Here is a 57671-nt window from a genome sequence, read left to right on the forward strand (position 1 = left end):
GCCGATACCGGGGATCTGCTGGATCACCGTCCAGCCGGGGTCTTTGGCGGCCCGGCGCAGCAGCAGGCCGGTGACGGTGTCGATCTCGAAACCGAACGCGTCGATCAGCCGGCACTGCGAGTTCACCCTGGCCCGCAACACCGGCTCCAGCGGAACCTGCGCGAGCAGGACACGCCCGCGCACCCCGAACAGATCGGTGACCGGCAGCCGCAGGCCCTGCTTGGCCAGCACCGCGTGCACACCCGCTTTCAACCCCGACCGCCGGCCGACCAGCCGGCACCGATACCGCACCAACTCCCGCAGCTCCCGCACCGCCGGCGGAGCGATCCACGCCTCGGGCAGGCGGCCCATCCGCAGCAGGTCCGCCAGATCCGTGGCATCCCGCACATCGTTTTTCACCCGCCGGGTCGTGAATCCCTTGATCCCCAGCGGATGCGCCAGATGCACGTGCGCGCCCGCCTCCGCCAGCACGTCCGCGGCCCAGTACCAGCCATAGGTGGCCTCCAGCACCACCTCCGGCGCCTCACCGGCCTTGCCGATCTCGGCCATCAACCGCATCGGATCGTTCACGATCCGCACCGCGTCCAACCGCTCACCCTCAGCGGTCATCCGCACGATCACCGAACGAGACCGGTGCAAATCGATCCCGACGAACTGTTTCCCGTCATACTCAGACACAGGGGCCTCCCTTGAGTTGGAGTGAGCAACCCGAGTGTCCGCTCGGGACCCACCAGGAGCGAGGCCCCGCTCCTTCATCGCATCAAGCCCCAATCGCAATCGTCGCGAAGCGGCGATGAAATGACCCGGCTCGTCATACAACCCAAAGCGACCACGCTGGAACACGACCACACCAGCAAAAGGTGACCACCCCGCTGGAACCCGCGCCCAACCACCCCAAGCCGACCCACGCAAGCCGAACCCGCGCAAGCCCAACGCAACACAAAGCAGAGCGGGGCACGAAACACCGCACCCCGCCCCACCCCCAACTCAGAAGGTCCGCTGCACCCGCTCAGCCACCAACTTCACGAACCGCGACGGATCCGAAAGCTCCCCGCCCTCAGCCAGCAACGCCAGCCCGTAGATCAGCTCCACCGCGTCCTCCAACGAGGAGCGCTCCCCAGAGACAAACGCCGAGTGCAGCCCCTCCACCAGCGGATGCGACGGGTTGAGCTCCAGGATCCGCTTGATCTTCGGCAGCTCCTGCCCCATCGCCTTGTACATCTTCTCCAGCGTCGGCGTGATGTCGTGCGCATCGCCGACCACGCACGCCGGCGAAGTGGTCAGACGCGTGGACAGCCGCACCTCCTTCACGTCTTCCGACAACGAGGAGGCCATCCACGACAGCAGGTCCGCGAACTCCGAAGCCTTGGCCGCGGCCGCGGACTTCTCCTCTTCCGTCTCCAGGTCTACCTGACCCTTCGCGACGGACTGGAACTGCTTGCCGTCGAACGACGGCACCGCGTCGACCCACATCTCGTCGATCGGGTCGGTCAGGATCAGCACCTCGTAACCCTTGGCGCGCAGGGCTTCCATGTGCGGCGAGTTCTCCACGGCCGTGCGTGAGTCGCCGGTCATGAAGTAGATGTGCTCCTGGCCTTCCTTCATCCGCGACACGTAGTCGGCCAGCGTCGTCAGGGTGTCCTCGGAGTGCGTCGAGGCGAACGAGCAGACCTCGAGGATCGCGTCGCGGTTGTCGTGGTCGGAGAGCAGGCCCTCCTTCAGCGCCGCGCCCATCTCGCCCCAGAACTTCTTGTAGTCGTCCGGGCGAGCGCCCATCAGCGACTTCAGAGAAGAAAGGACCTTCTTCACCAGGCGGCGGCGCATCAGCTGGATCTGGCGGTCCTGCTGCAGGATCTCGCGCGAGACGTTCAGCGAGAGGTCCGCAGCGTCGACCACGCCCTTCACAAAACGCAGGTACTCCGGCATCAGCTCGGCGCAGTCGTCCATGATGAAGACGCGCTTCACGTAGAGCTGCACGCCGCGCCTGCTGTCGCGCATGAACAGGTCCATCGGGGCCTGCGCCGGCAGGAACAGCAGCGCCTGGTACTCGAACGTGCCCTCTGCCTGCATGCGGATGGTCTCGAGCGGCGCGTTCCAGTCGTGGCTGATGTGCCGGTAGAACTCCGCGTACTCCTCCTCCGTCACCTCGGAGGCCGGGCGTGCCCACAGGGCCTTGCGGGAGTTGATCTCCTCGCCGCCCAGGCGCACGGGCCAGGTGATGAAGTCCGAGTAGCGCTTGACGATCTCGCGGATCTTCGCCGGCTCGGTGTAGTCCGGCAGCCGGTCCTCGTCGTCGGACGGCTTGAGGTGCAACGTGACCGAGGTGCCCTGCGGCGCGTCGTCGACGTCCTCGATCGTGTACGTGCTCTCGCCGGTCGACTCCCAGCGGACGCCCTTCTCGGCGTGCGGGTGCCGGGTCACGAGGGTGACCTTGTCGGCCACCATGAACGACGAGTAGAAGCCGATGCCGAACTGGCCGATCAGGTCGGACGACGACGACTGCTGTTCCTTGAGCTTGCGCAGGAACTCGGCGGTGCCGGACTTCGCGATCGTGCCGATGAGGCCCACGACATCCTCGCGCGTCATGCCGATGCCGTTGTCGCGCACGGTCAGCGTGCGTTCGGCGGGATCGGACTCGATCACGATGTGCAGGTCGTCGACGTCGACCTTCATGTCCTTGTCGCGGAAGGACTCCAGCCTCAGCTTGTCCAGTGCGTCGGAGGCGTTCGACACCAGCTCGCGCAGGAACGTGTCCTTGTTCGAGTAGATCGAGTGGATCATCAGCTGCAGCAGCTGGCGCGCCTCGGACTGGAACTCAAGGGTTTCCATGCATCCCCACCGAAAAAGAAAGCGGAACGAACAGCCCTACAACTTAGCGACCCACGACGGTGAGTGCGTGCGGGACCGTGTGAACTGACACCGGCAACGCCTCCTGGCGTTCGCCGTCGGCGTAAGCGATCCACCCGTTGCCACCGGACAACGACACCTCGCGCGCGCGGAACGTCCGCACGGCCGGATGCTCGGTGTGCGTGCCTGTGCGCAACGTCGGCAGCATGCGCATCAGCATGGCGCGGCTGGCGTGCTCCACGACCGTGACGTCGAACAGGCCGTCATGAGCGTCCGCGCCGGGGCACACCGGGATGCCACCGCCGTAGTTCGGGGTGTTGCCGACCGCCACGAGCGTCGCGTCCAGCTCGATCGACTCGTCCTCGGTCGTCACGACCAGCGGTGCCGACCTCAGCGAGGCCAGCTCGGCCACGATCGCGAGGTCGTAGCGGCGGGGACCGGACGGCCAGCGCATCGCGTTCGCCCGCTCGTTCACCGCGGAGTCGAACCCGGCGCACAGCACCGTCGCGAACCACTGGCCGGTCGACAGCCGCCCCAGGTCGAGGGTCTTGCGGATGCCGTGGACGACGTCCTCGACCGACTGCGACCCGATCGCGGCGGCCAGGTCGTTGCCGGTGCCGGCCGGCACGATGCCCAGAGCCGTCGACGTGCCCGCGCACGCCTGGATGCCCAGGTGCGCGGCCCCGTCACCGCCGAGCACGACGAGCAGGTCGACGCCGTCGGCGACCGCCTCGCGCGCCATCGCGAGGGTCCCTGAGGCGTCGTGCGCCACCAGCTGCGTCAGCGACGACACGTGCGGGCGCAGCGCGGCGGCGGTCGACCCGGCCATCCGGGCCGCCCGCCCCTTGCCCGACGCGGGGCAGACCAGCAGAGCCGCCCGCGTCACGTGGCGTCGTCGTAGTTCACGCGCTTCGCGGGTTCCGAAGCGACGGCTTTCTCACCGGGCATGTTGCCGTCGGCATCGGACGGCGTGTAGTCGAACGGCGCCGCCTCGTTGTCGTCGAGCGAGTCCCAGCCCTCGGCCTTGCGCAGCCTGGCCTGACGCTTGTCGTGGAGGCGCGCGAGCTGGATCGCCATCTCGAACAGCAGGGACAGCGCGAGCGCCAGCGCGACCATCGAGATCGGGTCGGTGCCCGGCGTCGCGATCGCGGCGAACACGAACAGGCCCATCAGCAGGCCGCGCCGCCACTTCGCGAGCAGCTCGTAGCTGACCACGCCCGCCCGGTTCAGCATCACGACCACCAGCGGCAGCTCGAAGCTCACGCCGAAGATGAACAGCATCGTGATGACGAACGAGACGTACTTCCCACCGGTCAGCGCCGTGATGAACTGGTCGCCACCGAAGCTGATCAGCACCTGCAGGCCCTGCGGCACGACCCAGTAAGCAAGCACCGCACCCGCCGCGAACAGGATCGCGGCGAAGAACACGAAGGTGCGCGCGAACTTGCGTTCCTTCTGGTACAGGCCGGGCGTGATGAACGCCCAGAACTGGTACAGCCAGAAGGGGCTGAGCAGCACGGCACCCGCCGCGGCACCGACCTGCAACCGGATCATGAAGCTCTCGAACGGCTCCGTCTGCAACAGCCGGCAGCCGGTCTCACCGGGGAACTGGACCCGGTACGGCGCGAGGTCCGGCTGGCAGTAGGGGCCGGTCATGATGTCGCCCAGCGACGGGATCGGGCCCAGCTTCACGGCGAACCAGATCCAGCCGAAGATGGCACCGGCGGTGATGATCAACATCGCCATCGCGAGCCGGTGCCTCAGCTCGTAAAGGTGCTCTTTGAGCGACATGGTGCCGTCGGGGTTGCCCCGACGGCGCTTGCCGCGTTCCCGGCGCTCGGCAAACCACCGGAACGGACTTGCCACCGCGCGAACCGTCCTTACAAGTCAGATGACCGGCAGGTCAGTTGTTGGTGGCCTTGTTCTGCGCGGTCTGCTCGATCGGAGGAGCGACCTGGGGCTGCTGCTGCACCTGCGGCTGGGCCGGCGGGAGCTGCTGCACCGGCTGCTGCACGGGCTGCTGCTGAACGGGCGCGTCGTCCGCGTCCTGCTCGCGCAGGCCCTTCGTCTCGGCCTTGAAGATCTTCGCCGACCGGCCGAGCGAACGAGCCATGTCAGGCAGCTTCTTCGCACCGAACAGCAGAATGATCACCACTGCGATGATGATCAGCTCGGTGGGTCCGAGGTTACCCATTGGTGATCCTCCTGTCTCCCCCGCCACGACGATCGTACGCGGGGTTCGCCCTGGTACGGGCCTGTTCCGGGTGCCGCCGTGCGGCGAAGGCCACCTTCAGCGCAGCGGATCGCGCCTTCAGCAGTCCGACGCCGTCGCCGACCCTGTCCCTCACCAGAGTGCGGGCGCTGGCGAATCGACGCAAGGATCGGATGACTCGGACCGCGATCGCGACCAGCGCGACGAGGCCGAGCGCGATCAGCGCCAGGGTCGGTGTAGACGGCACGAGCACACGTTATACGTCTTGGGTGGACAGCAGGTGATCTGCCCGCATCAATGCTTCGCGAGCTTGGCGCGTCACCTCGTCCGCGAGCTCGGCCGGCTGTTCGACGTGCACGTCCCCGCCCAGCCCCAGGAGCAGGCGCACCATCCACGACGGGTCGTCGTACCGCATGAGGACACGCGTGCGGCCGTCCGAGAGCTCCGCGGCGTGGTCGACCGGGTAGTACTCGGCGACCCAGTGCGCGTCCGGTTCGAGCAGAAGGACCGCGATCTTCTGATCGTCCCGCGGCTGGAACAAGCCCTCCGATGTATCCGTCAGCCTCGCGTGGGGCGGAGGCGAGGACGGCTCGTCGAGGACCTCCACGTCGTCGATCCGGTCGAGCCGGAACAGCCGCACGCCGAGCGCCGAGCGGCACCACGCTTCGAGATAGCCGCGGCCTTCCACGAGCAGCAGACGCATCGGATCCACCACTCGGTCGCTCATCGCGTCGTGCGACTGCGAGTAGTAACGGATGCGCACGGCCCGTTCGCGCTTCACGGCGTCCTGCACCGCGGCACGGACCTCCGCCGTCTCGCCCCGTTCGAACGCGCCGAGCCCGACCACCATGCCCGCGGGCTGCGCCTTGCCGACCGCCGACTCGATCTTGGCCAGCGCGCGCTGCACGGCGTCCGTGTCGACCACACCGGGTGTGTCCGCCAGCGCCCTGAGCGCGACCAGCAGCGACGCCGCCTCGGCAGCCGTGAGCCGCAACGGCCGGTTCATGCCCGCGTCGAACGAGACGGTGATCGTCTCGCCCTCGAACGAGAGGTCGATCAGGTCGCCGGGACCGTAGCCGGGCAGGCCGCACATCCACAGCAGCTCGAGGTCCTTGCGCAGCTGCTTGGGCGTGATGCCGAAGTCGGCCGCGGCCTCCTTCACGGTGATCGCGGGCCGGTTGAGCAGGTACGGCACGAGTGCGAGCAGACGCGGCAGCCGTTCGTTCGACGCGGTCACCGCGCTCCTTCCAGTGCGCCCTGCAGGCGGTCGCGGACGGACTTGGCCAGCACCTCGGGCTCCAGCACCACGACGTCGGGCCCGAACCCGGCGAGCCACTTGGCCGCGGAGTCGGGGAACTTCAGGTCGATCTCGACGATGTCGCCGCCGTCGCGTTCGTCGACGACCTTCGCGTGCCGGCGCACGCCCTGCGCCCTGCCCTTGGCCACCCAGATCCTGGCGGGGGCGGTCTGGTGCGGATCAGCCTCCGTGCGCGCGATGAGGCTCATCAGGTCGGTGCCCTCCGGCACCTTGAAGGCGCCCGGCTTGCCGACGGTCCGGACTGTCCCCACGACCCTGGACAGCCGGAAACAGCGCGTGCCGTCGCGGTCGCGGTCCCAGCCCACGAGGTACCACTTGCCGCGCCAGGCGACGACGCCCCACGGCTCGACCGTTCGTTCGCTCTGCCCGCCGGGCGGGGGCTTGCGGTAGGAGAACGTGACGACCTGACCCGCCTGCACGGCCTGCAACAGCGGCGGGAACGCGGGCTCGTTCGCGCGGACCTTGGGCTCGACGGTCGCCGGCGTGTCCTGGTCGACGTCCACTCCTGCTGCCCTGAGCTTGATCAACGCTCCGTGCACGGCACCCGTGAGCTGCGGCGAGTCCCACAGCCGCGCGGCCAGCGCCACCGCGGCGGCCTCGTCGGGTTCGAGGTCGATGTCGCCGAGCTCGTAGTCGCGCCGCGCGATCCGGTAGCCGTCCTCCGCGCCCTCCACGTTCGACTGCCGGCCGGTCTCCAGCGGTACGCCGAGGTCCCGCAGCTCGGACTTGTCCCTTTCGAACATGCGGAAGAACGCCTCGTCCGTCGGCGCTTCGTGATAGCCGGGGACGATGACGCGGATGCGCTCCGCTGTCAGGTACTGACGGGTCGACAGCAGGCACAGCACCAGGTTGACAAGGCGTTCGGCACGGGCGATGGCCACGGACAAACCCTAACCCCGTGCGCTTCGAAACCCTGACATCACCTGTCGTGAACGGTCCGTTCAGAGCAGTGTGCGCAGCTCCCGCACCAGCTCCACGGGTGCTTCCTCGGCCATGTGGTGTCCACAGTCGATGGACCGAACCCGCACGTCACCCGCCCACTCGTCCCAGATTCCGGCCAGGTCCTCGTACAGCTCGCCGAGGTCGTCCTTGGCCGACCACAGGGCCAGCACCGGACAGGTGATCCTGCGGCCGCGCGCCCGGTCCTCGTCGTCGTGTCCCCGGTCGACCTCCAGCCCGGCGCGGTAGTCGCCGCACATCGCGAGCACGGTCTCCGGGTCGTGGATGGCGCGCTGGTAGTCGGCCCAGTTCTCCACGCCCATCGCGAGTGGCGTGTCGTGGTAGCGCCCGCCGTACCAGAGGTCCGGGTCCTGGTTGATCATCGCGGCCGCGATCTCCTGCTGCGCCAGGAAGAACCAGTGGTACCAGGCCTGCGCGAACCGGGCGTCGCAGCGCCGCAGGTGGGCGCCGATCGGCAGCCCGTCCAGCACGGCCAGCGCGGTGACGCGGGCCGGGTGGTCGAGCGCGAGCCGGATCGCCGCGGCCGCACCCCGGTCGTGCCCGGCGACCGCGAACCGCTCGTGGCCGAGCGCGCTCATCAGGTTGACGAAGTCGCGTGCCATGGCGCGTTTCGAGTAGTCGCCGGGTTTGCTGGACTCGCCGTAGCCGCGCAAGTCCGGGCACACGACCGTGTGGTCCTCGGCGAGCAACGGCGCGACGCGGTGCCACGTCGTGTGGGTTCGAGGGTGGCCGTGCAGGAGGAGGACCGGTGGCCCTGCCCCACCGATCCTCACTCGCAGCACGGCCTCGCCGACATCGATGCGGCGCAAGGTGAATCCCTCGAACACCTTCGTCATCTACCCGGCGGGGGCTACGAGGAAACGGCCGGGGCGACGACGATCTCAGAGTGTGGATCGTGCGGGAGCACGGTCGTGCCTGCCACGACGAAGCTCACGGGGTGCAACCGCATCAGGTGCGACCGACCCGTCCCTTCTCGCCGGCGGCCCAGCAGTTGAACCCGGCGCAGTCGACGGTGTCGAAGCTGCCCGTGTCCGCGACCTTCCAGTGCTCGCCGTCCTTGCTGACGTCCGTGCCCGACGGCCCGACCGCCACCAGCCCGTTGCCGCGGTAGGCGATGCCGGAGCGGTACCCGACCGGGGCCTGCCCGCCTGCCTTCCAGCCGCGCGGGTCGTAGGTCGCGAACGCCGGCGTCGGGTCGGTCGGCTTCAGGTAGTCGCCGCCGATCGCGACGCCCCGCCACGGCGTCTTGAACGCGACCGCGAACACCCCGGCCGCCGCGCCACTGGGCAACGGCACGTCGGAGGCCTTCCACGACCTGCCACCGTCACGCGACTCCAGCACCCGTGCCTTCGCGCCGCCGCCGGTCGCGATCCACGCGTGGTTGCCGCTCGTCGTCACGCACTGCCCGGACGCCGCGAACGCGAACTCGCCCGGCAACGCGTCCGGCATGCCCTTCGTGTCGTTGACGTGCCACGACCGCCCACCGTCCCACGTGCGCAACACGCGGAACTTGCCGTCAACGGGGTCACTCAGCGCGAGCCCGCGAAACCGGTCGAAGAACGCCACACAGTCGTAGAACGCCTTCGGGTCGTTGTTGCGGAACGACTCCTGCCAGGTCTTGCCGCCGTCGGACGTGCGGTAGATCCGTGATGCCTCCCCCTCGCCGATGGACAGCGCGACGGCGTTGCGCGCGTCGAACGCCTGGATGTCGCGGAAGTCCAGCGTCGCGGTGTCCGGCGGTGCCACGGACTCCCACGACCGGCCGCCGTTGGTCGTGCGCAGGACCGTGCCTTTCGAGCCGCTGACCCAGGCGACCTGGCCGTTGACCGCGGACAGGCCGCGCAGGCGTGCGTCCGTGCCGGTCGGTTTCAGCTCCCAGTAGGAGTCGGCCGAGGCGACTCCGGGGAGAACCAGGAAAGCGGCGAGTGCCGCCGCGATGATCCTCATGCCGCCACTCTGGTCGAACGCGGTGATCGCTTCCTAGCCCCGATCGGACCGAGAGGGCTGAACGGGTGATCTGCTGCGTCGTTGCGGTACTTCCGTTCGGTCGCGGCCGAAGATCTCCGGCATGCAGGAGAACGACCCGCGTCTGGTGATCGGGGCGACGGCCCCGCGACGGTCACTCGCGGAGGTCACCACACCGCACCCGTGGACGACGGCGGCACGCGAGCACCTCGGGCCGTCGAACACGATGCGCAACGCCTGCGCGGCGGTGGTGTCGGAGCTGGCCGCGTCGTGGACGGGCCACCGCGCGGCCTCGGCGGGTGATCCCTGGCTCGACGAGGGGTTCGCGGACCGGTTCACGCTGCGACTGCGCTGGCTGACCCTCAGCGTGCTGCGGACGGACGAGTTGCGCCTGTCCGACGCCGAGACCGCCCTGCTCGTCACGTTCCCCTACCTGCACCAGGCGTTCTGGGCGAAGCAGGCGGAGACCGTGCTGCGGGGCACCGATCCCGCGGTCGCGGCCTTCGCCTCCAGTGCCGAGCTGCCGAAGTTCAGCGCGTTCGCGGCCGGGTTCGGCGCCCTGCACCGCCGGGGCGTGCGCGCGCTCTCCTCGGGCGACCCCGCCGCCACCGGCATCGGGTGGTGGCTCTTCCACCAGTGGCTCGTCCGGCAACCCGAGTGCTACGGCCAGGAGAACATCACCTCGCTCTTGCCGGCCTCGATCCCGCCGCCGTTGAACGCCGTGCTCACCGCGCCGCGGCTGACGGAACTGATGCGCGCCGTCCAGCTCGACCCCGCGTACCTGCGCCGCGTCGACCGTCCGGCGAGGCTGAGGCCGACGGTCCGCCTCCTCGGCGGCACCGAGCTGGAACAGGACCTGCGCGAGCAGCTGCTGGGCTACCTGCTCGTCGTCGCCCACCGCACGGCCGTCGACCCCACCGTGCTGCCGCGCGTGATCGCCGACCACCTCGGCATCGACGACGGCATCACGCCCGGCGAGGTGCTGACGTCCATCCGCGAGGCGACGTGGGACGGCAACCGCACGCGGGTGCTCACCGCCACGTGCCAGCACCCCGCGACCGCGCTCGCCCTGCACGACCGGGCCGCGGCGGTCGACGCCGTCCTCACGGAGATCGTGCGCGCGGCCGAGGACTCCCCCACGCTCGCACCGCTGAGGGACATGCCCGTCCACGCCTCGGCCGACGGCACGAGCCCGACCACCTCCGAGGGCCACCGGTTCCGCCTGGCGGACGACCAGATCCAGGCGTTGCTCATGGGCGAACAGCTCTACGGCACACCGGACCTCGCGATCCGCGAGCTCTACCAGAACGCGCTGGACGCCTGCCGCTACCGCCAGGCCAGGACCTCCTACCTGACCGCGATGGGCACCGCGTTGCCGCCCTGGCAGGGCACGATCAGCTTCCGGCAGGGCGTCGACGAGCAGGGCCGACCGTTCCTCGAGTGCTCCGACAACGGCATCGGCATGGGCGACCGCGAGCTCGTCGACGTGTTCGCCCACGCCGGCGTGCGGTTCACCGACATGCCGGAGTACGTCGAGGAACAGGCCGACTGGGCCTCGGTGGGCATCGAGTCGTTCCCCAACAGCCGGTTCGGCATCGGGGTGCTGAGTTACTTCATGCTCGCCGACGAGATCACGGTGACGACGTGCCGCCTGAGCCGCTCCGGCCGTCCGGGGCAGCGGCTGGAGGTGCACATCGCGGGCCCGGACGCGCTGTTCCGCGTGCGCGACCTGGGGCCGGGCGAGGACGCGGGCACCGTCGTGCGCCTGCGGCTGCGGCCGACGGAGAACCCGGTGCGCTGCACCGAGCTGCTCCGCCGGATCCTGTGGGTGAGCGACTTCACGGTGACGTCGGACGACGAAAGCGGCCAGCAAACCTGGGAACCCCGGCGGCTGTCCGACACCGCACCGGTGGGTGCGGAAGACGCGTTCCGCGACGGCGCCCTCCGCTCCGCGAAAAAGCTCGCTCCCGCGAGCGGGGGCAGAGTGTGGTGGTGCGACACCGAGGGAGCGATCCTCGCGGACGGGATCTGGGCGGGCATCACCACGTTCGGTGCCATCGTCAATCTGTCCGGCAGTGACCAGCCGCGGCTCACCGTGGACCGCAACGAGATCATCGACTTCGACAACGGGCGGGTCGACGAACTCATGTGGTCCGCCGTGCCGACACTGATCAACTCACCGGACACCCCGCTGTCCCACGCCTGGCTCTCGGACCTCGCCGAGACGATGCCGCGACTCGCCGACGAGATCTGCGAGCGCGCGATCGAGGCCCGGCACCGCCCCTGGCGAGTCGGCAGCGTGGAAGGGCCCATAGAGATCGTGGGCTGCTATCCACCCGACGCCGATGCTCTGGCGCAGGACGATGAACTCGAGGCTGTCGAGTGGAGCGCCGCAGTCAGCAGGTGGCGACTGGCGGCGTGGCTTCGCGCCGGAGCAGGACCGATGTCCCCAGCAGTCGTGCCGGCTCGTCCGTCAGACGAGATCCTGCTCGAACACAGCGAGAGCACGGGATTCCCGGGCTATGTGCTGGAGGTGGCCGTGCGGGCGCACCGTTCACCCGCTGAGGTCGTGGCGCGACTCGCCGAGCTCGGACTTCCAGTCCCCGATCCGCGGTCGGTGCCCGCTGAGATCATCGAGTCCGACCGGGTCCTGCTGGCCGACCAGAACGAAGCGTCCGGGCGCTACCTCCCGTGGGACGAGCCTGTGCCGCACGCTCACGTGCTGTTGGCCGCGGTCATGACAGGTATGACCCCCTCCGCCGTCGTCGCAAGGCTAATCGAACTCGGGTTTGACACCTCAAGGATCGGCAGGCTGCCCGCCGAAGTCGACGTCAGCGACCAGCTCCTGCTGAAGACTCGGGCGGCACCCGCGCCCCTCCCGGTCGATGAGATGGTCCCGGTCGCGCACGTCATGGTCGTGGCGGCCGATGACCACCGGACACCTGCCGAGATCGCGGCGAGGCTGGCCGAGCTCGGTTACGCCACGCCTGACCCTGGGAGCTTGCCAGCGCGCGTTGAGCCCGATGACGCGCGGACCTTCACCCTGAAGCAGGGCGAATGGACGTCGTACGTCCAGAACCCCGTCCCGGCACTGCACGTCGTTCGCGTCGCTCTTGCGACGAACAACCCACCGGCACACGTCGCCGCGCGGCTCGCGGCAGCGGGGTTCCAAGTCTCGGGGACGGTTCCCGAGCAGCTCACACCGCTCGACAGAAAGATCGCCCGGAGACGCCACCAGTCGGCCGACACCGTGCGTGACCTGTACACCGACACGGTCGTCACCACCGGACAAGTGGTGAGCATGGCGCTGGACCTGGACCAGCCACCGATGGCAATCGCGCGAAGGCTGGCCGAGTTCGGCTTCACCACGCCCTCGCACGACTGTCTCCCGGACGACGTGGACAGCACAGACAGGCAGCTGCTCAGCGCTTCGATCGGTGCGGAAGACCATTACTACGCCCAGGAGCCCGAATGGCTGCACACAGGCCAGTTTCTGAGCCTTCCTCACATCCTGATCGCCGCCACCAAGATGACGCGCAGTCCGCTCTCGATTGCCCGCAGGTTCGCCGAGTTCGGCTTCGGCACCCCGCCCGACCACCTGCTGGACATCGACGTGCGGTTGGAGGACCTGCTGCTGCTAAGCCTCGACCTGGACGGAAAACCGCCGTGGCTGACCGACGAGCACCTGGTCGTGCCGCTGGGTCACGTGCTCGCCGCAGCTGCCAGGCTGGCCAGACCGCCCGCGGAGGTCGCCGCGAGACTGAGCGAGCTCGGACTGCGCCCCGAGGACGCTCCGCTGCCGGAGAAGGTCGAGCGGTACGACAGCAAGCTGCTCGCCTGGGTGCGGCGGAGCTACAGGTCGGGCGAGGCCCGTTGGATCGGACTGGCGGCGCCGGCCGACGCGCTGCACCTGCTGGTCACCGCCGGGAACACCGGGATGACACCTCACGAGGTGGCCAGGCGGCTGTCGGCTCTGGGCGTTCCCGTCGTGCGGCCGCGCCGGCCGTTGTCAGTCGATCGGACCGACATGGTTTTGCTGAGCCAGAACCTGGACGGCGATGCTCCGTACCGCGATCTGGCCGCGGACTTCCCGCGTGCCGACGTCATGCGTGCGGTGTCCGCCACGAAGCTGCTGCCCGGTGAGGTGCTCGGGCGGCTCACCCGGCTCGGCATCACCGTCGGCGAATGACGAAGCGGCGGGCCCCAGACGGGACCCGCCGCTTCGTCAACAGCCTGGTCAGAGCGACGAGATGAGCCGCTCCACCCGCTCGTCCACCGCGCGGAACGGGTCCTTGCACAGCACGGTGCGCTGCGCCTGGTCGTTCAGCTTCAGGTGCACCCAGTCGACGGTGAAGTCACGTCCGGCGGCCTGGGCCGCCGCGATGAAGTCACCGCGCAGCTTCGCCCGCGTGGTCTGCGGCGGCGTGTCCTTCGCGGCCTCGATCTCGCCGTCGTCGGTCACGCGCTCGACCTGGCCCTTGCGCTGCAGCAGGTCGAACACGCCGCGGCCGCGCCGGATGTCGTGGTAGGCGAGGTCGAGCTGGGCGATGCGCGGGTTCGACAGGTCCATGTTGTGCTTGGCCATGTACCGCTCCATCAGGCGGTTCTTGATGGCCCAGTCGATCTCGCGGTCGATCTTCGTGAGGTCCTGCGACTCGACGGCGTCCAGCGTGCGGCCCCACAGCTCGATCACGCGCTGCGCCATCGGGTCCGGCGAGCGCTTGGCCGTGTGCTCGACGGCCTTCTCGTAGTACTCGCGCTGGATGTCGAGCGCGGAGGCCTCCTTGCCGCCCGCCAGGCGCACCGTGCGGCGGCCGGTCAGGTCGTGGGAGATCTCGCGGATGGCTCGGATGGGGTTGTCCAGGGAGAAGTCGCGGAACTGGACGCCCTGCTCGATCATCTCGAGCACGAGGTTCGCGCTGCCGACCTTGAGCAGCGTCGTCACCTCGGACATGTTCGAGTCGCCGACGATGACGTGCAGGCGCCGGTAGCGCTCGGCGTCGGCGTGCGGCTCGTCGCGGGTGTTGATGATCGGGCGGGAACGCGTGGTCGCGGACGACACACCCTCCCAGATGTGCTCGGCGCGCTGCGAGAGGCAGTACACGGCGCCGCGCGGGGTCTGCAGGACCTTGCCGGCGCCGCAGATCAGCTGGCGGGTGACCAGGAACGGCAGCAGCACGTCCGCGATGCGGGAGAACTCGCCGGCCCGTGCGACCAGGTAGTTCTCGTGGCAGCCGTAGGAGTTGCCCGCAGAGTCGGTGTTGTTCTTGAACAGGAAGATGTCGCCGCCGATGCCCTCGTCGGCCAGTCTGCGCTCGGCGTCGACGAGCAGGTCCTCGAGGATCCGCTCACCCGCCTTGTCGTGCGTGACCAGCTGGGCCAGGTCGTCGCACTCGGCCGTGGCGTACTCCGGGTGTGAGCCGACGTCGAGGTAGAGCCGAGAACCGTTGCGCAGGAAGACGTTCGAGGAACGCCCCCACGACACGACCCGACGGAACAAGTACCGCGCGACCTCGTCCGGGGAGAGACGCCGCTGCCCGTGGAAGGTGCAGGTCACCCCGAACTCTGTCTCAATGCCGAAGATCCGCCGCTGCATCCCTCAACAGTAGGCGACTTCCGGCCGCACGCGGGTGATCCGTTCGGGCGGCACGCCGGTTGCGGTTTAGTGTCGGTGGGGTGTGGAAACGGGTCAGCGCTCTCGACAAGAAGCTCATGAGCTCCTCTGCCGGACTGCCTCCGAGCAGGCTCGACAGGGGTTTGAAGAGGCTTTCCAAAGCCGCCAACCACAGTCTGCTGTGGTTCGTCGTGGCGGCAATTCTGGCAACGGGGAAGGGATCGTTCCGGCGCGGCGCGCTACGGGGTGTCGCGGCCATTGCCGGGGCCTCTGCCAGCGCGAACCTCGTCGGGAAGTCACTTTTTCCGCGACGCAGGCCAGCCGCGGATCTGATCGCGGTGGAACGTCGCCTGTCCAAACGGCCGACCTCGTCGTCATTCCCGTCGGGGCACTCCGCGTCCGCCGCCGCTTTCGCCACGGCGGTCGCCATGGAATCCCCCAAAGCAGGCGCGGTGGTGGCACCGATCGCGGCCGCCGTGGCTTATTCACGCGTCCACACAGGCGTGCATTGGCCGACTGACGTCGCGGCCGGCGCGGCGGTCGGCGTCGGGGCCGCGATGCTGACGCGCCGGTGGTGGCCGCTCGGGTTGAACGAGCCCGCGTCGGCCTACGAGCACGCCGACCTGACGTCGTTGCAGGAGGGCGACGGGCTGGTCGTGGTGGTGAACCCGCACTCGGGAATCGGGCCGGACCCGACGCCGCAGATCACCGAGGAGTGGCCGAAGGCCCAGGTCGTGACGATCGACGAGCTGGACTCGCTGCCGGACGCGAAAGCGCTGGGTGTGGCCGGTGGCGACGGGACGGTGGCCGCCGTGGCCGCCATCGCGGCCGAACGAGATCTGCCGCTCGTGCTCATCCCGTCCGGCACGTTGAACCACTTCGCGCGCGACGTCGGCATCACCGGCCTGCACGACACGGCTCAGGCGGTGGCGGACGGCGTGGGCGTGCGGGTGGACCTCGCGCAGGTCAACGGCCAGTGGTTCGTGAACACGGCGTCGCTGGGCGGCTACCCCGACATGGTGCGGATCCGCGAGAAGCTGCAGAAGCGCTGGGGCAAGTGGCCGGCGGCGGCGATAGCGCTGGGCCGGGTGTTGCAGCGCGCGCGTCCGTTGGAGATGACCATCGACGGCGACAAGCACCTCGTGTGGTTGTTGTTCGTGGGCAACGGGCCGTATCGACCCAAGGGGTTCGCACCGACGATGCGTCCGCGTCTGAACGATGGACTGCTCGACGTCCGGTACGTCCGTGCGGATCGCCGGTTCTCACGGACCAGGTTCTTCCTGGGCGCCCTGCTCGGGGCGTTGGAGCACTCACGGACGTACACACACCTTGAGGTCGGGTCGTTGAACGTGAAGGTGCACGGTGCGCCCGTGTCCATCGCAACGGACGGAGAGGTGCGCGAGAGAGACACGCAGTTCCTCTTCCGCTCCCGAGCCGCCGCCCTAGGCATCTACCGCCCTTGAGTTCACGCGGGGCCCCCGCGTCCTTCAGAAGAGTACGTAGGGTCCCCGCGTGAACTTCAGTGTTCGACATTGTCGAACGTTCGCAGCTAGAGTGCGTGCTGTGCCCGGACCCATTCAGTCCATCCAGCGCGCGGCGGAGGTCCTCAAGCTGCTCGCCCACGGCGGCGCGCACCAGCTGAGCGTCGGCGAGATCGCCCGCGCCCTCGACCTCGCGAAACCGACGGCGCACGGCATCCTGCGGACGTTGCAGGAGGTCGGGTTCGTCGAGCAGGAGGTGGAGGGCGGCAAGTACCGCCTCGGCGCCGCCCTGTTCCAGATCGGCACCTCCTACCTCGACGGCAACGAGCTGCGCGCGAAGGCGTTGAACTGGTCGGACACGCTGGCGATGCGTGCGCGCGAGGCGGTGCGCATCGGCGTGATGCACGGCAAACACGTGCTCGTCGTGCATCACGTGTTCCGGCCGGACAACAGCCGGCAGACGCTCGACACCGGCGCGCTGCTGCCGTGGCACGCGACCGCACTGGGCAAGGCGCTGGTGGCGTTCGGCGAGTGGCCCGACGGCGATCTTCAGCGGTTCACCCGGCACACGCTCAACCCCGACGAGCTGGCCGTCGCCATGAACGAGGTCCGCGACCGCGACTGGGCCTACGACCTGCACGAACTCGTCGAGGGCGAGGCGTCGGTCGCCGCGCCGATCCGCGACAGGCGCGGTGTGGTCGTCGGCGCGATCGGGATCTCCGGGCCCGTCGAGCGGCTGTGCGACTCCCCCGACCAGCCGCCGCGCCTCGAGCTCGTCTCGTACGTACGTGAGGCAGCTCGCAGTGTCTCCAGGGAGCTGGGTGGCCTCTCCTGGTAGTAGTGTGAGACCGTTCGACATTGTCGAATGGTTCACACAGAGGAGTGTGCACGTGGGCTACATCGCGGCGATCGACCAGGGCACGACGTCGTCCCGGTGCATCGTGTTCGACCGGTCCGGCGGGATCGTGTCGGTCGCTCAGCGCGAGCACCGGCAGATCTTCCCCAAGCCCGGCCTGGTGGAGCACGACGCGACCGAGATCTGGACGAACGTGCAGGCCGTCGTGCGCGACGCCCTCCAGCAGGCCTCGCTGACCTACGCCGACATCGCCGCGTTCGGGATCACCAACCAGCGCGAAACGACGGTCGTGTGGGACAAGGCGACCGGCGAGCCCGTCCACAACGCGATCGTCTGGCAGGACACGCGCACGGACGCGTTGATCAAGCAGCTCGGCGACCAGGACAGGTTCCGCGAGCGCTCCGGCCTGCCGCTCGCGACGTACTTCTCCGGTCCGAAGCTGCGGTGGCTGCTCGACAACGTCGAGGGCCTGCGCGCACGGGCCGAACGCGGCGAGGTCCTGTTCGGCACCATGGACACCTGGCTGATCTGGAACCTGACCGGCCGCCACGTCACCGACGTGACCAACGCGTCGCGCACCATGCTGATGAACCTGGAGACCCTGGACTGGGACCCGGAGCTGGTGGCCGCGATGGACGTCCCGCGCGAGATGCTCCCCGAGATCCGGTCCTCCTCCGAGGTCTACGGCACCCACGAGGGTGTGCCGGTCGCGTCGGCGCTCGGCGACCAGCAGGCGGCGCTGTTCGGCCAGACCTGCTTCGCGCCCGGCGAGGGCAAGTGCACGTACGGCACGGGCGCGTTCCTGCTGATCAACACCGGTGACAAGCCGGTGCACTCGCAGAACGGCCTGCTGACCACCGTCGGTTACAAGATCGGCGACGAGCCGGCCGCGTACGCGCTGGAGGGCGCGATCGCGGTGACCGGCGCGCTGGTGCAGTGGTTCCGCGACAAGGTCGGGCTGATCTCGTCGGCCGCGGAGATCGAGACGCTGGCCCGCACGGTCGACGACAACGGCGGCGCGTACTTCGTGCCCGCGTTCTCCGGACTCTTCGCACCGCACTGGCGCAGTGACGCGCGCGGCGTGATCGCCGGCCTGACGGGCTACATCTCGCGCGGACACCTCGCACGGGCCGTGCTGGAGGCATCGGCGTGGCAGACCAAAGAGGTCGTGGACGCCATGAACGCCGACAGCGGTGTTGACCTCACGACGTTGCGGGTCGACGGCGGGATGACCGCCAACAACCTGCTCATGCAGTTCCTGGCGGACGTGCTCGACGTGCCGGTGGTGCGCCCGATCGTGGCCGAGACGACGTGCCTCGGCGCGGCGTACGCGGCCGGGCTCGCGGTGGGCTACTGGCCGGACACGGACGCGTTGAAGGCGAACTGGCACAAGGCGGCCGAGTGGGAGCCGTCGATGGAACCGGCCGCCCGCGACAAGGGCTACCGGAAGTGGAAGAAGGCGGTCGAGCGGACCGTCGGGTGGATGGACGAGGACGATGACTGACCTGACACAGCGGGAACGGGCTCGCGAAGAGCTCCAGCACGGCAAGTTCGACGTCGTCGTGATCGGCGGCGGCATCCTGGGCATCGCGACCACGTGGGCCGCGGCCCGCTCCGGCCTGCGGGTCGCCCTGGTCGAGAGCGGTGACTTCGCGGGCGCCACCTCGTCCGCGTCGTCGAAGCTCGTGCACGGCGGCCTGCGCTACCTCGCGATGGGCCCGTCGGCCGTGCCGATGGTGCACGAGAACCACAAGGAGCGCCGCGCCCTGGGCGACCGCCTGGCCCCGCACCTGGTGCGCCCGCTGCCGTTCCTCGTCCCCGTCTACAAGGGAGGCCCGCACAGCCGTTTCGTGCTGGGTGCGGGCGTGACGCTGTACTCCGCGCTGTCGGGCTTCGGCGACGGCATGGGGAAGGTGCTGTCGGCGCGCAGGGCTGTTGAATGGGTGCCTGACCTGCGCGCCGACGGTTTGCGCGGTGCCGCGATGTACTACGACCACCAGATGAACGACAGCCGCGTGGCGATCACCGCCGCGCGCGCCGCCGCCGAGGCCGGTGCCGTGCTGCTCAACCACATCTCGGTCGTGGGCCTGCGCAAGACCGGTGAGAAGGTGACGGGCGTCGACCTGCGCGACGAGCAGGGCGAGTTCGGCGTGGACGCGCGCGTCGTCGTGAACGCGACCGGCCCGTGGCTGGACGTGTTGCGGCGCATGGAGGACCCCGCCGCCGCGCCGTCGATCCGCCTGTCCAAGGGCTCGCACCTGGTGCTGCGGACGTCGTCGGAGTGGAAGGCCGCGCTGACGATCCCGGTCGACGACGTGCGCGTGTCGTTCGCGATCCCGTGGGAGGGCCACCTCCTCCTCGGCACCACCGACGAGGCGTACGACGACGACCCGGCCAAGGTCGCCTGCACCGACGCCGACGTCGACCAGATCCTGGGCGAGGCGGGCGTCGCGGTGTCCGGCCTGGACCGTTCGCGCATCGCGTACACGTTCGCGGGCCTGAGGGTGCTCCCCGGAGGCCCCGGCGACACCTCGCACGCCAAGCGCGAGACGGTGATCACCGCGGGCTCCGGCGGCATGATCAGCGTGGCCGGCGGCAAGTGGACGACGTTCCGCAAGATCGGCGCCACCGTGCTGGAGCGGGTCAACTCCGAGCTCGGCCGCACGTTCGACGGCCCGCTGGACGGCGTGGCGCTGCCCGGTTCCGCCCAGCCCACCACCGTCGGCGACGTGCTGCACACCGCCTGGGACGCGCTGCCCGACGACGTGGTGCGCCACCTCGCCACGCACTACGGCACGACGTCGCACGAGGTAGTCGCGCTGGGCCTGGAGAACCCGGCCCTGCTGGAGCGCGTCCACCCGGACGGCCCGGACATCTGGGCGCAGGTCGAGCACGCCCGCCGCACCGAGTGGGCGTCCGAAGTGGACGATGTACTTCGCCGTCGCACCACGGTGATGGTGCGCGGTCTCGACTCGCCCGAGGTGCGCACGCGGGTGTCGGAGCTGCTGGCTTCCTAGAGGGCCATCGCGCGTTCCACGAGGTACTCGGCCAGTTCGGGTGCCGAGTGGAACGCGCTGCGCACGGCCAGTGTCCCGTCGCAGCCCAGCACGACCTCTTCCCGCGACACCACGCGGTGTTCCAGCCGCAGCCCCTCCAGATAGGCCTCGATGATCGCCTCCCGCACAGGCGGCAGGTCCGCGACCGCCATCCGCCCGGCCTGCGCGAGTCCCACGAGCAGCTGACCGAGGTCCGCGCCGACCGGGTTCGGGCACTGCCAGGCCACGTCGATCACCACGAACGACTCGGGCTCGTCCGCGGGCACGAGCAGGTTCTGCGGGCACGCGTCGTTGTGCCCGTTCGCCTGCGGCAAGGCCTCCAGCCGTGCCAGCAGTTCCGGCATTCGCGTGGCCAACGGCGAGCAGTCCGGCCGCAGGAACGCGTCCCGCACCAGCCTTCCCTCGTACAGCACCCGCAGCGCCCTGCCCGGCGGGCCGCCGAACCTGCGTCCCGCCCACCGGCCGAGTGCCAGCGCGGCCCGCCGGAACCGGGGCAGGTCCCACGACACGTCCGCGACCGCGACGTCCTCCAGCCACAACGCGATCCGGTCGCCCAAGTCGTCCACCCGCACGACCCGCGGCCGGCGCATCCCGGGCGGCAGCTCGAAGTCCGACAACAGGAAGTCCGCCTCGTCGCGCCACGGGAACTCCCCGACCACCTCCGCCAGGTCGGCGGGAATCCGGGGTTTGCGCAGGACCTTCACGAAGACCGACTCTCCAGGCGTCACGACCCGGTAGAGCGCGGCCGTGGTCACGGCGATCGGCCGGAACGCGATCGGGACCACGCGGGTCAGCGGTACGGGTCGGTGATCTCGCCCAGCTTCTCCAGCGCCTCGCGCAGCTGGGCCATGCGGCGCTTGCCGATGTGTCGTTCCCATTCCGCCTCGATTCTCGCGATCTCCGCCTCGGCGACGGGCGCGGCACCCTTGGCCTTCTCGGTGACGCACACCAGGCGCGCCCTGCCGTCCGTCGGATCCGGCAGCCGTTCCACGTACCCGGCCTTCTCCAGCTGGTCGACCAGGAACCCGGCGGTCTGCTTGGTCACCTGGGCCGCTTCGGCGAGCTCGGTCAGCCGCGTGCCGTCCGGCCCGATCCGTTGCAGGAGACGGGCCTGAGCGAGGGTCACGTCGTATCCGGCCTCGGTGATCACCGACATGATCCGGTTCTCCAGCTCCCGGTACGGGATGTAGAGCAGCAGCCCGATGTTCACCCAGGACTCCTCTTGTTTTTAGTCAGAGACTCTGATTAAAGTAGTCAGCCTCTCGAACTAAATCAAGGGGATGGTGACGATGGACGAGACCGCGATGTGGCAGACGATCGACTCCGAACGCGCGGCGACCGCGGACCTGCTCGCCGGGCTCACCGACGTCGAGTGGACCTACCCGTCGCTGTGCGAGGGGTGGACCGTGCGCGAGGTCGCCGCGCACCTCTCTTTTGCGGACCGCGTCGGCGTGGGCACGGCGTTCAAGGCCTTCGTCCGGGCTCGCGGCAGCTTCAACCGCATGGTCGACCAGACCGCCCGTGCCGAGGCGCGCAGACCGACGGCGGAGATCGTCGCGAACGTGCGCGGCGCGGTCGAGCACCACCGGCTCGCGCCCGGTCAGACCCTCAAGAACGCCCTGATGGACATCATGGTCCACACGCAGGACATCACCCTGCCGCTCGGCATCGAGCGTCACATGCCGATCGACGCCGCCGTCGTCGCGGCGGAGGACCTGTGGCGGATGGGGTTCCCGTTCCACGCGCGGCGCAGGCTCGCCGGGCACCGGCTCGTCGCCACCGACGCCGACTGGTCCGCCGGCGAGGGCACCGAGGTCAGCGGCCCGATCGAGGCGCTGGTCATGCTGCTGGCCGGCCGCACCGCGACCATCCCGCGGCTCACCGGCATCAAGGTCTGAGCTCGCGCACCACCCGCCGGCACACGTGCACGCGCTCGAACCGTTGGCGCATCTCGGTTTCTCGCTCGATCCTGGCGCGCAGCACCGCCCCGACGGGCTCCAGCCCGTACTTGGCGCTCAGCACCGTGCCCACCTCGGCGGCTGACGCGTGCACCTGCACGTAGCTGTCCTGCTCCACAAAACCGTTGCGCGCGAACCACCCCAGCGCTTCCTCTCGAACGCACGCGTCGAGCGAGCGCACCCCGCACCGCTCCAGCCGCCGCACGGCTTCCGCGAGCAACGCCGTCGCGATCCCCCGCCGCCGGCAGTCCGGATGCACCACCACGGTGTCGATGGTCGCCTCCGCGCCGGGCACCGAGATGTCCAGCACTCCCACCACGTCGCCGTCGACCGCGACGAGCTCCAGGTCGGCACGACGTTTGACCGGCCAGACGTCGTCGTAGTGAGTGGTCCGCAGCAATCCGAGAACCCGGCACCGCAGCCACGACGCCTCGTCGGTGGCCTCGTAGTCGCGGACCTCCGCCTGCGAGGCGAGCACAGCGGGCACCTCAGGTCTGCCAGAAGTCCCCAGCAAGCTCAGTCTCCCGGTTCTCCCCCGCACGGCGCCGCTCACGATCCCCCACCCCGCTTCCGCAGCCTCCGCCGTCAAGGGTTCCTGATGTCAGGCCAGCTCGCACGCAGGTTCGGCCGTCACCGTTTGCCAGGAACATACTCAGTATGCATACTCGGTAGGCATGTCGGTCAAACACGGTCTGCTCGCGTTGCTCGAGCGCGGACCCATGTACGGCTACCAGCTGCGGGCGGCGTTCGACTCGGCCACCGGCGGCACGTGGCCGTTGAACATCGGACAGGTCTACACGACGTTGTCACGCCTGGAGCGGGACGACCTGGTCGCCGCGCTGCCCGAGAACGACGGCCAGCGCCCCTACGAGATCACCGGCCACGGCCGCGACGAGCTCAAGAAGTGGTTCGCCACGCCCGTCCAGCGCGGCGACCGGCCGCGCGACGAGGTGGCGATCAAGCTCGCCCTCGCGATCACCACTCCCGGCGTCGACGTCGCCAAGGTCGTGATGACCCAGCGCACGGCCACGATGCGCACGCTGCAGGAGTACACGCGGCTCAAGACCCAGCCCGGCGACCTGCCGTGGCTGCTCGTGCTCGACGCGATGATCTTCCAGGCCGAGGCGGAGCTGCGCTGGCTCGACCACTGCGAGGCGAGCCTGCTGCGCTACGAGCCGCAGGCCCTTCCCCAGACGGCGGACGTCGAGGTGCCGCGATGACCGTCCTCGAACTGCGCGGCGTGCACCGCGTCCACGGCACCGGCGAGACGGCGGTCAACGCCCTCGACGACGTCTCGCTCACCGTCGAACCCGGCGAGCTCGTCGCCGTGATGGGCCCGTCCGGCTCCGGCAAGTCGACGTTGCTGAACCTCGCCGGCGGCCTCGACAGCCCGACCAGCGGCCAGGTCCTCGTCGACGGCACGAGCCTGCAGTCGTTGTCCCGCAAGCAGCTCGCCGCGTGGCGCCGCAAGCGGATCGGTTACGTCTTCCAGAACCTCAACCTGATCGCGAGCCTCACCGCCGCGGAGAACGTCGCGCTCCCCCTCGACCTCGACGGCGTGCGCGGGTCCCGCAAGCAGGCCGAGCAGGCACTGTCCGAAGTGGACCTCGACGGCTACGCGGACCGCTTTCCCGACGAGATGTCCGGCGGCCAGCAGCAACGCGTCGCCATCGCCCGTGCCCTGATCGGCGAGCGCCGCCTCGTCCTCGCCGACGAACCGACCGGCGCCCTCGACTCCCGCACCGGCGAGACGGTGCTGCGCCTGCTCCGCTCCAAAGTGGACGCCGGAGCCGCCGCCGTCCTCGTGACGCACGACGCCCGGCACGCCGCCTGGGCGGACCGCGTGGTCTTCCTGCGCGACGGCGTCGTGGTCGACGTGTCGGAGCGCGACCACCCAGAACAACTGCTGAGCACGCCGTGAACGGCTGGCGCGCAGCACTGCGCATCGCCTGGCGCGAGGCCCTCAAATCCCGCGGTCGCTCGGCGCTCGTCGTGGCCCTGATCCTGATCCCGGTGGCCGCGTTGTCGTTCGCGGCCATCGTCTACGACTCGACCGAACTGACCCCCGACGAGGACGCCTCCCGCCACATGGGCGCCGCCGAAGCACTGGTCAGGTGGCCCACGGGCGCCCCGGTCATCCAGCAGCCCAACCAGCTCCTGGGCATCCCCGCGGGCAAGGAAACGGGCCCGCCACCGTCAGAAGAACGCCTGAAGGCCCTGCTGCCAGGCTCCCAGCTCCTCCCAGTCCAGCGCGCCGACGTCACCGTCCGCACCACTGCGGGCGCTGGCCGCTTCGAGGCCCGCCTGCTCGACCTGACCAACCCGCTCACCACCGGCACGGTCACCGTGCTGGAGGGCCGCCCCGCCACGAACCCCACCGAAGTCGCGTTGTCCCGCAAGGCGATGGACCGCACCGGCACGAAGCTGGGCGGCACGATCACCACGGAGACCGGCCGCACCTTCACCGTCGTGGGCCTGGTCGAGGAACCCGGCGGCCTCGAGAACACCACGATGGTCACCCTGCCCGGCGCGTTCCCCGACGCCGACCAGGCCTGGCTCGTGAGCACCCCGCTCGACTGGGCGAAGGTCAAGGAGCTCAACAAACAGGGCATCGTCGCGCTGTCCCGCACAGTCCTGCGCACCCTGCCACCGCCCTCCGAACGCTATCCGCAACTCGAAGGCACCAACGAACTCCGCGCCGACGTCCTGGCCCTCATCGCGGGCTTGGCCGTCCTGGAAATGACCCTCCTGGCAGGCTCAGCCCTCGCCGTGGGCGCCCGCCGCCGCAAACGCGACCTCGCCCTCGTCGCCGCGGTGGGCGGCGCCCCGTCCCACGTCCGCCGCATAGTCCTGGCAGACGGCGTGGTCCTCGGCACCCTGGCCGCCCTCGGCGGCGTAGCCCTGGGCACGCTCACCGCTCTCCTCAGCCGCCCGCTGATCGAGTCGGCCATCGAGGAACGCTACGGCGCCCAACGCTTCTACCCCACGGCCCTGGCCGCCCTCGCCCTGCTGGCCGTGATCACCGGCCTGCTGGCAGCCCTGGTCCCGGCCTGGATCTCCTCCCGCCAGGACGTGGTGACCGCACTGGCGGGCCGCAGAGGCATCACCCGCTCCCGCCGACGCTGGCTGGTCCTGGGCCTGACCCTCATCGCGGCAGGCGTGGCCACCGGCATCCTCACCGCGATCCGAATGGAGATCGCCGGCATCCTCATCGCCCTGATCCTCACCGAACTGGGCCTGGTCCTCTGCACCCCGGCCCTGCTGGGCCTGCTGGCCAAAGCGGGACGATGGCTCCCGGTCCCCTTGCGCATAGCCCTGCGCGACGCCTCGCGCAACAGAACCGCCGCAGCCCCAGCCATCTCAGCCGTCATGACGGCAGTGATCGGCGCCGTGACCGTGAGCGTCATGCTGACCTCCCAAGCAGAACAGGAAGCCGGCCAACTGGCGGGCACCCTCGGCGACGTGACGGTCCACCAACGAGGCGGCCCGGGCACCACCCCCACCACCTCGATCCCCACCGAGGTGGCCACCGCCATCCGCAACACCATGCCCACCAGGGAAGTCCACGAACTCAAACTCCTGTCCTGCCCCGGCGGCCCCTGCCTGGCCCACATCCGCCCACCAGCAGACAGGGAGTGCCCCTACTCCCAGGACGTCCTGAACCGAGCCCCCACCACCGCAGAAGAACAAGCGGCCCTGAAAGACCCCCTCTGCACCAACGTGGGCCGCTCCCACCGCTACTTCAACAGCTTCACCACCCCCAACGGCTTCCTCGTGATCGCCACCCCGGAAGCCGCCACATCCCTCTTCCACCTGGCACCACAGGACACAGCCCCAGCCGAAGCGGCCCTGCGCGAGGGCAAGGTGGTCGTCAACGACCCCACCCAGATCTCCAACGGCCAGGCCCTGATCGCCACCGGCGCCCAAGCCACCACAACCCCGGCCAAAGCCCACGCGGTGCCCCCGACATCAGCCCCACTGGCCGTGATGACCGAGGACACCGCCAATTCCCTGGGCTTCGACATCACAGCCTTCACGATCTACGCCCCGACCACCCGCATGCCCACCCAGGCAGAACAAGACGCCCTGACAGCAGCCCTGGGCACGGGCCAGTACGACGTGAACGTAACCCGCCCGACAGAATCAGAAGTACAGCGCTACCTGAGCATCCTGAGCCTGGTAGCAGGCCTGATCACCCTGGCAGCAGCCGCCCTGGCCACAGGCCTGGCAGCAGCCGACAGCCAAAAGGACCTCACCACCCTCGCCGCCGTAGGCGCCACCCCAACCCTGCGCAAACTCCTGTCCCTGTCCCAATCGGGCATGATCGCGGGCCTGGGAGGCCTGCTGGGCACAGCCGCAGGAATAGGCGCAGCCCTGGCCCTGCTGGCAGCACTGAACGTCGGCTACGCCACCCACTGGCCCCAACCACCCCAAAACCCGCTGACCGTCCCCTGGCAGAACACCCTGGTCCCACTACTGGTGATCCCAGCAGTGGCCATGCTCGGCGCAGCCCTCTTCACCCGATCCCGCCTACCAGTCGAACGCCGCGAATAGGCTGCAGCCGTGACCACCTTCGCGATAGTGCACGGCGCAGGCGACGTGGGTTGGTCGTGGCACCTGGTAGCCAACGCTCTGGAAGCCAAGGGCCACACCGTCGTAGCCCCAGACCTCCCCACCGAAGACGAGCAAAAGGACCTGACGGACTGGGCGTCGACAGTGACCGACGCCCTCCCGTCCACGTCAGACGTGGTGGTAGTGGGCCACTCCTTCGGAGGCTTCATCGCCCCACTGGTAGCAGCAGAGATCAACGCCAAAGCCCTGATCTTCGTAACGGCCATGCTCCCCGAACCAGGCGAGGCACCGGCCGACTGGTGGGAGAACACCGGCTACACCGACAGCGGCCTGGAAGACCAGTTCTGGCACGACGTCCCACCACACCTGGCCGAGGAGAGCCAAAAACGGGAACGAGGCATGTCAGAGGCGGCCATGGCAAAGCCGTGGCCCCTGGACACGATGCCCAACATCCCAACCCACTTCATCCTGTGCACAGAGGACCGCTTCTTCACACCAGAGTTCATACGCCCAGTAGTGGCAGACCGCCTGGGCGTGGAACCCGTAGAGCTGGCCGCAGGCCACTGCGCACAACTGAGCAAGCCAACAGAACTGGCAGCCCTGCTAGAGCTCTACGGAAAATAGGGCCGAGGCCGAAGGCGAGCCGACGCGAAGGCGAAGCCGAGCAGCACTTAGCGTGGGGTTCCGGTGGGTTGGTCCCGTCACGAGTCGTGCCACAGCTCTTGTCGCGCCCGAGGGGAGAGGTCAAGTCGCACGCTTTTCGCGACTTGACCTCTCCCCTCGGGTGTGACTCGCTCCTGGTACGGCTCGTGACGGGACCAACCCACCCGAACCGCACGCCCTACGCAACCGCAAGCCGCCCAAAGCACCAGGCGTGCCATCAACCCGCGTGCGGCGCTGGCCGGTCTTTGATCAGATTGGCGGGGTAAGGGCAGAGCCCCCAGCCTGAAACCGGCACCGAACACGGCGACGCAACCACCGCCAGCTCGAAACAGGAACGGGACACCGCAACCCCAACCACCCCACGGACACAAACCGGCAAACGCCAACGCACCAGGGAAGACAAACCCGACGCGCACAACCACAAAGCAAAGGGCCCCCGACCAAAAGCCGAGGGCCCCGCAACACTCAACCCCTACTCAGGACTCGTCCTCAGCCTCAGGCAACGAAACATCCTCCACCGGCTTACCACCCTTGGTCCCAGCCGGCATCAACGAATCCAACGCCGCCCCGGCAATCCGGCGGAACGCCCGCCGAGGCCGAGCCCTCTCCAACACCGCCACCTCCAACTTGGCAGCGGGCAACACCTCAGGCGACCCGTTCCCGGTGGACGGCGACCCAGCCGACAACGCCTTCACGGCAACCGGCACAGCATCAGCCAACGACAACCCGTCGGAGAACGACTCCTTCAGGGCAGTGTTGGCGGCGTCCACAGTGCCACCCATGACGATGTACTGCGGTTCGTCCACAATGGACCCGTCGTACGTCAACCGGTACAACGTGTCCGACTCCGCCGAGTCCCCGACCTCAGCCACGCAGATCTCCACCTCGAAGGGCTTGATCTGCTCGGTGAAGTAGGTGCCCAACGTGGTCGCGTAAACGTTGGCGAGCGAACGAGAAGTGACGTCCCGGGGGTCGTTCTGATACCCGCGCACATCAGCGAACCGGATACCGGCCTGCCGGAGGTTCTCGAACTCGCTGTACCGCCCCACGGCCGCGAAGCCGATGCGGTCGTAGATCTCCGAGACCTTGTGCAGCGTGCTGGACGGGTTTTCCGCGACGAACAGAATGCCGTCCGCGTACTTCAGCACGATGACGCTGCGACCCCTGGCGATGCCCTTGCGGGCGTACTCCGAGCGGTCGCGCATCACCTGCTCTGCCGATGCGTACAGCGGCATCGTCATGGGTGGTGCTCCTGACGTCGAACCGGTGGGGGACTCAGCCTGCGGGGCGGGACCGGCGGCCTTCGACGACCGCGTCGGCGATCGTCTGGACCTGCGACTCCGGTACCTCGACGGCGCCGTCGGCACCGTTGATCGTGACCACGACCGGGTAAAGGCGCCGGACCGGGTCCGGGCCGCCCGTCGCCGAGTCGTCGTCCGCGGCGTCGTAGAGCGCCTCGACGACCGCGCGGATGGCGGTGTCGACGTCCGCGTCGGGGTCGTAGAGCTTCTTGAGCGCCGACTTCGCGAAGAGCGAACCCGAGCCCACGGCCTGGTAGCCCTGCGACTCCTCGTAGCGGCCGCCGGTGACGTCGTAGGACACGATGCGGCCTGCGCGTTCGGGATCTGCGGCCGAGGTGTCGTACCCGGCGAACAGAGGCACCACGGCGAGGCCTGCCATGGCCGCGTCGAGGTTGCCCCTGATCATCGCCGAGAGGCGGTTCGCCTTGCCGTCGAGCGACAGCGGAACGCCCTCGATCTTCTCGTAGTGCCGCAGCTCGACCGCGTACAGCCGCACGATCTCGATCGCGATGCCCGCGGTGCCCGCGATGCCGACGGCCGAGTGGTCGTCGGTCACGAAGACCTTCTTCATGTCGCGCTGGGCGATGACGTTGCCCATCGTCGCGCGCCGGTCGCCGGCGATCACGACGCCACCCTTGTACGTGGCCGCGACGATCGTCGTCCCGTGCGGGGCCTGGACGGTCCCCTCCGGGAGCTTCCGGGCGCTAGGCAACATGTCGGGTGCCTGTGCCCGCAGGAAGTCCGTGAACGACGACGAGCCCGGCGTGAGGTACGCCGAAGGCAGCGCCGCGGCCGGGTAACGCCCGGTCGAGCTGTTGTCCATGTGTTGGTTGTTCTCCCGTCCCCGAAATGGTCAACAGGCCCCCGGAGGCCTACTGACCACCCTTTTGCACGTATGCGCGGACGAAGTCCTCCGCGTTCTCCTCGAGCACGTCGTCGATCTCGTCGAGGATCGCGTCCACGTCCTCGCCGAGCTTCTCGCGGCGTTCCTGACCGGCACCCGCGGCGTCGTCGGCACCGTCGTCGCCGTCGCCACCGCCCTGGCGCTGCTTCTGTTCCTGGGACATCTCGGCCTCCCGCATAACTCGCCTGACAAGAACACTACCCAGCGGCACCGACAAAAATCCTGAGCCACTCGGGTAGACGATCACCCGCGAGTCAGTGCGTCCACCAGCTGCTCGGCGGTGTCAGAAGCCTCCAACAGCGCTCCGACGTGCGCTTTTGTGCCTCGGAGCGGTTCGAGCGTCGGGATTCGCACGAGCGATTCCCGACCGAGATCAAAGATCACCGAGTCCCAGGACGCGGCCGCGACCGAGGTCGGGTAGCGCTCCAGGCACCGGCCGCGGAAGTACGCACGCGTGTCCTCAGGCGGCGTGGTGATGGCCGCGCGGACCTCCTCCTCGCTGACCAGCCGCTTCATCGAGCCGCGCGCGACCAGGCGGTTGTAGAGGCCCTTGTCGAGCCGCACGTCCGAGTACTGCAGGTCGACCAGGTTCAGCCGCGCGGAGCCCCAGGCGAGGCCGTCGCGCTGCCGGTAGCCCTCGAGCAGCCGCAGCTTGGCGACCCAGTCGAGCCGGTCCGCGCACTCCGCGGGGTCGCGGGCCAGGGCGTCGAGCACCTCGCCCCAGATCCGCAGGACGTCGCGGTCGCCGACGCCCTCCTTCTCGACGAAGGCGGTCGCGCGCTCGTGGTAGGCGAACTGGACGTCGAGGCCGGTGAACTTGCGGCCGCCGGTCAGCTCGACCTTGGTCTTGAGCGTCGGGTCGTGGCTGATCTGGTGCACCGCGCGCACCGGGTCGACCAGGCGCAGGTCGTCGAACCGCTGGCCGGCCTCGATCATGTCCAGCACCAGCGACGTCGTGCCGACCTTGAGGTACGTCGAGTACTCGGCCAGGTTCGCGTCGCCGATGATGACGTGCAGGCGGCGGTACTTGTCCGCGTCCGCGTGCGGCTCGTCGCGCGTGTTGATGATGCCGCGCTTGAGCGTCGTCTCCAGGCCGACCTCGACCTCGATGTAGTCGGCGCGCTGCGAGAGCTGGTAGCCCGCCTCCTCGCCGGACGGGCCGATGCCCACGCGGCCGGAACCCGTCACGACCTGGCGCGACACGAAGAACGGCGTGAGGCCCGCGATGACGGCCGTGAACGGCGTCGACCGCTGCATCAGGTAGTTCTCGTGCGTGCCGTACGACGCGCCCTTGCCGTCGACGTTGTTCTTGTACAGCTGCAGGCGGGGCTGGCCGGGCACGGTGGCGGCCTTCAGCGCGGCCTCCTCCATCACCCGCTCTCCCGCCTTGTCCCAGATCACCGCGTCACGCGCGTTGGTGACCTCGGGAGCCGAGTACTCGGGGTGCGCGTGGTCGACGTAGAGCCGCGCGCCGTTGGTGAGGATGACGTTCGCCGCGCCCAGGTCCTCGACGTCGGAGTCGGCGGGGTGACCACCGGGCGAGCCCAGGTCGAACCCGCGCGCGTCGCGCAGCGGCGACTCCACCTCGTAGTCCCACCGGGCACGCCTGGCGCGCGGTATGTCCGCCGCCGCCGCGTACGCGAGCACCACCTGTGTCGAAGTGAGCACCGGGTTCGCGGTCGCGTCGCCCGGCACCGCGATGCCGTACTCGACCTCGGTTCCCATGATCCGCCGCATACGCAACACCCTACGACGTAGGCCCGACATTGTGGTGAGGGCGGCTCGAACGTCGCACGTCCGAGCCGCCGTCTCCGCGGGGGCGCCGTCAAGCTCCGCTCACCCCGCTCACCCGGAGGCGAGCCCTGCTGCCGGGCGAATCCTCGACGCGCCGCGAGAAGGCCCGAACGCGGCGACCACGGCGAGCACCACGACCGCCAGCGCACCGATGACCAGCGGCAACACCACCGTCGCCCCCGGCAGCGAGAGGTCCAGGCCGGTCGCCAGGATCGCGATTTCCGCGTAACCGAACCCGAGCACGCCGCCACCGATCACGCCCACGAGGGCCAACATGACCGCTTCAGCGATGACTCCGCCCTGCAGTCCGCCGCGAGTGACGCCCAAGGCGCGCCTGAGTGCGAGCTCCTTGCGGCGTTCCTGGACCGAGATCGTCAGGGCGGTGCCGATGCCGGTCACGGCGACCGCGACGGACAGCCCGAGCAGCACCATCATCAGCACCGTGCCGAGGTGCATGTACCGGTCCGCGTTCGCCCGCTCGTCCGCGTCCGTCCGCACGATCACGGTCGGGTTGCCGGGCAGCGCGGCCTGCAGGCCCGCCCGGAACTTCGCGGGGTCGACACCGGGCTTCAAAGCGACCAGCACCTTCTCGGCCGCTCCCGTGGTCAGGCCGCCGAGGATCGGCGTGTAACCGGTGAGCGTGCCGGGCACCGTGCCCACGACCTCGTACTGCTTCCCGTCGTTCTCGACGAACGACCGGTCCGACCAGTGCTCCGGCAAGACCGCGGTCCCGGCGACGAGCCGCTCGGCACCGGCGACGTTCTGCGCCTTCATCCACGCCTTGAACTCGTCCGGGTCCACACCCGCCCCGTTCTCGGCCTTGTGCAGCACCACGCTCGCCGCCACGCCGTCCTGCGCGGGAATCACCGGCAGCGGGCGCTCCCCCGCGTCCACGACGGTCGCGTCCGGGCGTTCCTCGTTGGCGAACGTGTAGGTCATCTCCTGCGCACTGCCCAGCACGACCAGGAAGAACGTCACCATCGAGCTGGCCAGCAGCAACGGCAGCGCCACCGACGCCGACCGCTGCGGCATCCTGCGCACCTCCGCGCCGGCGAGCTTCCAGTGCGTGCCGCCGATCTTGCCGAACAGCCGGGCGATGAACGGCACCGTGACCGGGCCGAGGATCCAGAACAGTCCGGTCACCGCGGCGATCGCGGAGAACGTGACCGCGAGCGGAGCACCCGCGGTGCCCTTGGCCGCGATGGCCAGCAGGGCCAGCATCGCCGCGCCACCGGTGAACAGCAGGCCGAACACCAGCCGCAGCCGGCGGACCGAGCGGGGCGGCACCTCGTTCTCCGCGTCACGCAGAGCAGCCAACGGCGACACGCGCGCAGCGTTGATCGCGGGCCGTACAGCCGCCATCACGCTCAACAGCGCGGCAACAACAACTCCGAGGACGACGTACCCGAGCGACGGCAACAGCTCCGGGCTCAGCTGCACCGCGCCGAACAGCGCGGAGATGCCCGTGACGTCGAACGTCCTGGCCAGCACCCACGCCATCGGCCCGCCGAGCAGCGCACCGCCGACACCGGCCAGCGCACCCGTCACGAACGCCTCGAACAGGCTCCTGCGCACCAACGGCCCGCGCTGGGCACCGATGCACCGCAGCAGCGCCGTCTGCCGCTGACGTTGCGCGTAGACGGCGCGGAACGTGGCAGCGGCGACGAACACCGCCGTCGCCAGCGCCAGCACGCTGAACGGCAGCAGGATGAACTTGAGGTCGTCACCGACCTTGTCCGCGTCCGGCGCCGGGTCCCACACGACGTACGAAGCGCCCGCCGCGCTCGCCACGACGTCGCGAGGGCCGCCGATCACCCACACCGCCAGGGTGTCCGGCCGCGGGTCGAGCTTGCGGGCGAGGTCCGGACCGGCGACCAGGATCGGCCGCGAGTCCATCCCGCCCTTCTTCATGACACCGCTGACAGCGACCTCGAACGGCTTGCCGTCCGCGGAGGCGAGTTTGATCCTGTCGCCCGGCTTGAGGCCGCGTTCGTAGGCGGTGATCTTGTCGACGGCGACCTCGTTGTCGGCGGCGGGTGCCTTGCCCTCGGCCAGCGGCCAGCGCACCAGATCCGGTTGCTGGACCTCCACCTCGGCCCGGTGCTCCCCCGCACGGCCGTTGGCGTCCAGCAGGTCCGCGTGCGCCTGCTGCACCGGCACCGCCCTGCCGACCGCCGACAGCCTGGCCAGCAACGCGTCGTCGAGCTTCGGGCGGTTCGCCTCCACGGCGTTCTCGTCGTAGGGCTGCCGTTTGACGTCCACCACGTGGCCCACTGTGGACGGTGTGAGCGGTGCGCCCTCGTCGACCGACCTGGTGAGCGCGTCGCTCAGCACCAGAGCGGCCAGCAGGCAGGCCACACCGACCACGAGCGCGACGCCCGGCAGCAGCGCGCGGCCCGGCCGGGCGCGGAACTCGGCGACGCCGAGCCGCAGGGAAGTGGACACGAATCCTCCTCGGTGACGTCTGACCGTCACGAAGGTAGGAAGGAAGGCGATCAGCGGGCGTCGGACTGCGGTAGCAAGCTCGCGTACGACCACAGGAGGACACGGGGATGATCAACCTCTACGACGAGAACGCGAACGTGATCGGAGAGGTGACCCGCGAACGCATGCGCGCCGAGAACCTCTGGCACGGCTGCGTCCTCACCCTGGTGCACTCGACCGACGGCGAACGGATCTACGCCCACCGCCGCACCGACACCAAGGACATCTTCCCCGGCCTGTACGACTACACGGCCGGTGGTGTGATCGACGCGGGTGAGACGCCCGACGTCGCGGCTCAGCGCGAACTGAAGGAGGAGCTCGGAGTCGAGGCGCCCCTGACGTTCCTCTTCCAGACCACGTACGTCGACGAGCAGACCCGCTACCACGCGTGGGTTTACGAGACGCACAGCGACGGGCCGTTCACGCACCAGCCCGAGGAGGTCGCCTGGGGCGGGTGGATGGGCCTGGACGAGCTGCGCGGCAAGATCGACGACCCCGGCTGGCCGCTCGTCCCCGACGGCCGCGCGATCGGCCGCGAGTGGTTGCGCCGCACCGGTTCCCGCTAGAGCCACCCGCGTTCGTCGGCGACCCGCAGGGCCTCCATCCGGTTGCGGGTGCCGGTCTTCGTGGTGGCACCGGAGAGGTAGTTCCGCACGGTGCCCTCGGCGAGGTACAGCCGGGCGGCGATCTCGGCCACGGTCGCGCTGGAGCGGGCCGCGATGAGCACGTCGCGTTCGCGGGCGGTCAACGGTGACTCGCCCGCGGCGAGCGTGGCCGCGGCGAGCACCGGGTCCACCACCCGTTCGCCTGCCGCCACCCGACGGACGGCGTCCGCGAGCACCTCTGCGGGAGCGTCCTTCACGACGAACCCGACGGCGCCCGCCTCCATCGCCCGGCGCAGGTACCCGGTGCGGCCGAAGGTGGTCAGGATGACCACGCGGCAACCGGGCACCTGCGCGGTGAGCACGGCGGCGGCCGCGAGCCCGTCCAGTCCCGGCATGTCGATGTCGAGCAGCGCCACGTCCGGCTGGTGTTCCAGCGCCGCGGCCGTGACCTCGTCGCCGCGGCCGACCGACGCGACGACCTCGAAGTCCGGTTCGAGGTCGAGCAGGACGCCGAGCGCTTGGCGGATCAGCTCCTGGTCGTCGGCGAGCAGCAGCCTGATCGTCACACCGCCACCCGCAGAGACCAGCCGCGAGGGTGTGCCGGACCGGCGGTCAGCACACCACCGGCCGTGGTCACCCTGGTCCGCAGACCGTCCAAACCGGACCCGGCACCGGCAGTGCCGCCCAGGCCGTCGTCGCGCACCTCCACCGAGGACGCGGTCAGCTCGACCGTGCACCGCCCGGCCCGCGCGTGCCGCACCACGTTCGTCACCCCTTCCCTGACGACCCAGCCGAACAGTTCCCGGCGCTCCGGCGGCACCGCGTCGCAGGCGGTGGGCAGGTCGGCCGCGATCCCGGCCGCCCGCAGCAGTTCCCGGCTCCTGGCGAGCTCACCGGCGAGCGTGACGTGCTGGTACCCGGACACCGCTGCCCGCACGTCGGCCAGCGCCTGACGGGCCAGCTGCTCCACCGACTCCATCTCGGCGCGCGCCTGCGGTGGTTCGAGCCTTCTGGCCAGAGCGCTCTTCACGGTGATCGCGGTGAGCGAGTGGCCGAGCAGGTCGTGCAGATCGCGGGCGATCCGGTTGCGTTCGGCCTCCGACGCGAGCCTCGCGACCTCGGCCTGGGCCTCCCGCAGCTGCTGGTTCGCCGTGGCGGTGCGACCGAAGGCGTGGACCAGCAACGCGGTGAACACCACGGCCACCGCGAAGTACCAGCTCGCCTCGGTGTCCCACCCAACCACTCGCGGCACGACCACGCACGCGGCAGCGCCCACAACCACAAGAGCCACCGCCGCACGGGTGCCGAGACGCGCAGTCGCCGACGGCACGACCATCGCGAGGAGGATCAGCACCATCTCGTGGGCCAGCGGCGCGAGCAGCACCGCCAGCACCGTCATCGCCGCCACCAGCCACCAGTGCAGCCGCCACGCCGACCGGATCGAGGCGATCACGACGCCGAGGTAGCAGGCGGAGACGGCCACCAGCAGCAGGTAGCCGACGATCAGGCCGGTGCCGTGCGCGTGCTGGTTGACGCCGGCGGCCGCCAGGAACGGGTAGCAGAGCATGCCCAGCGAGAGCAGCAACCGGCGCCTGTCGTCCACGTCAATGACCTTACGTTGTCGACACACGAGCGCTTTTCTCGTGTGTCGACAACGTAAGAATCGCTTCTAGGAGTGTCACGAGGTCGCGAAGGTGGCGCGCACGCTGCGGGCGAACGTCAGCAGCACGACGATGATCAGCAACGCGCCGCACACCCCGTTCGCGATCTTGAACCAGACCGGGAACGAGCCCGGAATGGACTCGATCACGACGATCGCCACCACCTGAGCCGTCGCGATGATCCGCACCCTGCGGTAGTTGCCGCGCGAGCCGTTGGCCATGGACACCCCGAGCGCGAACGTGACCAGCGACGCCACCGCGAGGATCGAGCCGCGGATCCACACCGCGTCCGTGACGACGTCGGGGTCGCCGCTGAACACCACGATCGCGAGCAACGTCAGCACGGCCACGGCCGCGTAACCGCCGAGCAGCTTCTTGGCGATGTCCAGCTTCTCCCGGGCATCGGGATCGGTTTGCTTCGTCATGCCGACAATGCTGGTCGTGCGGAGTTTCCGCTGGTAGCGATGATCCGCACGTCCTCGCCGTGACATCTGTCAGAAACCGGACACCTAGGTCCAGCTGAGCCCGGCGCGCGTCTTCCAGTACTGCTCGGCGGGTTCGGCCAGGTCCGGCAGGTCCACGCCGACCCGCAGCGCGTCCACATTGGACCGCAGCTGCTCCGGGCTCGCTGCACCCGACAGCACGACGTCCACCCACGGCTGCCGCGCGATCGCCGCCAGCGCCACCGCGTCCGGGCCGACGCCCAGCGCTTCCGCCTGCGCCGCAACCGCTTGCGGCGGGTCGACGACGAGCCTGCCGTTCGCCACACCCTCCTTGACGATCACGCGCAACCCGGCGTCGTGCGCCTCCCGCAGCGCCTCTCCCGCCGAGGTCTCCAGCAGGTTCCAGGTGGACTGGACGGACGAGAAGATGCCGAGTTCGAGCGCCTTGCGGATCGCGTCGGCCTGCCGCGGTCCGGACGTGGAGAAGCCCAGCGGCACGCCGATCTCGACCATCGCGTCCTGCAACGCGCGATCTGAGAACAACGGGCTGTCGGCCGTCAGCGAGTGCACCTGGTAGAGGTCGATGCGCGGCAGCAGTGCGCGGGTTTCCTGCCACTGCTGGGTGAAGCGGGCCAGGGAGTGCTCCTTGACCTCGTGCACCTCGGCGTCGGGCCGCCAGTTCGCGGTGTAGGCGTAGCCCCACTTGCTGGAGACCGTCACGTCGTCGTGGCCGGGCAGCCACGACGACAGGAACTCCTCCGACAGCCCGTACGAGCGGGCGGCGTCGACCCAGCGAATGCCCAGTTCATAAGCCGTGTCGAGAACACGGTGGCATTGCGCGCGCATCGACTCGACGTCACGCACGGCAGGAAGCGCGTCTTCGCGACCGAGGTTGATGTAGGCGGGACGACCGAGCGACGCCAGTCCGAGCGCGAGTTGAGCCATGGTGCAACGGTAAACGGCGGCCCCGGAGGACCGCCGTTCACGTGACCCGCCGGGGTCGGCCTAACGGTTGGCCCTGATGTGGTTGCGCACCCACTTGCCGGCTTCCTTCAGCCGGCTCTCACCGGTGAAGCTGCTGCCGGAGCAGGTGCCTTCCTTGAACACCGCGCCCGAGCGCTCGTCGTCGGAGAAGTTCCAGTTCGTCCACGAGATCTTCGCGGAGTTCATGAACGTGATGAACTTGTTCGCCATGGTGAAGTCGTTGGGACCGTCACCGGAGGCCTCCTGCGAACCGAACTCGGTGACGAACACCGGCACCTGGCTCGAGACCGTCTTCAGGGCGTTGAGGTAGCTGTCCCTGTGGTCCTTGGCGTAGAAGTGGAACGTGTACATCAGGTTCGAGGCGTTGACCTTGTTGCGGCTCACCTCGTTGATGTCCTTGCCGTCGGACAGGCCGAACGTCGACCAGCCGTGCGTGCCCACGAGCACCAGGCTGTCCGGGTCCTCGGCGCGGATCGTCGGGATGACGGCCTCCGCGTAGGACTTGACCTTCGACCACGACACGCCGTTCGGCTCGTTGGCGATGTCGTAGATGATGTTGGTCTTGTCCTTGTGCCGCTGCGCGATCTCCTTGAAGAACGTCTTGGCGCGCGAGGTGTTGTGGTTCGGGTCGCCCGGCGAGAGCTGGTGCCAGTCCACCAGCGCGTACAGGCCGCGCTTGGTGGCCTCCTCGATGTAGCCGTGCACCATGTCGGTGAACTTCCGGGGGTTCGACTCGTAGCCGCCCTCCTGGATGTACATCGAGATGCGCAGGACGTCGGCCTTCCAGTCGTTCGCGAGCGCGTCCAGGGACGCCGTCTTCACGCACTGGGAGTACCACTGGATGCCGTGGGTGCTCATGCCCCGCAACTGGACCTGCTGGCCCGCCTGGTTGCACAGCTTCACACCGCAGACCTTCAGCTGGCCGTTGACCGCCGCGGGCGAACCCGGTGGCAGAGCGGCAGCGGAGACGTCACCCGCGGCGGCGGCGGAACTTCCCGCCACGACACCGGTCAACGGGAGCACGACCGCCGCGGCGAGCGCCACCACAGACTTCTGCCAAGCCATTCAGCGCCTCCTCTCGGACTGCTGGCGGCGGATTAGTTAGGTAACTTTCCTTACCGTTAAAGGTATAGACGACCTTAGGGCTGCCCCAAGAGCGAGTCAAGCGTCTCGTCGCAGAAGAGTCACCGTTCCGGCACCCAGTGTCACCACTACGTAAATGAACAAACAGGCGACGGCGGCGAGCGGGCCCAGCGGCGGATCGTTGACGACCCCGGCCACCTCCCACACGAGGTACGGCACCATCACTCCTGATGCGTCCATGTTCCACGGGGAGGGCAGCATCGGTGTGACGGCCGGCAGACCCCACAGCAGGACGCCCACCACCACGATCGTCACCGCCGTCGACCGCAGCGCCAGGCCGAGCCCGAGGCCGGTCAGGCCCGTCACCAGGATCGACAGCACCGCCGCGCCCGCCCACGGCAGCACGTCGCCCAGGCTGTCCCACGGCGCGACCGGGGGCGGCCGGTCCCCCATGATCAGCCAGCTCGTGCCGATGCTGAGGGTCAGCGCGACGGCCCCGATCACCACAGCCGTGGTGGCGACGAGCGCGCTTTTGGCCGCCAGCAAGCGTTTCCGGTCCGGCACGGCGGTCAGCGCGCCCAGCCGCGGGTCGGACGTCGCCACCAGGGCACCGAGCGCCGCCACGCAGAACTGGACGACCGGCGTGATCACCACGCTCGCGTCGGCGGACCCGAACTTCATCTGCTCGGCCGCGGACGACGTGTCGTAGTCCCGCACCATCAGCCACGAGATGGTCGCGCCGAACGCGATCATCACGCCGATGGCGGCGATCAGGCCGTAGGGCGCCCGGACCGTCCGGAGTTTCAGCCACTCTGCGGCGAGTGCGTTCTTCACAGACCCCTCCCCGAGGTCAGTTCGAGGTAGGCGTCCTCGAGGGAACCGTTCTGCGTCAACGCCTCCATCGGCGTCTCCTTGACCAGCTGTCCTCTTGCGACGATCACGACGTGGTCGGCGGTCAGCGCCATCTCGCTCATCAGGTGGCTGGAGACGAAGACCGTGCGGCCCTCCTTCGCGAGGCCGCGCATGAGGTCGCGGATCCAGCGGACGCCTTCGGGGTCGAGGCCGTTGACCGGTTCGTCGAACATCAGGACCTCCGGGTCGCCCAGCAGCGCCGCCGCGACGCCCAGCCGTTGCTTCATGCCCAGTGACAGCGCCTTGATCCGCTTGTGCCGCACGCCTCCCAGACCGACCTGCTCCAGCAGCTCGGTGGCGCGTTTCCGGTCGATCCCGTTGCTGGCGGCGATCCAGCGCAGGTGGTCGAGCGCCCTGCGCCCGTGGTGCACGGCGGCCGGGTCGAGCAGCGAGCCGACGTGCCGCAGCGGGTGGTCCAGGTCCTGGTAGCGCTTGCCGTTCACGAGCGCCTCGCCGCCCGTCGGCCGGTCCAGCCCGAGAACCATGCGCATGGTCGTGGACTTGCCGGCGCCGTTCGGGCCGAGGAAGCCCGTGACCAGTCCTGGTTGGACGGTGAACGACAGGCCGTCGACCGCCGTCGTGTCCCCGTATCTCTTCGTCAGGTTCCGCACCTCGATCATGCGGAAGAGGGTCGGCCTTCGAGGCCTTCTGACGGATCGGCCCGCAGGCCGAGGTCGTGAATCGGACCGTGGTCCGAGGCGTCCGGGCCTCTCGGCTCGCTACCGTCGACCGCGTGATCGCGAAACTGCACCTCTACCTGGTCGACGTGGCGGCCGCGCTGGTGATCTGGATCCTCGTCGCCTACGCGATGCTCGAGCCCCACCAGCCCCCGTCGCCCTGGGTCGCGGTGCCGTTGGCCGCACTGGTCGCGGTCCCCGTCGCCGTCCGCCGGTTGTGGCCGGAGATCGCGCTGGGCGTGACCACGGCCGCGATGGTGGTGGCGGTGATCAGCCGGGTGCTTCCCGTGCACGCGCTCGGCGCCACGGTGGCCGCGGTCTGCTTCGTGCTCTACACGGTGGCAGTCGAACGCGACCGCACGTGGTCGCTGGCGGCGCTCGTGGTCGCCGTCATCGCGACCACGGGGATCTCCGGTGGCGAGCCCGAGAGCTTGCTGGTCGCCTTCGCCGCGCTGGGTTCGGTGTGGGCCATCGGGTACACGACCAGGCTGCGGCGGTCGTTCCTGGAGCGCGAGACGACCCAGCGGGCCGAGCAGGCGCTGGCCGACGAACGCCTCCGCATCGCCCGCGAACTGCACGACGTGGTGGCGCACAACCTGTCCCTGATCGCGGTGCAGGCCGCCAACGCCGCACACGTGCGCTCACCCGCGCACGCCTACGAAGCCCTGACGGTGATCTCCGAGACGAGCCGCGCCGCGTTGACGGAGATGCGCAGCCTCCTCGGCGTCCTGCGCTCCGACGCCGACCTCGCCCCCTCCCCCGGCCTGGACGGCCTCGCCGAACTGGCCGACCGCGCGTCACTCGCGGGCGTGCGCGTCTCGTTGGAAGTGCGGGGCGACTCCGCTGTGCCGGAGGGGATCGGCCTGTCGGTGTACCGGATCGTGCAGGAGGCTCTGACCAACGTCGTGAAGCACGCCGCGCCCGCGTCGTGCACGGTGGTGGTGGACGTGACGCCGTCGTCGGTGCGGGTCGAGGTGACCGACGACGGACCTGGGGTGAAGGAGCTGGGAGTGGGACACGGCCTGATCGGCATGCGCGAACGCGTGGCGGTTTACGGCGGCACGTTCAGCGCGGGCCCTGGTGAGACCGGCGGTTTCCGGGTCGTCGCGGAGCTGCCGCACCGATGACGAGCGTGCTGATCGTCGACGACCAGGCGTTGCTGCGCGCGAGCTTCCGCCTGCTGGTCGACAGCGAACCGGACCTGACCGTGGTGGGCGAGGCGGGCACGGGCTCGGAAGCCGTGTCGCTCGCTTCTTCTTTGGCACCGGACGTCGTGCTGATGGACATCCGCATGCCGGAGATGGACGGCATCGAGGCCACCCGTCTCATGAACGGCCCTCGCGTGCTGGTGCTGACGACGTTCAACCTGGACGAGTACGTGTTCGGTGCGTTGAGGGCAGGCGCCTCGGGCTTCCTGCTCAAGGACACGCCCCCTGGCGAGCTGCTGGCGGCGATCAGGGTGGTGGCGTCCGGCGAGTCGTTGCTGTCGCCGCCGGTGACGCGCCGGCTGATCTCCGAGTTCGTCCGGCAGCCCGCGTCGATGGTGGTGTCGGGGCTGGAACGGCTGACGGAGCGGGAGAAGGAGGTCCTGCTGCTGGTCGCTCGGGGGCTGTCCAACTCGGAGATCATGGCGGAGCTGCACGTCAGCACCGGGACGGTGAAGACGCACATCGGGAACCTGCTGTCCAAACTGCACGCACGCGACCGTGCACAGCTGGTTATTGCGGCCTACGAGTCGGGCCTGGTCGGTTAGCCTGCCCCGGTGTTCTCTGGGGATGTCACCGCCGTGCGCGAGGCCGTCGCCGCCGCGCAGTCCGGTTTGGTCGATCGTGAGCTGATCGCCGAGGTCGTGGTGCTGTGCGCCGTCGCGGGCGAGCACGCTCTCGTCGTCGGCCCGCCGGGCACGGCCAAGTCGGCGGCGGTGCGGACGATCGCGCGGCAGCTGGGCGGCACGTACTTCGAGTACGTGCTGGGGCGCTTCACCGAGCCCAACGAGATCTTCGGGCCGGTGGACCTGCGCAGGCTCGCCGACGGAGTGGTCGAGATCGAGACCGCCGGCATGCTGCCCGAGGCGGAGATCGCGTTCCTCGACGAGGTGTTCCTGGGGTCCACGGCCATCCTCAACACGTTGCTGGGCCTGTTGAACGAGCGGGTGTTCCGGCGCGGCGCCACGCGGCTGGAGAGCCCGCTGCGGGTGTGCGTGGGCGCCACGAACACCCTGCCGGACGACCCGGTGCTGGCGGCGTTCGCGGACCGGTTCCTGGTGCGGCTGTTCATCGACCCGGTGGCGGACGCGCTGCTCGAGGAACTGCTGGAGACGGCGTGGGCGCCCGTGCAGAGCCCCGCGGCACACGTGCTGCCGTCCGTCGACCGGCTGGCCGAGCAGGCACGCGCGGTGGACCTGCGACCGGTGGTGCAGGCGGCCGCCACGGCGGTGCGCAGGCTGCGGCACGCCGGTGTGGTGCTGAGCGACCGGCGGGTGGTGCGGGCGCAGCGGCTGGTCGCGGCGGCGGCCGTGCTGGACGGCCGGACCGAGGCGTCGGCGGAGGACCTGTGGGTGCTGCCGCTCATCGCGCCCAGCAGGGAGGCGCAGGCTCTGGCGAGGGACGTCCTCGGTGACCTGATCGACCGGGCGCGCAACGCGAGCCTGGTGCACGCGGCGGAGGAGTTCTCCCGCGGGCCGCAGGCGCGGGCGGAACGGCTGGCGCTCACCGCGGAGAAGGTGCTCGGCGGTGAGCTGGACCGGCTGCGCGTGGAGGCGACGCTGCGGGAGATCGACGCCGGTTTCGCGGCGGACGACCTGCCCGCGGTGCTGCGCGACGCCCGCACGCGTCTCATCACCGCGCTCCAGCCGTGAGACCGCTGACCTGGGCGCGCCGCGAGCCGCCGCTGGAAGCCGCTGCCGTGGCGGGCGGTGCCACATTGCGTGCCGCGACGGTGCGACGGCTGCGGGCCGGTGCCCGGCTGCGGGTGGCGTTCGGTCCTGAGTGGACGCTCGTGGTCGGTGACGACCTGCCGTGGGCCGACGGCGTCACCTACCTCGGGTGGGACGACGGACTACTGGTGCCGACGACCCTCGCGCCGTCGACACCGCCGGGGCTCTTGCGGCACTCGCTGCCGGACGACGCGCTCGTGGTGCTGCCGGGTGCGGTGCTGACGGGCCCCGCTCCGAGGCGCACGGCGAACCCGGAGCTGCTCGCATGACACTGCCGGACGCACTCCGCCCCTGGGCCACCACGCTGTCCACGATGGACCTCGACCTCGCCACCGCGCTGGGCCCGCTGCTCAGGGACCTGGACGAGTTCATCGACGCGGCGACCACGACGCACCCGCACCGCGGCGAGCCCGACGGGTTCGGCGGCATCGGGCTGAAGGGCGAACCGGAACGCATTCTGGTCTCCGAGTGGGCGCTGGCCCGGCACTTCCCGCACGAGTTCCTCCGCAAGGCCGCCACCGGTGAGCTCCTCCACACCACCCCGGAGTTCGTCGAACCGCACCGGAGAGGTCAGGCGGCGGTCCTCGTCGACGCGGGCCCCGACCAGCTGGGCGCCGCGCGGCTGGTGCAGCTCGCGGCGCTGATCGTGCTGCAGCGCAGGGAACCCGGCCTGCTGCTCGGCGTTCTCGGCGATCGGCCGGGCACGTGGCATCCCGCCGGCATCACGGGGCTCCTCGAGGCCCGCCGCACCACGCGGCCCGACCAGAGCGACGTCACGAAGTGGGCGGACACCGTCGACGACCTGTGGCTGCTGAGCAGTCCGCGGCTGACCGCCCGGCGCTGCCTCACCACCACCGAGTCGGCGTGGGACGAACGGGGTGCCACCGCCGTGCGCGTCGAGCTCAACGGACTCTCCACCGAGCTGACGTTGCCCGGCAGGCGGCACGGCGTCAGGTTGTTGCGCGGCAACCTGCGCACGCCCCCGGAGGAGGAGAAGCGCGCGGGCGTGCTGCGGTTCCCGTCGTTCCCCGGCGCCGAGAAGGTGTTGCTGGCGCGCGGCAGCACCGATCGCGACCTGGTGACGTTGCAGGTCCTCAGCGGCATCCAGCGCCACCACCGGCTGCCGGGACGAGTGCTCGCGGCCGCCCAGGTGCACAACCGGCTCGTCACCCTCGTCGAGCGGGACGGTGTCGTCCGTGCGCACGTCATCGGCAACCAGCTCAAGCGGTTCTACCGGCTGGCGGTGACCGCGGAGGAGCTCGGCATCGACCCCGAGCAGGTCGCGGCCACCGGACTCGCGCCGCTGCACGTGTCCGGCAACACGATGTTGTGCCGGTGGAACGACAACTGGTGGGTCCTCCAGGCAGGTGAGCCGCCCCGCGTCAGCGAGTTCGCGGTCGTCGCGCCCGGCAACCACCACACGGACGAGCCCCGCACGTCGCGAACGCCCGTGCTGCTCGGTCCTCCTCCGTTGCGGGCCACGTCGCACGACGGAACCCGATGGCGGTTCGAGCGTCCGCCGGACATCCTGCTCCCGGACGGAGCCAGGCCGCTCGGCCTGCACCTGTTCGAGGACAACAGGCCCGGGATCGTCTTCCAGGAAGGCCTGATCGTGCGCGTGCAGACCGCCGCCCGCACCCGCACGCTCACCGCCTGGTCCGGCGCGCCCGCCGTGGTGCACCCGATGCAGCCGTGGGTCGCCGTGCCGCGTGACGACGGCCGCGTCGAGGTGGGTCACCTCGTCACCGGGAAACGGATCGCGACGATGCGAGGTGACGCGTGACCACGTTCCGCGGCACCGTCACCGCCAGGGCGTTCGTCATCGACGTCGGCGTGATCGGCGAGCAGGAGGCCCGCACGCGGGTGCTCGACCTGTGGCAGCCGGGCGCACGCATCCACGCGCTGCCAACGGGTTCGTGGCTGGTCGTGCTCGCCGAGCCGGTGGAGGTCCGCGCCGAACGAGCACCCGGCCTGCCGCTCACCGAGGTGCCGGAAGGCCTGGAGCCACTCGACTGTGCACTGTGGACGGACACGAGCGGCCTCACCCGGCACGAGCTCACCCCCGCGGATCTCGCCCCGGCGCCGGAACCCGTCGAGTCAGCCGTCCCCGAGAGACCTCAGCTGCGGGTCCGCGGCGGCATCGGCACGCCGTCCAAGCACGCCGAGAAACTCCTCCGGCACGATGGCGGTACACCGTTCCGCGCGCTCCTCATCGTCGTCGGCGCGCTCAGCGTTCCGGTTCTGGTGCTCGTCGCGCTCTCCGCGGGCAACATCAAGCCGATCCTGGTCATCGTGTTCATCGCGACCATCGTGGCCATGCGGACCGCGAGTGGGGGTACCGCGGGAACAGCTGACCGGGCACCGGGCCGGGAACCGGGGAACCTCTGGGTGCGGCTGGTCATGCGCACGCCGTTGCGGGCGCTCGTGCGGTCGCGGCACGACAGGTACCTGCGCCGGCTCACCGAGCAGTTCGAGCGCAAGGACTGGCACAACGCGCTGCGCGACGCCGTCGGGATCGGCGGCGACTCGAGCAGCGGCCGGCTCACCACGAAGACTCCTTCGAGGCGCACGGGCGCGGTGCGGCCCACCAACGTCCTCACCCCCGGAGCCGGACCGCTGTACGGGCCCGACGTGCACCGGCACCTCAGGGGGCTCTACGAGGCCGCCGCGCGGGACCTCGAACGGCTGGGACGCCACGACGAGGCCGCGTTCGTGCACGCGGACCTGCTCGGCGATCCCGCCGCGGCGGTCGCGATGTTCGAGCGGCTCGGCAGGTTCACCGACGCGGCCGAGCTCGCGGAAGGCCGGAACCTCGACGCGGACCTGGTCGTGCGGCTCTGGTGGCGTGCCGGGAACAGGACGCGGGCGATCGACGTGGCACGGGCGCGCGGCGCGTTCGCCACCGCCATCGCCCGCCTGTCCGCCGAGGACGGGCGAGAGCTGCGCGCGGAGTGGGTGCGCGAGCGGCAGGACGCGGGCGACCACCTGGGCGCGGTCGCGGCGGCCTGGCCCGACGAGACCACCCGCCACTTCGCGGTGCCCTGCATCCAGGCGGGCATGGCGCTCGGCGGACCGGTGAGCAGCGCCTTGTTCGCCCACCTGGCCGTCGGCTGGCCCACCCCCGCCACGCACAGCACGGCGCTCGCGTTGCTGAACAGCGACGACCCTGAGCTCGCCGCGGCCAGGAAGCACTTCGTCGACGCCTGGCTCGCTCTGAACGGCGACGACCGCGAACTCGGCAGTGCGGCCACGCGGGCGTTCGTGCGCGACGGCACGACCGTGCCACCGGCGTTGAAGAAGGCGGCCGACCCGTTGCTGGCCGCCGACCTGCCCAAGGCGCCGAAGCTCCGCCGGACCGTGCCGGACCTCGAGGTCCCGGTGCTACCGGGGCAGCTCCTGGTGCACGACGCGGTGGCGGTGCGCGGCGGTGCGGTCCTGGTGGCGCTCGGCGACCAGGGCACCCGGCTCGTCACCGGCGACGGACGCACGCGGGCGCACTGGGACGTGCCGTCGCACCAGGTCGTCATGGCCGACCACGGCGGATCAGCGCTGCTGGCCGGTGTGCGCGGCTCGGTCAGCGAGGTGCACCACGTCGACCTGGCCTCCCGCAGGGTCCGGCACTGGACCACGCTGTCGCACCGCACGTTCCTCCGGTCGTTCGACGGCGGCATCGCGGTCGTGACGGGACCGGACGGGCTGGAGTTCCTGGACGTGCGCAGGAACCCGCCGACCGTCGTGTGGCGGGAGCTCGACCGTGACGCGTCGATCCTCGGCGTCGCGCGGAACGCCCGCAGCCTCGCGGTGGTGTTCGCCGAGCCGGGCGGTCAGGTGATCGAGCGGTGGCGGTGGGACCTGCCGGATCTCACGCTGCGCCAGCGCGTGCGGGACCCGGACCTGACCCTGCCGCACCGCGGGACGCTGCTGCCGTCCGGCGAGTACTGCGCCGGTGTCGCGGACGGCGACGCCTGGTACGTGCAGCAGGACGACTGCGTGGAGATCCGCACCAAGGAACGTGTCGTGGCGCGCACGACCGCGGTGGTGGACGTGATCCGCTGGCACGCGGGGATCGTCACGCTGATCGACCACGACAACCGCGTGCTGGCCGTGGACGCGGCCACCGGCGCGCAGGTCGCGGCGTTCGCTCTCCAGGCCTGGTAGGAAACGGCGAACCGCCCCGGCCGAAGCGACCGGGGCGGTTCGGGCGAACGGTCTTACAGGTACGTGCCGGTGTTCGTGGCCGTGTCGATCGCGCGGCCCGTCTCCTGGTTCTTCCCGGTGACGAGCGTGCGGATGTAGACGATCCGCTCGCCCTTCTTGCCCGAGATGCGTGCCCAGTCGTCCGGGTTCGTCGTGTTCGGCAGGTCCTCGTTCTCGGCGAACTCGTCGACGATGGCGGCCTGCAGGTGCCGGACCGAGAGGCCGGGCTGCTTGGTGTCGAGCAGCGACTTGATCGCCGCCTTCTTGGCCCTGTCGACGATGTTCTGGATCATCGCGCCGGAGTTGAAGTCCCGGAAGTACAGGACCTCCTTGTCACCGTTGGCGTAGGTGACCTCCAGGAAGCGGTTCTCCTCGGACTCCTCGTACATGCGCTCGACGGTGTGCTGAACCATGCCCTCGATGCAGGCCTTCGGGTCTCCGCCGAACTCGGCGAGGTCGTCGGCGTGCAGCGGGAGGTTCGCCGTCAGGTACTTGTTGAAGATGTCCTTCGCGCCCTCGGCGTCCGGTCGCTCGATCTTGATCTTCACGTCGAGGCGGCCGGGGCGGAGGATCGCCGGGTCGATCATGTCCTCGCGGTTGGAGGCGCCGATGACGATGACGTTCTCCAGGCCCTCGACGCCGTCGATCTCGCTGAGGAGCTGGGGAACGATCGTCGTCTCGACGTCGGACGACACGCCGGAACCGCGGGTGCGGAAGATCGAGTCCATCTCGTCGAAGAACACGATCACCGGGGTGCCCTCTGACGCCTTCTCACGAGCCCGCTGGAAGATCAGGCGGATGTGCCGCTCGGTCTCACCGACGAACTTGTTGAGGAGCTCGGGGCCCTTGATGTTGAGGAAGTAGGACTTGGCCTGCTTGTCGGTCTCGCCGCGGATCTCCCGCACCTTCTTGGCCAGGGAGTTCGCCACCGCCTTGGCGATGAGCGTCTTGCCGCAGCCGGGAGGGCCGTAGAGCAGCACGCCCTTGGGCGGGCGCAGCTCGTACTCGCGGAACAGGTCGGCGTGCAGGAACGGCAGCTCCACGGCGTCGCGGATCTGCTCGATCTGCCGGGACAGGCCGCCGATGTCGCTGTAGTCGATGTCCGGGACCTCCTCGAGCACGAGGTCCTCGACCTCGGCCTTGGGGACCCGCTCGTAGGCGAAACCCGCCTTCGAGTCGACCAGCAGCGAGTCGCCGGGCTTGAGCGGCGAGTCGAGCAGCGGCTGGGCGAGCCAGACCACCCTCTCCTCGTCCGCGTGACCGACGACCAGCGCGCGGGCGATCTGGTCCTCTCCCTCTTCGGAGAGCACCTCCCGCAGTGCGCAGACCTCACCCGACCGCTCGAAACCGCCGGCCTCGACGACCGTCAGCGCCTCGTTGAGGCGGACCGACTGCCCGAACGACAGCTTCTCCGGCTCGACCGCGGGGGACACGGCGACCCGCATCCTCCGGCCGGACGTGAAGACGTCCACCGTCCCGTCGTCGAAACGCGCCATGAAGACGCCGTACCCGCTGGGCGGCTGCGCCAGCCGGTCGACCTCCTCACGCAGCGCGAGCAGCTGGCTTCGTGCTTCGCGGAGGGTGTCTATGAGCTTCGTGTTTCGCTCGGTCAGTTGGCTGACCCGCTCCGTCGCTTCCGCCAGCCGCTGCTCGAGCAACCGGACGTGGCGCGGGGACTCGGTCAGCTTGCGGCGCAACGACGCGATCTCGTCCTCGAGGAACCTGATCTGCGCGTTCAGCTCTGCAGAATTGTTGCCCTGGTTCAGCTCGCCACCCTCATCGGGTTGGCTGCCGGGATGACCGTGCTGCATGTCGGCACCCTCCTCCCGTGTTCGTACCGATTACGGTACCGGCGATCACCGACAAAATCGTGTACTCACAACATCATCTTCGCTCGTGTGACGCAACGGTCCGGCCTCCAACAGAGGTCAACTGCTCCATCTCGGTGTCCGGTGGAACCACCCACCCGCTACGGTGCGTCCCAGAAACCCCGGCCCGCGCATCGCTCTGCGACACGCCAGCCGACCTGCGAGAAGTCCGAGGAGAGGGTCATGGGAGCACCTGGGCGGCCGCCCGGTCCCCACGCTCCGCGACCACCCTCGGACGACCGCGAACACGCCTGGTGCGGCCCGCGGCCCGGCGACGGGCGCCAACCCGCCGTCGTCCCACCAGGTGGACGATCGGCTGCTCCGATCGGTGGTGACACACCGCAACCCACCCCGTTCGTGCCCGTCGGAGGACCCGCGCGAGCGAGGCTCCGGTGCGACCGGAGGGCGTGCGGCCAACCGGGTGGTCGTGCCGACGCGACCGGCGCACCACTCCGACAGCGCAGTGCATCGCGCTCGATTTCCGGTGGAGGTGCCGCAATCGTTATCAGACACGGCCCTGGCGCGGCCAGCCGGCAACAGCACAAGGTGTGCATAACCACTCGTGCGTGTCGATAGACCCCATTCGGCCGCGCGCCCGACCACGAAGTACCAGAATGTCCAAGCGATAGATCACCTCATCCGCATCGGGGGAGTTTCGATGACGTACCCGCCGCAGCAGCCCGGTCCCTACGGGCAGCAGCCGCAGCCCGGTGGGCCGTACGGGCAGCAGCCGCCGCAGCAGCCGGGTCACGGCCAGCAGCCGCAACCCGGTTACGGCCAGCAGCCGCCGCCGGGGTACGGCCAGCAGCCGAATCCGTACGGCCAGCCGCAGCAGGACCCGTTCGGCCAGCAGGGGCCGCAGAGCGGCGGTTTCCCGCAGCAGGGTTACGGCCAGCCCCAGCCCGGCTACGGCCAGCCCGGCCCCTACGGCCAGCAGCCCGGCTACGGCGGGTTCGGCGGTCCCCCGCCTCCCAAGAAGAGCAACACCGGCCTGATCATCGGTGTCGTCATCGGCGTGCTGGTGCTCGTCGGCGGTGGCATCACGGCGGCTGTCATCTACTCCGGCAACAGCTCCAGCAGCAACTCGTCGTCGTCCAACTCGGGCAACGGCTCGGACTCGGGCAACAGCGGCGGCGGTGACGACGCGGCCGAGGTCAAGAAGGTCGCCGAGGAGTACTACGCGGCCGGCACCTCCGGCAACACCAGCAAGGCCAAGTCGATGGCCTGCAAGGAGGTCGTCGACGAGGCCGAGCAGGCCGAGAAGAAGCTCGACAGCCTCACGCCGGAGCAGCGCAAGCAGGCCGAGGAACTGGCGAAGACGCTGAAGACCAGCGTGAAGGTCAACGACGTGGCCGTCAGCGGCAACGAGGCGACGGTCAAGATCAACCTCTCCATGAGCATCGGTGGCAAGAACTCGACCGTCGACACCGACGTGAAGTTCAAGAAGATCTCGGGCACCTGGAAGTTCTGCACGCTGCAGAAGGACATCAAGATCCCGACGAAGTAGCCGGTGACGCGGCGAGGGGCCCTGCCGAATCGGTGGAACCCCTTTGTGAACTAATGGCACGTCGAGCCAGAAGATCTGCATCGGGGGAATTCGATGACCTACCCGCCTCAGCAGCCCGGGCAGCAGCCCGGTTACGGCCAGCAGCCGCCGCCGGGGTACGGACAGCAACCGGGCTACGGACAGCCGCCGGGACAGCCGGGGTACGGACAGCAGCCGGGTCCGTACGGCCAGCCGCAGCAGGACCCGTTCGGCCAGCAGGGACCCCAGAGCGGCGGGTTCCCTCCGCAGGGACCGCAGAGCGGCGGTTTCCCGCAGCAGGGTTACGGCCAGCCCCAGCCCGGCTACGGCCAGCCCGGTCCCTACGGCCAGCAGCCCGGCTACGGCGGGTTCGGCGGTCCCCCGCCGAAGAAGAGCAAGACCGGTCTGATCATCGGTGTCGTCATCGGCGTGCTGGTGCTCGTCGGCGGTGGCATCACGGCCGCCGTCCTGCTCACCGGCAACAGCTCCAAGAGCAACGACTCGGCGTCGACGAACACGAACTCCCAGCCGACGAACGGCAGCACGAAGCCGACCACACCGTCGTCGAAGAGCTCGTCGAGCGGCGGCGACTCGGACGCGAAGGAAGTCGCCGAGAAGTTCACCGAGATCGTCCTGAAGGGCGTTCGGGCGGGCAAAACCGACCCGAACGACGTCAAGTCCCTCGTGTGCTCGGCGGAGTTCCCCAAGCTGAAGAACCAGTCCGGTCAGGCCCAGCCGACCGCGGCGGCCACCGTGGCGGACGTCAAGACCTCGGGCAGCAGCGGCACGTTCACGCAGAAGCTCACCGGGCTCGTCGATCCGTCCAAGCCGGGTCAGACCACCTCGGGCAGCATCATCTACAAGCTGTCCAAGGAAGGTGGCGACTGGAAGGTCTGCGGCATCGACAAGATCGAGTCCAACTGACCCCATGACGCGAAAGCGGGAGCCTCACGTGAGGCTCCCGCTTTGCGTTTCTCAGCCCTTGCTGGGACGGCGTTGCGGCTTCGGCGCGGTGACGCCGTCCGCGAGCTTGCGCGTGGTCAGCAAGAACGCGGTGTGCGCGATCATCCGGTGCTCGGGGCGCACCGCGAGACCGACGACGTGCCACGGGCGGACGAGCGTCTCCCACGCGTGGGGCTCCGTCCAGCACGTCATCTCTCGCAGGGCCTCCGTGACCGTGGAGAGCTGCGTGGTGGTGGCGACGTACACGACCAGAACGCCACCGGGGATGAGGTTCTTCGCGATCGTGGGCAGCACTTCCCACGGCGAAAGCATGTCGAGGATGACCCGGTCGACCTCGCCCTCGTGGTTCTTCACGTCGTCGACGGTGATCGACCAGTTGCCGGGGCGCTCGCCGAAGAACGTCTCCACGTTGCGGATCGCGTGGACCGCGTGGTCGTCGCGCACCTCGTACGACTGGACGCTGCCCTTCTCCCCCACCGCACGCAGCAGAGAGCACGACAACGCGCCGGAGCCCGCTCCTGCTTCCAGAACGCGCGCGCCGGGGAAGATGTCGCCGTACATGACGATCTGCGCGGCGTCCTTCGGGTAGATCACCTGCGCGCCACGCGGCATCGACAGCACGTAGTCCGGCAGCAGCGGGCGCAGCGCCAGGAAGTTCGTGCCGCCCACGGACGCCACGACCGAGCCCTCGGGCTGCCCGATGAGCGAGTCGTGCGGGATGGCGCCGCGGTGGGTGTGGTACTCCTTGCCGGGCTCGAGGACGACCGTGTAGTGCCGGCCCTTGGGGTCGGTCAGCTGAACCCGGTCACCCGGCTGGAACGGTCCACTTGCGCTAATCACCGCGCAATGGTGTCAAACGCCCTTCTCAATGGCCGCACGCAGGTCCTCCCTGCGCAGCACACCGGCGGGACGGCCCTCCAGGTCGACGACGAGGAACTGCCACGCCGCGGTGCCCTGGACGCGTTCCACGATCTCCTCGCCGGGCTCGTCGGCGAGCAGCACGGTCTCCGGCAGGATCGGCTCCGCGGCCTGCTCAGCGGGCGCGAACGGGCTCGAGGCGGCCAGCTTCTCCGCGGCCTCGGTGTCGAGCAGGCCCGCCGCCACGCCGTCCGCCCTGACCAGCACCACGCCCCGGCCCGCGGAGGTGCTCAGCGCGTCCTTGACGGGACTTTCGGCCGGCAGCTGGAGCACCGGCCGGATGAGGTCGGCGAGGGTGACACCGGCAGGCCACGTACGGCGTCGTTCGCTGGCCAGCTCGCTCTTCGCACCGGCGACGACGACCCACGCCGTGAGGGCGCACACGCCGAAACGCAGCCAACGGTCCTCCGCGCCTTCCGCCACGCCGTACAGCGCCCACGCCACCAATGCGATGGCAACGGCGAAACCACCGACCACGGCGACACGCGTGCCCATCGCTCGTTGCCCCGTCACGGCCCACACTCCCGCACGGACGATCCGCCCGCCGTCGAGCGGAAGGCCGGGCAACAGGTTGAACACGGCGACCGCGACGTTCGCGGCGGCGATCTGGAAGACCAGCACCCACACGACGTCGCCGGGTTCCATCACGAACGCGCCGAGGCCGAAGACCACCGCGAGCACCACGGACACGATCGGACCCGCGCCCGCGACGACGCCCTCGTGGCTGGGTTTGCCGGGCGTGCGCATGATCTCGGACAGTCCGCCCAGCAGGTACAGGCGCAGTCTTCTGACCGGAAGACCGAGCCGCAGCGCCGCGACGCAGTGGCCGAGCTCGTGCGCGAGCACCGAAAGCCCCAGGAACACGGCGAACAACGCCGCCAGCAGGAGACCGACGCCCGGTGGCGTGCCGGGGGCGAGGTCGTCGACGAGGGGTGCGTAGAAGGCGACCACGATCGCCGAGCCGACCCACCACGACGGCGCGAGCAGCACCGGGATGCCCGCCACCCGGAACAGCAGCAGGCCGCCCTCTCGTTCACTGATCCGCGCGGCCACGGGTGCACTGTAAGGCCGCAGGTGTGATCTCGCGGTCTGGTGGGGCGGCCGGATGCGGTCCCGTAATTGTCAGACCCCTGTCCTAGGGTTCGACCCATGAGCACCACGTTGCGCAGGCCCGCGCTGTCGCCGTCCCGGGCGGGGGACTTCAAGCAGTGCCCGCTGCTCTACCGGTTCCGCGCGGTCGACCGCCTGCCGGAGAAGCCGACGAAGGCCCAGGTGCGCGGCACTGTGGTGCACGCGGTGCTCGAGGACCTGTTCGCGCTGCCCGCCGCCGAACGCGTGCCGGACCGCGCCCGCACGATGATCGCGCCCGCGTGGGAGCGCGTGAAGGCGGAACGCCCGGAGTTCTCGACGTTGTTCGAGGTTCCCGGCGGCGAGGAGGAAGCAGAGTGGCTGGCGTCCGCGACCAAGCTGCTCGACGGCTACTTCGGCCTGGAGGACCCGCGCCGCCTCGAACCGGAGTCGCGCGAGCTGCTGGTCGAGTCCGAACTGCCCTCCGGCGTCCTGCTGCGCGGCTACATCGACAGGGTCGACGTGGCGCCGACGGGTGAGATCCGCGTGGTGGACTACAAAACCGGCGCCGCGCCCCGCGAGGTGGGCGAGGCGAAGGCGCTGTTCCAGATGAAGTTCTACGCCCTGGTCCTGTGGAAGCTGCGCGGCGTCGTCCCCCGCCAGCTGCGTCTGATGTACCTGGCCGACCGCCAGGCCCTGGCCTACACCCCGGACGAGTCGGAGCTCTCCCGCTTCGAACGCACCCTGGAAGCCATCTGGCAGGCCATCATGCGCGCGGCCCCGACCGGCGACTTCCGCCCGTCCCCCAGCCGCCTGTGCGACTACTGCGACCACAAGGCGTTCTGCCCCGCGTTCGACGGCACCCCGCCTCCCTACCCGGGCTGGCCGGAGCCGGACGACACCGAGCCCCTCCAGGACCGCGACTGATGAGCGCCTTCTACCTGCCCCTGAGCGACAACACGTTCCGCGCGACGGAGCACACCGTCGGCCCGTGGGGTCCCGAGAGCCAGCACCTGGGCCCGCCCTCCGCACTGCTGGTGCGCTCGCTGCTGGCCCTCGGCAGGCCTTCGGTGTCCCGCGTGACGTTCGAGGTCCTCGGCCCGGTCCCGGTGGCCGACCTGGCGGTGTCCACTTCGGTCGAACGCCCGGGCCGCTCCGTGGAACTGCTGTCGGCCTCACTGTCGTCCGAAGGCCGCGTGGTGCTCACGGCGCGTGCGTGGCACATCGTCGGTTCGGACACCACAGCCGTGGCAGGCGGCGAAGTCCCCGCGATGGCACCGCCGACGTCGGCCGCGCCGATGGAGATCCCGGACTTCTGGTCAGGCGGCTACCTGGCCGCCGTCGAATGGCTTTCCGTGTCCGGCGGCATCTTCACCCCCGGCGACGCCCAGGTGTGGGCCCGCCCGCGCGTGGCCGTCGTCGAGGGCTTCGAGCCGACCCCGCTGGAACGCCTGTTCTCGGTGGTGGACTCGGCCAGCGGCGTTTCGTCCCGTGTGGACATCCGCAAGTGGTACGCCATCAACACCGACCTGACGGTGCACCTGCACCGGCAACCCGTCGGCGAGTGGGTGGGCATGGACGCCCGCACCACCATCGGCCCGGACGGCGTCGGCCTGGCGACGAGCGTGGTGCACGACGTGGAGGGGCCAGTGGGGTCGACGGCGCAGGCGCTGTTCGTGCGCGAACGCTGAGACGCCCCCGCACGAACATCTCCCATCACAACGACAGTTCTTTCTTCTTGTCCTCCGCGGTTGCGCGGTCGTCTGCGCCGCGCAGCCACGTGGAGTACAGACCGGACAGCGCCAGGGCCACAGTGCCCACCGCTTCCGCGCTCACTCCCAGCGCCACCAGGGCGACCGCGGAGCCGAGCACGACGACGAGGGCGGCGAGATCGACCGCTCGCGACCTCGAGATGAACTGGCGACGCGACATCAAGACCTTCTTTCCGGGTTGCCCGACCGGATCCGAGTCTGTCGGCCGCCTGACTGCCGTGTACATTTGTCGCTGAGACAAAACACAATTGAGCGAGACAATGGAGCCGCGGTGCACCCCCGCCGACCGTCACGAGGCAGGCCGCGCACTGCCCCTGGTGGCGGCACCGTGGAGATCAACGAGTTGGCCCTGCACCTGCAGGAGCTGATGCGGTCGGCGAACATGTCCGTCAGCCGGCTGTGCGCCTCGTTCACCGAGGAGCAGTTCCGATCGGATCCGGACGCACCCGCGGCCGTCCCGAGCCGTGCGACGCTCTCTCGCCGCCTGAACGGCATCGGCCTGCTGGGGCAGCGGATGCTCGTCGAGGCGATCGTCGCCGCTTGCACCACACCGGAAACACACGCGGCCGCCCGGCAACGGGCCATGCGGCTCTTCCGCCGAGCCAGTCAGCAAGCCACCCCGCTCGACGCCGTGCCCACCCGGCAGGACGAGCTGACCAAGCTCCGCTCAGAGGTGGCACGACTGCGCCACCGGTTGTCGCACGGGAACACCAAGCACGAGGCGCTCACCAACCGGGTCCTCGAGCTTTCGCTGCACCTCGTCGAACAGGGCAAGGCACCTGAACGGGATGACGACACGTCCGACCCTCGCGTGGCTGCGTTCCAGCAGGTGCTCCAGCGGTCGGAGGACGCCCGCCGCCGGGCCGAACGGCTCGCCGAGTCACTCCAACGGCAGCTGGACGCGATCAGGACCCAGGCGCCGGCCACCGGACAGGTCCCGCCCGCCGAAGTCGCGCCACGCCCCGCAGATCCGGCGCCGGGCCCCGAGGACGTCGAGAGACTCGTGACGGCGATCCGGGAGATGGATCCGACGGGCACGAGGTTCGCGTCCGCCATCCGCAAGGCGCTCGACAGTCATCTGGACGGCCTGCACACCGGCCGCTTCCGGTGGGACCAGCTCTCCAGGGTCGAGAAGACGACCATCGGGGACCGGATCCGGCTGATGATCGGCCGGGAGTTCGCGTTCGCCGACGGGTCGGCGCTGGACTTCGAGCTCGACGGCATCGAGTTCGACTGCAAGGTCTCGCTGACGAAGGAATGGATGATCGCGCCGGAGGCCTTCTCCAAGCCCTGCTTGCTGATCTGGGCCAGCGACGTGCGGTCCGAGTGGGGCGCGGGCCTCCTGCAGATGACCGGAGACCTGCTCAGCGCCCCCAACAGAGACAACAAGAGGCGACTCACCCGGCAGGGCAAGGAGACGATCCGCTGGATTCACGAGAACGCTCCGCTCCCGCCCAACCTGCTCCTGCAACTGCCCGGCGACCAGGTGGACGCCGTCCTCGCGCCGCGTGCGGCGGCAGCACGGGTGTCCGAGCTGTTCCGCCGGGCACAAGGCCTCGTGATCGACATGACCGTGCTCCAGACGGTCACGATGGACAACCTCGCCGCCAAGCGGGTGCGGGAAGCGATCCGCGCCGTGCGCGCGGACGGCGTGCTCGTGCTGCGGGCGCGCCACGGCCACATCGCCCGGCAGCTGGGTTTGCCGGTGCCGGAAACCGGTCAGTTGGTGAGCGTGAGGGTCGTCCCCGCGGGGGAAGACGACGTGCTGGTCGCCACGATCGACGGGCAGCCGTGGCGCCCCGCCTATCCGGAAGACCCGATCGTCGAGGCACCACAGCTGTAGGACGTCACCGGTCCGCCGGGTCGAGATCCAGAGCGCCCATCAGCGCACGCACACACAGATCTCGCAGCTCCACCCGATCGAAAGCCTGACGCTCCAACCATTCCACGCACATCACGCGCACGAACTCCAGCCAGGCCAGCACAGCAGCGGCCGCCAGCGGGTTGGTCACGCCCGCCGCGTCGAGCAGCCTTCGTTGCAGGGCGGCGAACCCGCCCGTGGTCACCGCCTGCAC

At 69.8% G+C, this 57671-nt stretch carries 53 protein-coding genes (1 of these 53 running past the window's edge); 22 read left to right on the forward strand and 31 right to left on the reverse strand.

The window, feature by feature from the left end:
* The 10 genes from AOM45_RS41385 to AOM45_RS41430 form a co-directional block, all read right to left on the reverse strand.
* The coding region (locus AOM45_RS41385) for an IS110 family transposase (protein ID WP_201780167.1) at positions 1-678 on the reverse strand (678 nt) is incomplete at its 3' end.
* Positions 679-987: 309 nt separating this feature from the next.
* Entirely contained in the window at positions 988-2829 is a 1842-nt protein-coding gene (gene htpG, locus AOM45_RS41390) for a molecular chaperone HtpG (RefSeq protein ID WP_030471554.1), read from the reverse strand.
* Between the two features lie 43 nt (positions 2830-2872).
* Entirely contained in the window at positions 2873-3733 is an 861-nt protein-coding gene (locus tag AOM45_RS41395) for a diacylglycerol/lipid kinase family protein (protein ID WP_030471553.1), read from the reverse strand.
* A complete protein-coding gene (gene tatC, locus AOM45_RS41400) occupies positions 3730-4638 on the reverse strand; it encodes a twin-arginine translocase subunit TatC (protein ID WP_081902553.1) in 909 nt (302 codons plus the stop codon). The genes AOM45_RS41395 and tatC overlap by 4 nt, the downstream gene beginning before the upstream one ends.
* Positions 4639-4750: 112 nt before the next feature.
* Entirely contained in the window at positions 4751-5041 is a 291-nt protein-coding gene (tatA, locus tag AOM45_RS41405) for a Sec-independent protein translocase subunit TatA (RefSeq protein ID WP_030471551.1), read from the reverse strand.
* Positions 5034-5306: a bacteriophage holin gene (locus AOM45_RS41410; RefSeq protein ID WP_156094218.1), complete on the reverse strand. Its 273-nt coding sequence runs from the start codon at positions 5304-5306 to the stop codon at positions 5034-5036. The genes tatA and AOM45_RS41410 overlap by 8 nt, the downstream gene beginning before the upstream one ends.
* 9 nt (positions 5307-5315) lie before the next feature.
* A complete protein-coding gene (locus AOM45_RS41415; protein WP_030471549.1) occupies positions 5316-6296 on the reverse strand; it encodes a helix-turn-helix transcriptional regulator in 981 nt (326 codons plus the stop codon).
* Entirely contained in the window at positions 6293-7258 is a 966-nt protein-coding gene (locus tag AOM45_RS41420) for a helix-turn-helix transcriptional regulator (protein ID WP_030471548.1), read from the reverse strand. Before AOM45_RS41420 ends, AOM45_RS41415 begins: the two co-directional genes overlap by 4 nt.
* A 60-nt stretch (positions 7259-7318) precedes the next feature.
* Positions 7319-8146 carry an alpha/beta hydrolase gene (locus AOM45_RS41425; RefSeq protein ID WP_372497480.1) on the reverse strand — a complete coding sequence of 276 codons (828 nt, stop codon included), beginning with the start codon at positions 8144-8146 and terminating at the stop codon, positions 7319-7321.
* A gap of 139 nt (positions 8147-8285) precedes the next feature.
* Positions 8286-9284: a WD40/YVTN/BNR-like repeat-containing protein gene (locus tag AOM45_RS41430; protein WP_030471546.1), complete on the reverse strand. Its 999-nt coding sequence runs from the start codon at positions 9282-9284 to the stop codon at positions 8286-8288.
* Between the two features lie 121 nt (positions 9285-9405).
* Here AOM45_RS41430 and AOM45_RS41435 point away from each other — a divergent pair, with 121 nt between their 5' ends.
* Positions 9406-13491: a wHTH domain-containing protein gene (locus tag AOM45_RS41435; RefSeq protein ID WP_030471545.1), complete on the forward strand. Its 4086-nt coding sequence runs from the start codon at positions 9406-9408 to the stop codon at positions 13489-13491.
* 48 nt (positions 13492-13539) lie between these two features.
* On the opposite strand, the gene pafA is transcribed toward AOM45_RS41435, so the two are convergent.
* Entirely contained in the window at positions 13540-14898 is a 1359-nt protein-coding gene (gene pafA, locus AOM45_RS41440; RefSeq protein WP_030471544.1) for a Pup--protein ligase, read from the reverse strand.
* 116 nt (positions 14899-15014) lie between these two features.
* Between pafA and AOM45_RS41445 the strand changes: the two genes are divergently transcribed.
* From AOM45_RS41445 to AOM45_RS41460, 4 genes are all read left to right on the forward strand, one after another.
* Entirely contained in the window at positions 15015-16379 is a 1365-nt protein-coding gene (locus AOM45_RS41445) for a bifunctional phosphatase PAP2/diacylglycerol kinase family protein (RefSeq protein ID WP_051784362.1), read from the forward strand.
* Between the two features lie 100 nt (positions 16380-16479).
* On the forward strand, positions 16480-17235 hold the full coding sequence (locus AOM45_RS41450; protein WP_030471542.1) for an IclR family transcriptional regulator: 756 nt from the start codon (positions 16480-16482) through the stop codon (positions 17233-17235).
* 52 nt (positions 17236-17287) lie between these two features.
* Entirely contained in the window at positions 17288-18757 is a 1470-nt protein-coding gene (glpK, locus tag AOM45_RS41455; protein ID WP_308202635.1) for a glycerol kinase GlpK, read from the forward strand.
* Positions 18750-20270 (forward strand): glycerol-3-phosphate dehydrogenase/oxidase, encoded by a 1521-nt coding sequence (locus tag AOM45_RS41460; protein WP_030471540.1) that lies wholly within the window; start codon positions 18750-18752, stop codon positions 20268-20270. Before glpK ends, AOM45_RS41460 begins: the two co-directional genes overlap by 8 nt.
* Here AOM45_RS41460 and AOM45_RS41465 read toward each other — a convergent pair.
* Positions 20267-21094, reverse strand: coding sequence for an aminoglycoside phosphotransferase family protein (locus AOM45_RS41465; RefSeq protein ID WP_030471539.1), 828 nt, complete (start codon positions 21092-21094; stop codon positions 20267-20269). The two genes, AOM45_RS41460 and AOM45_RS41465, sit on opposite strands and share 4 nt — an antisense overlap.
* A 5-nt stretch (positions 21095-21099) precedes the next feature.
* Positions 21100-21519 (reverse strand): MarR family winged helix-turn-helix transcriptional regulator, encoded by a 420-nt coding sequence (locus AOM45_RS41470; RefSeq protein WP_030471538.1) that lies wholly within the window; start codon positions 21517-21519, stop codon positions 21100-21102.
* Positions 21520-21598: 79 nt separating this feature from the next.
* Here AOM45_RS41470 and AOM45_RS41475 point away from each other — a divergent pair, with 79 nt between their 5' ends.
* A complete protein-coding gene (locus tag AOM45_RS41475; RefSeq protein WP_030471537.1) occupies positions 21599-22207 on the forward strand; it encodes a maleylpyruvate isomerase family mycothiol-dependent enzyme in 609 nt (202 codons plus the stop codon).
* Here AOM45_RS41475 and AOM45_RS41480 read toward each other — a convergent pair.
* Positions 22197-22745, reverse strand: a complete 549-nt coding sequence (locus AOM45_RS41480; RefSeq protein WP_030471536.1) for a GNAT family N-acetyltransferase — start codon at positions 22743-22745, stop codon at positions 22197-22199. The two genes, AOM45_RS41475 and AOM45_RS41480, sit on opposite strands and share 11 nt — an antisense overlap.
* Before the next feature lie 196 nt (positions 22746-22941).
* On the opposite strand from AOM45_RS41480, the gene AOM45_RS41485 reads away from it, so the two are divergent.
* From AOM45_RS41485 to AOM45_RS41500, 4 genes are read left to right on the forward strand one after another with little or no spacing between them, the layout of a single operon-like run.
* Positions 22942-23487, forward strand: coding sequence for a PadR family transcriptional regulator (locus tag AOM45_RS41485; protein ID WP_030471535.1), 546 nt, complete (start codon positions 22942-22944; stop codon positions 23485-23487).
* Positions 23484-24188, forward strand: coding sequence for an ABC transporter ATP-binding protein (locus tag AOM45_RS41490; protein ID WP_030471534.1), 705 nt, complete (start codon positions 23484-23486; stop codon positions 24186-24188). The genes AOM45_RS41485 and AOM45_RS41490 overlap by 4 nt, the downstream gene beginning before the upstream one ends.
* On the forward strand, positions 24185-26821 hold the full coding sequence (locus tag AOM45_RS41495) for an ABC transporter permease (RefSeq protein ID WP_030471533.1): 2637 nt from the start codon (positions 24185-24187) through the stop codon (positions 26819-26821). Before AOM45_RS41490 ends, AOM45_RS41495 begins: the two co-directional genes overlap by 4 nt.
* A gap of 9 nt (positions 26822-26830) precedes the next feature.
* Positions 26831-27463, forward strand: coding sequence for an alpha/beta fold hydrolase (locus tag AOM45_RS41500; RefSeq protein ID WP_059362965.1), 633 nt, complete (start codon positions 26831-26833; stop codon positions 27461-27463).
* A 515-nt stretch (positions 27464-27978) separates the two neighbouring features.
* On the opposite strand, the gene prcA is transcribed toward AOM45_RS41500, so the two are convergent.
* The 5 genes from prcA to AOM45_RS41525 all read right to left on the reverse strand — a co-directional run bounded on the left by prcA (position 27979) and on the right by AOM45_RS41525 (position 33946).
* The gene (gene prcA / locus AOM45_RS41505; protein ID WP_030471531.1) at positions 27979-28743 is read right to left on the reverse strand and encodes a proteasome subunit alpha; all 765 of its coding nucleotides are present in this window, start codon (positions 28741-28743) and stop codon (positions 27979-27981) included.
* 34 nt (positions 28744-28777) lie between these two features.
* On the reverse strand, positions 28778-29626 hold the full coding sequence (gene prcB / locus AOM45_RS41510) for a proteasome subunit beta (protein ID WP_030471530.1): 849 nt from the start codon (positions 29624-29626) through the stop codon (positions 28778-28780).
* Positions 29627-29675: 49 nt separating this feature from the next.
* Positions 29676-29870, reverse strand: coding sequence for a ubiquitin-like protein Pup (locus AOM45_RS41515; RefSeq protein ID WP_030471529.1), 195 nt, complete (start codon positions 29868-29870; stop codon positions 29676-29678).
* A gap of 80 nt (positions 29871-29950) precedes the next feature.
* Complete coding sequence (gene dop / locus AOM45_RS41520) at positions 29951-31444, reverse strand: depupylase/deamidase Dop (protein WP_030471528.1); 1494 nt, start codon at positions 31442-31444, stop codon at positions 29951-29953.
* Between the two features lie 108 nt (positions 31445-31552).
* The gene (locus tag AOM45_RS41525; RefSeq protein ID WP_030471527.1) at positions 31553-33946 is read right to left on the reverse strand and encodes an FtsX-like permease family protein; all 2394 of its coding nucleotides are present in this window, start codon (positions 33944-33946) and stop codon (positions 31553-31555) included.
* Between the two features lie 107 nt (positions 33947-34053).
* Here AOM45_RS41525 and AOM45_RS41530 point away from each other — a divergent pair, with 107 nt between their 5' ends.
* Positions 34054-34551 carry an NUDIX hydrolase gene (locus AOM45_RS41530; RefSeq protein WP_030471526.1) on the forward strand — a complete coding sequence of 166 codons (498 nt, stop codon included), beginning with the start codon at positions 34054-34056 and terminating at the stop codon, positions 34549-34551.
* Here AOM45_RS41530 and AOM45_RS41535 read toward each other — a convergent pair.
* The 7 genes from AOM45_RS41535 to AOM45_RS41565 all read right to left on the reverse strand — a co-directional run bounded on the left by AOM45_RS41535 (position 34548) and on the right by AOM45_RS41565 (position 40293).
* Positions 34548-35156: a response regulator transcription factor gene (locus tag AOM45_RS41535; protein ID WP_030471525.1), complete on the reverse strand. Its 609-nt coding sequence runs from the start codon at positions 35154-35156 to the stop codon at positions 34548-34550. The genes AOM45_RS41530 and AOM45_RS41535 overlap by 4 nt on opposite strands.
* The gene (locus AOM45_RS41540) at positions 35153-36193 is read right to left on the reverse strand and encodes a sensor histidine kinase (protein ID WP_236704028.1); all 1041 of its coding nucleotides are present in this window, start codon (positions 36191-36193) and stop codon (positions 35153-35155) included. The genes AOM45_RS41535 and AOM45_RS41540 overlap by 4 nt, the downstream gene beginning before the upstream one ends.
* 75 nt (positions 36194-36268) lie before the next feature.
* Positions 36269-36676 (reverse strand): hypothetical protein, encoded by a 408-nt coding sequence (locus AOM45_RS41545; RefSeq protein ID WP_030471523.1) that lies wholly within the window; start codon positions 36674-36676, stop codon positions 36269-36271.
* A gap of 84 nt (positions 36677-36760) precedes the next feature.
* Positions 36761-37639 carry an aldo/keto reductase gene (locus AOM45_RS41550; RefSeq protein ID WP_030471522.1) on the reverse strand — a complete coding sequence of 293 codons (879 nt, stop codon included), beginning with the start codon at positions 37637-37639 and terminating at the stop codon, positions 36761-36763.
* Between the two features lie 60 nt (positions 37640-37699).
* Entirely contained in the window at positions 37700-38743 is a 1044-nt protein-coding gene (locus tag AOM45_RS41555) for a glycoside hydrolase family 5 protein (RefSeq protein ID WP_030471521.1), read from the reverse strand.
* Positions 38744-38839: 96 nt separating this feature from the next.
* Positions 38840-39595: an ABC transporter permease gene (locus tag AOM45_RS41560; protein ID WP_030471520.1), complete on the reverse strand. Its 756-nt coding sequence runs from the start codon at positions 39593-39595 to the stop codon at positions 38840-38842.
* Positions 39592-40293 carry an ABC transporter ATP-binding protein gene (locus tag AOM45_RS41565; RefSeq protein ID WP_051784357.1) on the reverse strand — a complete coding sequence of 234 codons (702 nt, stop codon included), beginning with the start codon at positions 40291-40293 and terminating at the stop codon, positions 39592-39594. The genes AOM45_RS41560 and AOM45_RS41565 overlap by 4 nt, the downstream gene beginning before the upstream one ends.
* A 113-nt stretch (positions 40294-40406) precedes the next feature.
* Here AOM45_RS41565 and AOM45_RS41570 point away from each other — a divergent pair, with 113 nt between their 5' ends.
* Genes AOM45_RS41570 through AOM45_RS41595 form a run of 6 tightly spaced genes read left to right on the forward strand, consistent with a single transcriptional unit; the run spans position 40407 to position 47443 of the window.
* Positions 40407-41477 carry a sensor histidine kinase gene (locus AOM45_RS41570; protein ID WP_035912649.1) on the forward strand — a complete coding sequence of 357 codons (1071 nt, stop codon included), beginning with the start codon at positions 40407-40409 and terminating at the stop codon, positions 41475-41477.
* A complete protein-coding gene (locus tag AOM45_RS41575; RefSeq protein WP_030471517.1) occupies positions 41474-42103 on the forward strand; it encodes a response regulator in 630 nt (209 codons plus the stop codon). The genes AOM45_RS41570 and AOM45_RS41575 overlap by 4 nt, the downstream gene beginning before the upstream one ends.
* Before the next feature lie 9 nt (positions 42104-42112).
* Positions 42113-43207 (forward strand): AAA family ATPase, encoded by a 1095-nt coding sequence (locus AOM45_RS41580; protein ID WP_030471516.1) that lies wholly within the window; start codon positions 42113-42115, stop codon positions 43205-43207.
* Complete coding sequence (locus tag AOM45_RS41585; RefSeq protein ID WP_059362968.1) at positions 43204-43554, forward strand: bpX5 domain-containing protein; 351 nt, start codon at positions 43204-43206, stop codon at positions 43552-43554. The genes AOM45_RS41580 and AOM45_RS41585 overlap by 4 nt, the downstream gene beginning before the upstream one ends.
* Positions 43551-45068, forward strand: coding sequence for a hypothetical protein (locus tag AOM45_RS41590; protein ID WP_030471514.1), 1518 nt, complete (start codon positions 43551-43553; stop codon positions 45066-45068). Before AOM45_RS41585 ends, AOM45_RS41590 begins: the two co-directional genes overlap by 4 nt.
* On the forward strand, positions 45065-47443 hold the full coding sequence (locus tag AOM45_RS41595; RefSeq protein ID WP_030471513.1) for a bpX6 domain-containing protein: 2379 nt from the start codon (positions 45065-45067) through the stop codon (positions 47441-47443). Before AOM45_RS41590 ends, AOM45_RS41595 begins: the two co-directional genes overlap by 4 nt.
* A 53-nt stretch (positions 47444-47496) precedes the next feature.
* Here AOM45_RS41595 and arc read toward each other — a convergent pair whose 3' ends face one another.
* Entirely contained in the window at positions 47497-49293 is a 1797-nt protein-coding gene (arc, locus tag AOM45_RS41600) for a proteasome ATPase (protein WP_030471512.1), read from the reverse strand.
* 715 nt (positions 49294-50008) lie between these two features.
* Between arc and AOM45_RS41605 the strand changes: the two genes are divergently transcribed.
* Both AOM45_RS41605 and AOM45_RS52195 read left to right on the forward strand, forming a co-directional pair.
* Complete coding sequence (locus AOM45_RS41605; RefSeq protein WP_051784356.1) at positions 50009-50857, forward strand: Rv0361 family membrane protein; 849 nt, start codon at positions 50009-50011, stop codon at positions 50855-50857.
* A gap of 93 nt (positions 50858-50950) precedes the next feature.
* Entirely contained in the window at positions 50951-51799 is an 849-nt protein-coding gene (locus AOM45_RS52195) for a hypothetical protein (RefSeq protein WP_051784355.1), read from the forward strand.
* A gap of 51 nt (positions 51800-51850) precedes the next feature.
* On the opposite strand, the gene AOM45_RS41615 is transcribed toward AOM45_RS52195, so the two are convergent.
* Together AOM45_RS41615 and AOM45_RS41620 are read right to left on the reverse strand one after the other, a co-directional pair.
* Positions 51851-52675: a tRNA (adenine-N1)-methyltransferase gene (locus AOM45_RS41615; protein ID WP_201780169.1), complete on the reverse strand. Its 825-nt coding sequence runs from the start codon at positions 52673-52675 to the stop codon at positions 51851-51853.
* A gap of 15 nt (positions 52676-52690) precedes the next feature.
* Positions 52691-53809 carry a site-2 protease family protein gene (locus tag AOM45_RS41620; protein WP_030471508.1) on the reverse strand — a complete coding sequence of 373 codons (1119 nt, stop codon included), beginning with the start codon at positions 53807-53809 and terminating at the stop codon, positions 52691-52693.
* 96 nt (positions 53810-53905) lie between these two features.
* Between AOM45_RS41620 and AOM45_RS41625 the strand changes: the two genes are divergently transcribed.
* Positions 53906-54751, forward strand: a complete 846-nt coding sequence (locus tag AOM45_RS41625) for a RecB family exonuclease (RefSeq protein ID WP_030471507.1) — start codon at positions 53906-53908, stop codon at positions 54749-54751.
* Positions 54748-55515 (forward strand): thioesterase family protein, encoded by a 768-nt coding sequence (locus AOM45_RS41630; protein ID WP_162185733.1) that lies wholly within the window; start codon positions 54748-54750, stop codon positions 55513-55515. The genes AOM45_RS41625 and AOM45_RS41630 overlap by 4 nt, the downstream gene beginning before the upstream one ends.
* A 25-nt stretch (positions 55516-55540) precedes the next feature.
* On the opposite strand, the gene AOM45_RS41635 is transcribed toward AOM45_RS41630, so the two are convergent.
* Positions 55541-55756, reverse strand: coding sequence for a hypothetical protein (locus tag AOM45_RS41635; RefSeq protein WP_156094217.1), 216 nt, complete (start codon positions 55754-55756; stop codon positions 55541-55543).
* 168 nt (positions 55757-55924) lie between these two features.
* Between AOM45_RS41635 and AOM45_RS50200 the strand changes: the two genes are divergently transcribed.
* Positions 55925-57439 carry a NaeI family type II restriction endonuclease gene (locus tag AOM45_RS50200; protein WP_081902547.1) on the forward strand — a complete coding sequence of 505 codons (1515 nt, stop codon included), beginning with the start codon at positions 55925-55927 and terminating at the stop codon, positions 57437-57439.
* Between the two features lie 4 nt (positions 57440-57443).
* Here AOM45_RS50200 and AOM45_RS41645 read toward each other — a convergent pair whose 3' ends face one another.
* On the reverse strand, positions 57444-57671 hold the 3' portion of the coding sequence (locus AOM45_RS41645) for a TetR/AcrR family transcriptional regulator (RefSeq protein WP_030471503.1). The gene runs 336 nt beyond the window's last position; only the last 228 of its 564 coding nucleotides appear in the window; its start codon lies beyond the right edge, outside the window — the gene reads right to left on this strand; the stop codon is at positions 57444-57446.

It is taken from the genome of Lentzea aerocolonigenes (genome assembly GCF_000974445.1).
Lineage (GTDB): Bacteria > Actinomycetota > Actinomycetes > Mycobacteriales > Pseudonocardiaceae > Lentzea > Lentzea aerocolonigenes.

Bases quoted from the DNA above. Each gene is read 5' to 3' on its own strand.
- htpG (WP_030471554.1), bottom strand. From the start codon at position 2,829: ATGGAAACCCTTGAGTTCCAGTCCGAGGCGCGCCAGCTGCTGCAGCTG.
- tatC (WP_081902553.1), bottom strand. From the start codon at position 4,638: ATGTCGCTCAAAGAGCACCTTTACGAGCTGAGGCACCGGCTCGCGATG.
- tatA (WP_030471551.1), bottom strand. From the start codon at position 5,041: ATGGGTAACCTCGGACCCACCGAGCTGATCATCATCGCAGTGGTGATC.
- AOM45_RS41430 (WP_030471546.1), bottom strand. From the start codon at position 9,284: ATGAGGATCATCGCGGCGGCACTCGCCGCTTTCCTGGTTCTCCCCGGA.
- AOM45_RS41435 (WP_030471545.1), top strand. From the start codon at position 9,406: ATGCAGGAGAACGACCCGCGTCTGGTGATCGGGGCGACGGCCCCGCGA.
- pafA (WP_030471544.1), bottom strand. From the start codon at position 14,898: ATGCAGCGGCGGATCTTCGGCATTGAGACAGAGTTCGGGGTGACCTGC.
- AOM45_RS41445 (WP_051784362.1), top strand. From the start codon at position 15,015: ATGAGCTCCTCTGCCGGACTGCCTCCGAGCAGGCTCGACAGGGGTTTG.
- AOM45_RS41460 (WP_030471540.1), top strand. From the start codon at position 18,750: ATGACTGACCTGACACAGCGGGAACGGGCTCGCGAAGAGCTCCAGCAC.
- AOM45_RS41475 (WP_030471537.1), top strand. From the start codon at position 21,599: ATGGACGAGACCGCGATGTGGCAGACGATCGACTCCGAACGCGCGGCG.
- AOM45_RS41485 (WP_030471535.1), top strand. From the start codon at position 22,942: ATGTCGGTCAAACACGGTCTGCTCGCGTTGCTCGAGCGCGGACCCATG.
- AOM45_RS41490 (WP_030471534.1), top strand. From the start codon at position 23,484: ATGACCGTCCTCGAACTGCGCGGCGTGCACCGCGTCCACGGCACCGGC.
- prcA (WP_030471531.1), bottom strand. From the start codon at position 28,743: ATGACGATGCCGCTGTACGCATCGGCAGAGCAGGTGATGCGCGACCGC.
- prcB (WP_030471530.1), bottom strand. From the start codon at position 29,626: ATGGACAACAGCTCGACCGGGCGTTACCCGGCCGCGGCGCTGCCTTCG.
- AOM45_RS41515 (WP_030471529.1), bottom strand. From the start codon at position 29,870: ATGTCCCAGGAACAGAAGCAGCGCCAGGGCGGTGGCGACGGCGACGAC.
- dop (WP_030471528.1), bottom strand. From the start codon at position 31,444: ATGCGGCGGATCATGGGAACCGAGGTCGAGTACGGCATCGCGGTGCCG.
- AOM45_RS41530 (WP_030471526.1), top strand. From the start codon at position 34,054: ATGATCAACCTCTACGACGAGAACGCGAACGTGATCGGAGAGGTGACC.
- AOM45_RS41545 (WP_030471523.1), bottom strand. From the start codon at position 36,676: ATGACGAAGCAAACCGATCCCGATGCCCGGGAGAAGCTGGACATCGCC.
- AOM45_RS41550 (WP_030471522.1), bottom strand. From the start codon at position 37,639: ATGGCTCAACTCGCGCTCGGACTGGCGTCGCTCGGTCGTCCCGCCTAC.
- AOM45_RS41555 (WP_030471521.1), bottom strand. From the start codon at position 38,743: ATGGCTTGGCAGAAGTCTGTGGTGGCGCTCGCCGCGGCGGTCGTGCTC.
- AOM45_RS41565 (WP_051784357.1), bottom strand. From the start codon at position 40,293: ATGATCGAGGTGCGGAACCTGACGAAGAGATACGGGGACACGACGGCG.
- AOM45_RS41575 (WP_030471517.1), top strand. From the start codon at position 41,474: ATGACGAGCGTGCTGATCGTCGACGACCAGGCGTTGCTGCGCGCGAGC.
- AOM45_RS41590 (WP_030471514.1), top strand. From the start codon at position 43,551: ATGACACTGCCGGACGCACTCCGCCCCTGGGCCACCACGCTGTCCACG.
- arc (WP_030471512.1), bottom strand. From the start codon at position 49,293: ATGCAGCACGGTCATCCCGGCAGCCAACCCGATGAGGGTGGCGAGCTG.
- AOM45_RS41605 (WP_051784356.1), top strand. From the start codon at position 50,009: ATGACGTACCCGCCGCAGCAGCCCGGTCCCTACGGGCAGCAGCCGCAG.
- AOM45_RS52195 (WP_051784355.1), top strand. From the start codon at position 50,951: ATGACCTACCCGCCTCAGCAGCCCGGGCAGCAGCCCGGTTACGGCCAG.
- AOM45_RS41625 (WP_030471507.1), top strand. From the start codon at position 53,906: ATGAGCACCACGTTGCGCAGGCCCGCGCTGTCGCCGTCCCGGGCGGGG.
- AOM45_RS41635 (WP_156094217.1), bottom strand. From the start codon at position 55,756: ATGTCGCGTCGCCAGTTCATCTCGAGGTCGCGAGCGGTCGATCTCGCC.